The 57,671-nt window shown below is 73.5% G+C and carries 42 protein-coding genes and 1 rRNA gene (1 of these 43 running past the window's edge); 20 read left to right on the top strand and 23 right to left on the bottom strand.

Annotated elements, in window-relative coordinates:
- The 6 genes from ABTY15_RS17540 to ABTY15_RS17515 form a co-directional block, all read right to left on the bottom strand.
- Window positions 1-623, bottom strand: the 5' end (the start) of a protein-coding gene (locus tag ABTY15_RS17540; protein WP_350589150.1) for an AfsR/SARP family transcriptional regulator. The gene continues 1,432 nt to the left of window position 1, outside the view; only the first 623 of its 2,055 coding nucleotides appear in the window; its start codon is at window positions 621-623; the stop codon falls past the left edge of the window.
- A gap of 891 nt (window positions 624-1,514) precedes the next feature.
- Entirely contained in the window at window positions 1,515-2,399 is an 885-nt protein-coding gene (locus ABTY15_RS17535) for a substrate-binding periplasmic protein (protein WP_350589143.1), read from the bottom strand.
- Window positions 2,400-2,432: 33 nt separating this feature from the next.
- The gene (locus ABTY15_RS17530; protein WP_350589134.1) at window positions 2,433-3,419 is read right to left on the bottom strand and encodes a hypothetical protein; all 987 of its coding nucleotides are present in this window, start codon (window positions 3,417-3,419) and stop codon (window positions 2,433-2,435) included.
- Window positions 3,406-4,350, bottom strand: a complete 945-nt coding sequence (locus tag ABTY15_RS17525) for a trypsin-like peptidase domain-containing protein (protein WP_350589127.1) — start codon at window positions 4,348-4,350, stop codon at window positions 3,406-3,408. Before ABTY15_RS17525 ends, ABTY15_RS17530 begins: the two co-directional genes overlap by 14 nt.
- Window positions 4,351-4,361: 11 nt before the next feature.
- Window positions 4,362-4,763, bottom strand: coding sequence for a CU044_2847 family protein (locus tag ABTY15_RS17520; RefSeq protein WP_350589119.1), 402 nt, complete (start codon window positions 4,761-4,763; stop codon window positions 4,362-4,364).
- A gap of 218 nt (window positions 4,764-4,981) precedes the next feature.
- Window positions 4,982-6,898, bottom strand: a complete 1,917-nt coding sequence (locus tag ABTY15_RS17515; RefSeq protein ID WP_350589113.1) for a ricin-type beta-trefoil lectin domain protein — start codon at window positions 6,896-6,898, stop codon at window positions 4,982-4,984.
- A 240-nt stretch (window positions 6,899-7,138) separates the two neighbouring features.
- On the opposite strand from ABTY15_RS17515, the gene ABTY15_RS17510 reads away from it, so the two are divergent.
- From ABTY15_RS17510 to ABTY15_RS17480, 7 genes are all read left to right on the top strand, one after another.
- Window positions 7,139-8,380, top strand: a complete 1,242-nt coding sequence (locus ABTY15_RS17510; RefSeq protein WP_350589106.1) for an MFS transporter — start codon at window positions 7,139-7,141, stop codon at window positions 8,378-8,380.
- Entirely contained in the window at window positions 8,377-9,501 is a 1,125-nt protein-coding gene (locus tag ABTY15_RS17505) for an aminotransferase class V-fold PLP-dependent enzyme (RefSeq protein ID WP_350589092.1), read from the top strand. Before ABTY15_RS17510 ends, ABTY15_RS17505 begins: the two co-directional genes overlap by 4 nt.
- Before the next feature lie 310 nt (window positions 9,502-9,811).
- Window positions 9,812-12,349 (top strand): tetratricopeptide repeat protein, encoded by a 2,538-nt coding sequence (locus tag ABTY15_RS17500; RefSeq protein ID WP_350589084.1) that lies wholly within the window; start codon window positions 9,812-9,814, stop codon window positions 12,347-12,349.
- Window positions 12,350-12,409: 60 nt separating this feature from the next.
- On the top strand, window positions 12,410-13,840 hold the full coding sequence (locus ABTY15_RS17495) for a leucyl aminopeptidase (RefSeq protein ID WP_350589079.1): 1,431 nt from the start codon (window positions 12,410-12,412) through the stop codon (window positions 13,838-13,840).
- A 224-nt stretch (window positions 13,841-14,064) separates the two neighbouring features.
- Complete coding sequence (locus ABTY15_RS17490; protein ID WP_350589073.1) at window positions 14,065-14,634, top strand: cysteine dioxygenase family protein; 570 nt, start codon at window positions 14,065-14,067, stop codon at window positions 14,632-14,634.
- On the top strand, window positions 14,631-16,100 hold the full coding sequence (locus ABTY15_RS17485) for an FAD/NAD(P)-binding protein (RefSeq protein WP_350589067.1): 1,470 nt from the start codon (window positions 14,631-14,633) through the stop codon (window positions 16,098-16,100). Before ABTY15_RS17490 ends, ABTY15_RS17485 begins: the two co-directional genes overlap by 4 nt.
- 60 nt (window positions 16,101-16,160) lie before the next feature.
- Window positions 16,161-17,747: a phytoene desaturase family protein gene (locus tag ABTY15_RS17480; protein ID WP_350589061.1), complete on the top strand. Its 1,587-nt coding sequence runs from the start codon at window positions 16,161-16,163 to the stop codon at window positions 17,745-17,747.
- 82 nt (window positions 17,748-17,829) lie between these two features.
- Here the strand turns inward: ABTY15_RS17480 and ABTY15_RS17475 are convergent, their stop codons facing one another.
- The 5 genes from ABTY15_RS17475 to ABTY15_RS17455 all read right to left on the bottom strand — a co-directional run bounded on the left by ABTY15_RS17475 (window position 17,830) and on the right by ABTY15_RS17455 (window position 23,259).
- On the bottom strand, window positions 17,830-19,317 hold the full coding sequence (locus ABTY15_RS17475; protein ID WP_350589051.1) for a S8 family serine peptidase: 1,488 nt from the start codon (window positions 19,315-19,317) through the stop codon (window positions 17,830-17,832).
- The gene (locus ABTY15_RS17470; protein ID WP_350589042.1) at window positions 19,317-19,640 is read right to left on the bottom strand and encodes a hypothetical protein; all 324 of its coding nucleotides are present in this window, start codon (window positions 19,638-19,640) and stop codon (window positions 19,317-19,319) included. Before ABTY15_RS17470 ends, ABTY15_RS17475 begins: the two co-directional genes overlap by 1 nt.
- A gap of 5 nt (window positions 19,641-19,645) precedes the next feature.
- A complete protein-coding gene (locus ABTY15_RS17465) occupies window positions 19,646-20,494 on the bottom strand; it encodes a DUF6424 family protein (protein ID WP_350589034.1) in 849 nt (282 codons plus the stop codon).
- 188 nt (window positions 20,495-20,682) lie between these two features.
- Window positions 20,683-21,636 carry a PI-PLC domain-containing protein gene (locus ABTY15_RS17460; protein ID WP_350589023.1) on the bottom strand — a complete coding sequence of 318 codons (954 nt, stop codon included), beginning with the start codon at window positions 21,634-21,636 and terminating at the stop codon, window positions 20,683-20,685.
- Between the two features lie 183 nt (window positions 21,637-21,819).
- On the bottom strand, window positions 21,820-23,259 hold the full coding sequence (locus ABTY15_RS17455) for an amidase (protein WP_350589012.1): 1,440 nt from the start codon (window positions 23,257-23,259) through the stop codon (window positions 21,820-21,822).
- 127 nt (window positions 23,260-23,386) lie between these two features.
- Between ABTY15_RS17455 and ABTY15_RS17450 the strand changes: the two genes are divergently transcribed.
- The gene (locus ABTY15_RS17450) at window positions 23,387-24,238 is read left to right on the top strand and encodes an AraC family transcriptional regulator (protein WP_350589004.1); all 852 of its coding nucleotides are present in this window, start codon (window positions 23,387-23,389) and stop codon (window positions 24,236-24,238) included.
- 208 nt (window positions 24,239-24,446) lie between these two features.
- On the opposite strand, the gene ABTY15_RS17445 is transcribed toward ABTY15_RS17450, so the two are convergent.
- Together ABTY15_RS17445 and ABTY15_RS17440 are read right to left on the bottom strand one after the other, a co-directional pair.
- On the bottom strand, window positions 24,447-27,002 hold the full coding sequence (locus tag ABTY15_RS17445; RefSeq protein WP_350588994.1) for a DUF4132 domain-containing protein: 2,556 nt from the start codon (window positions 27,000-27,002) through the stop codon (window positions 24,447-24,449).
- Window positions 27,002-27,397, bottom strand: coding sequence for a hypothetical protein (locus tag ABTY15_RS17440; protein WP_350588986.1), 396 nt, complete (start codon window positions 27,395-27,397; stop codon window positions 27,002-27,004). Before ABTY15_RS17440 ends, ABTY15_RS17445 begins: the two co-directional genes overlap by 1 nt.
- Window positions 27,398-27,628: 231 nt before the next feature.
- On the opposite strand from ABTY15_RS17440, the gene ABTY15_RS17435 reads away from it, so the two are divergent.
- From ABTY15_RS17435 to ABTY15_RS17425, 3 genes are read left to right on the top strand one after another with little or no spacing between them, the layout of a single operon-like run.
- On the top strand, window positions 27,629-29,011 hold the full coding sequence (locus ABTY15_RS17435; RefSeq protein WP_350588977.1) for a ferredoxin reductase family protein: 1,383 nt from the start codon (window positions 27,629-27,631) through the stop codon (window positions 29,009-29,011).
- Between the two features lie 18 nt (window positions 29,012-29,029).
- Window positions 29,030-29,503 carry an FMN-binding protein gene (locus ABTY15_RS17430; RefSeq protein WP_350588966.1) on the top strand — a complete coding sequence of 158 codons (474 nt, stop codon included), beginning with the start codon at window positions 29,030-29,032 and terminating at the stop codon, window positions 29,501-29,503.
- Window positions 29,504-29,533: 30 nt separating this feature from the next.
- Window positions 29,534-30,307, top strand: a complete 774-nt coding sequence (locus ABTY15_RS17425; protein WP_502893526.1) for an FAD:protein FMN transferase — start codon at window positions 29,534-29,536, stop codon at window positions 30,305-30,307.
- A gap of 117 nt (window positions 30,308-30,424) precedes the next feature.
- Here ABTY15_RS17425 and ABTY15_RS17420 read toward each other — a convergent pair whose 3' ends face one another.
- Window positions 30,425-32,593 carry an MMPL family transporter gene (locus ABTY15_RS17420; protein WP_350588959.1) on the bottom strand — a complete coding sequence of 723 codons (2,169 nt, stop codon included), beginning with the start codon at window positions 32,591-32,593 and terminating at the stop codon, window positions 30,425-30,427.
- 304 nt (window positions 32,594-32,897) lie between these two features.
- Here ABTY15_RS17420 and ABTY15_RS17415 point away from each other — a divergent pair, with 304 nt between their 5' ends.
- Window positions 32,898-34,109: a 4-hydroxybenzoate 3-monooxygenase gene (locus tag ABTY15_RS17415; RefSeq protein ID WP_350588958.1), complete on the top strand. Its 1,212-nt coding sequence runs from the start codon at window positions 32,898-32,900 to the stop codon at window positions 34,107-34,109.
- Between the two features lie 41 nt (window positions 34,110-34,150).
- Entirely contained in the window at window positions 34,151-35,860 is a 1,710-nt protein-coding gene (locus tag ABTY15_RS17410; protein ID WP_350588957.1) for a methyltransferase, read from the top strand.
- A 79-nt stretch (window positions 35,861-35,939) separates the two neighbouring features.
- On the opposite strand, the gene ABTY15_RS17405 is transcribed toward ABTY15_RS17410, so the two are convergent.
- From ABTY15_RS17405 to ABTY15_RS17395, 3 genes are all read right to left on the bottom strand, one after another.
- Complete coding sequence (locus tag ABTY15_RS17405) at window positions 35,940-38,159, bottom strand: transglycosylase domain-containing protein (protein ID WP_350588956.1); 2,220 nt, start codon at window positions 38,157-38,159, stop codon at window positions 35,940-35,942.
- Between the two features lie 65 nt (window positions 38,160-38,224).
- The gene (locus ABTY15_RS17400; protein ID WP_350589398.1) at window positions 38,225-39,304 is read right to left on the bottom strand and encodes a glycoside hydrolase family 113; all 1,080 of its coding nucleotides are present in this window, start codon (window positions 39,302-39,304) and stop codon (window positions 38,225-38,227) included.
- 39 nt (window positions 39,305-39,343) lie between these two features.
- The gene (locus ABTY15_RS17395; protein ID WP_350588955.1) at window positions 39,344-41,200 is read right to left on the bottom strand and encodes a DUF2334 domain-containing protein; all 1,857 of its coding nucleotides are present in this window, start codon (window positions 41,198-41,200) and stop codon (window positions 39,344-39,346) included.
- A 555-nt stretch (window positions 41,201-41,755) separates the two neighbouring features.
- Here ABTY15_RS17395 and ABTY15_RS17390 point away from each other — a divergent pair.
- The 4 genes from ABTY15_RS17390 (at window position 41,756) to ABTY15_RS17375 (ending at window position 46,325) form a co-directional block, all read left to right on the top strand.
- On the top strand, window positions 41,756-43,009 hold the full coding sequence (locus ABTY15_RS17390) for a glycosyltransferase family 2 protein (protein ID WP_350588954.1): 1,254 nt from the start codon (window positions 41,756-41,758) through the stop codon (window positions 43,007-43,009).
- A 133-nt stretch (window positions 43,010-43,142) separates the two neighbouring features.
- Window positions 43,143-44,351: a non-hydrolyzing UDP-N-acetylglucosamine 2-epimerase gene (gene wecB / locus ABTY15_RS17385; protein WP_350588953.1), complete on the top strand. Its 1,209-nt coding sequence runs from the start codon at window positions 43,143-43,145 to the stop codon at window positions 44,349-44,351.
- Complete coding sequence (locus tag ABTY15_RS17380; RefSeq protein ID WP_350588952.1) at window positions 44,348-45,013, top strand: calcium-binding protein; 666 nt, start codon at window positions 44,348-44,350, stop codon at window positions 45,011-45,013. The genes wecB and ABTY15_RS17380 overlap by 4 nt, the downstream gene beginning before the upstream one ends.
- Before the next feature lie 154 nt (window positions 45,014-45,167).
- Window positions 45,168-46,325 carry a fascin domain-containing protein gene (locus ABTY15_RS17375; protein WP_350588951.1) on the top strand — a complete coding sequence of 386 codons (1,158 nt, stop codon included), beginning with the start codon at window positions 45,168-45,170 and terminating at the stop codon, window positions 46,323-46,325.
- Between the two features lie 73 nt (window positions 46,326-46,398).
- On the opposite strand, the gene ABTY15_RS17370 is transcribed toward ABTY15_RS17375, so the two are convergent.
- The 5 genes from ABTY15_RS17370 to ABTY15_RS17350 all read right to left on the bottom strand — a co-directional run bounded on the left by ABTY15_RS17370 (window position 46,399) and on the right by ABTY15_RS17350 (window position 53,438).
- Window positions 46,399-49,509 carry an ATP-binding protein gene (locus ABTY15_RS17370; protein WP_350588950.1) on the bottom strand — a complete coding sequence of 1,037 codons (3,111 nt, stop codon included), beginning with the start codon at window positions 49,507-49,509 and terminating at the stop codon, window positions 46,399-46,401.
- Window positions 49,510-49,740: 231 nt separating this feature from the next.
- Window positions 49,741-50,850 (bottom strand): aryl-sulfate sulfotransferase, encoded by a 1,110-nt coding sequence (locus ABTY15_RS17365; RefSeq protein WP_350588949.1) that lies wholly within the window; start codon window positions 50,848-50,850, stop codon window positions 49,741-49,743.
- Window positions 50,851-50,888: 38 nt separating this feature from the next.
- Window positions 50,889-51,878 carry an ABC transporter substrate-binding protein gene (locus ABTY15_RS17360; protein ID WP_350588948.1) on the bottom strand — a complete coding sequence of 330 codons (990 nt, stop codon included), beginning with the start codon at window positions 51,876-51,878 and terminating at the stop codon, window positions 50,889-50,891.
- Window positions 51,879-51,936: 58 nt separating this feature from the next.
- On the bottom strand, window positions 51,937-52,662 hold the full coding sequence (locus ABTY15_RS17355; protein WP_350588947.1) for an ABC transporter ATP-binding protein: 726 nt from the start codon (window positions 52,660-52,662) through the stop codon (window positions 51,937-51,939).
- Entirely contained in the window at window positions 52,659-53,438 is a 780-nt protein-coding gene (locus tag ABTY15_RS17350; RefSeq protein WP_350588946.1) for an ABC transporter permease, read from the bottom strand. Before ABTY15_RS17350 ends, ABTY15_RS17355 begins: the two co-directional genes overlap by 4 nt.
- Before the next feature lie 150 nt (window positions 53,439-53,588).
- On the opposite strand from ABTY15_RS17350, the gene ABTY15_RS17345 reads away from it, so the two are divergent.
- The 3 genes from ABTY15_RS17345 (at window position 53,589) to pntB (ending at window position 57,501) form a co-directional block, all read left to right on the top strand.
- Complete coding sequence (locus tag ABTY15_RS17345) at window positions 53,589-54,158, top strand: helix-turn-helix domain-containing protein (protein ID WP_350588945.1); 570 nt, start codon at window positions 53,589-53,591, stop codon at window positions 54,156-54,158.
- 248 nt (window positions 54,159-54,406) lie between these two features.
- The gene (locus tag ABTY15_RS17340) at window positions 54,407-56,014 is read left to right on the top strand and encodes a Re/Si-specific NAD(P)(+) transhydrogenase subunit alpha (protein WP_350588944.1); all 1,608 of its coding nucleotides are present in this window, start codon (window positions 54,407-54,409) and stop codon (window positions 56,012-56,014) included.
- A gap of 5 nt (window positions 56,015-56,019) precedes the next feature.
- On the top strand, window positions 56,020-57,501 hold the full coding sequence (gene pntB / locus ABTY15_RS17335) for a Re/Si-specific NAD(P)(+) transhydrogenase subunit beta (protein ID WP_350588943.1): 1,482 nt from the start codon (window positions 56,020-56,022) through the stop codon (window positions 57,499-57,501).
- Window positions 57,502-57,587: 86 nt separating this feature from the next.
- On the opposite strand, the gene rrf is transcribed toward pntB, so the two are convergent.
- Window positions 57,588-57,671, bottom strand: a 5S ribosomal RNA gene (rrf, locus tag ABTY15_RS17330); the annotation flags it as partial.

Below are 57,671 nucleotides of genomic sequence, written 5' to 3'. Positions count from 1 at the left end.
GCCTTGGCGTCGGCGCCGACGCTCAGCGCGTACGGTTCGAGCCCGCGGTGACCGCCCATCCGGCAGAGCCGGACCGCGACCTCGGCCTCGGCGAGCGCGACGGTGAACTGCTCCCGGTCGATCGCGTGCCGGGCGCGGTAGAGGCTGGTCAGCAGCCCCAGCAGGGTGGGGTGGCCGGCCGGGACGAGGTCCAGGGCGGCGCGGTGGTGCTCGTCGCCGAGCGCGTCGTCGCCGGCGTGGCCGGCGTGCAGGGCCAGCGCCCGGTGGCGGGCCGCCCGGGTCGCGGTGTCCAGCTCCCGCCCCTCGGCCTCGGCCCGGCGCAGGGCGGCGGCGCTGCGCTCCCGGTCGCCCCGGCTGCGGTGCCAGACCGAGGCCAGGCAGTGCAGGCGCACCCGTTCTCCCGCCCGGAGGCTGTCGGGTCTGACGGTGTCCAGTGCGGCGAGGGCGGCGGCCGGCCCGCCGTCGTGGTGGGCGTCGAGTGCGGCCGATAAGAAGGCCGGCGGCGCGTCGGCCCGGGCGTCGGCGGTTGCGGCCGCCGGGCCGGCCACGGGATCGCCGCCTCCGGCGAGCAGCAGTTCGGCGGCGACCCGGTCGCCTGATGCAACGTTTCCGGTCAGATTCACGTCGGTTCTCCGAGGGGGACGTCGTTTCGCGGACCAGTCGTTCCGTGCATGCGGCAGCCCGCCGCCGAGCGGCGTCGGGCATGCCGAGGAACGCGGCGCGTACCGCCGTACTCGGCGGCAGCCCGCGGTGGGCGGACGAGGGGAGAGGTCGAGCCAGGACCGGTGGCCCGGTGGCGCTACCCGGTGACCGCCGGGAGAAGGCGGGCCGGACAGCGGAGGCGGTGCGGGGGTGCGGGTTCGGCGGACACCGAGAGTGTGCAGTTGACGCTCATTCAACCCCCGTGGCCAGTGCCGGAATGTCGACACGCGGTGGACTCCGTGCCTTCGGCAGCTCGCTCCGGGAGATTATGTGAACGTTCTGAACGCAAGCCAGGGGGCCGAGCTGTGACGTGGGTCATATCGGCCCGGCGCGCGCGGCGGCCCGATCGGCACCCGCGGCGCCGTGGAATCCGTGGACGAACCGCTGCTCACGCCACCGGTCGACGGTTTTCCGGCGGGCCGCGTCGATCGGGGATGATTCGCCGTCCAGCCTCTTCGGCCGGGGCCCGATCGCGGCGGGACGCACAAACCCCGGGCCAGGTGGACGCTTTGTCCTCCCACCCGCACAGCACCGGCCCAACCGGCCTATGCCCAGGGCATGTTCCACCCCGCGCACCGGGCGAACGGCGGCTTGACGGTGGTTACCGCGGCCGCATCCCCCGACACCGGTGGAATTTCCGGGAATCCGACATCCGGCCAGGAGCATCGTTTGTCCGGCCGACCGTACTCCCCCGGATCATTCGTGGCCGTCGCATCCGTTCCCGGCCCGCAGCCGACTCTCCCCGGCCCACCGGCCTTTGAGACTGATGTGACGGGACGGCAGTCCTGGTGCAGGAGTTCCTGCGCGGCGGTTCAGGCCGCGCAGAGGTTGTCAGCGGCGCTGGTCATCGGTTGGAAGTCCTGGCGCAGGTTGTCGTCCGTCACCTGGGGCTCGAAGCTGAAGCTGCTGCGCAGCCCGTCCACCCACGCCTGGCTCTTCATGTAGGTGTCGAGCCGGCTGCGCAGCCACTGGCAGGCCGCGCTGTGCCCCTTGGGCAGGGCGGCCACCAGGAACTGCACCTTGCCGAACTTCCCCTCCGTGATGGCGTACGGGGGTTGGCCGTTCACCTTGACGTTCACGGCGATGCCGCGCAGCACCAGGTAGTCGGAGACGAAGACGTCCGCGGTGCCGCCGTCCAGCGCCGCCAGGCAGTCCTGGGGGCTCTGGCCGTCCAGCGAGACCTTGGGCTTGACCTCGTTGTCGACCAGGGCGCGGGCGGTGGTCTTCGCCACCGTGCAGACCCGCAGCGCCACCAGGTCCTCCTGCCGTTTGACCACCGCCGGGTGCGCGGCCGAGGTCAGCGCACCGAGCTGGGTCTTCAGGTAGGGGCCCGCCAGGTCGAACTTGCTCTCGCGCTCGGCGGTGTCGGAGACGTCCGCCACCACCAGGTCGACGCCGTTGTGGTTGGTGTTCCCGTCCACCAGGGCGTCCTCCCAGGTGGTGGCCGCCACCGGGACGGCGGAGTACTTCACGCCCGCGTCGCCCAGCACCTTCTCCACCAGCTTGGGCTCGAAGCCCTGGAAGATGCCGTTGGTCATCTGCACCGCCATGCCGGGCATGGCGGTCTTGAAGCCGACCTGGACCCGCCCGTCGAAGGGCGCCGGCAGGTCCGCCCCGGAGGAGCAGGCGGCGACCAGGGCCAGTTGCATCAGCACGACAGCAGCGGCGAGCAGCCGGAGGGGTCGTCCGGTTATCACTGTGGTGCTCCTTAACCCTCGTTAGCCTTCTCGTCAGCCTTCGAAGCGGACGGCCGTGGTGTTGAGCCGGAACGCACAGTTCTGACCCGCCCGCAGGGTGAGCCTCAGCATGAGTGTGGGCTGGTGCGCCGGCACGTCGATGCGGACCTCCTCCGACAGCCCTCGGAGGGTCCCCTTCTGTTCGTCGAGCGCCACCTCCACCCTCGTACCGGGGCAGGCCCCGCCGGCCGGGTTCTTGTCGCTCAGGTCCAACGGCAGCACCAGCCGGGGCCGGCCGTCGGGCACGGCGACGGTGGCGACGGCGGTGCCGTCCGGCTGGAGCGTGGTGGTGCTCCACCCCACCGGCACCGACACCGGCGGCTTGTCCTCCGGGATGGCCTGGTCGACGACCCAGGTGATCAGCAGGGCCAGGCCGACCGCGGCCACCCAGAGCGGCCACCTGGGTCGCTTCGGGGGCTTCGGCGGCTCCCCGGGCCCCGGGGGCTTCCCGGGCGCCGGCGGGGTCGGCACCACGAGGGTGTCCCGGCCGCCCCAGTTCGGGCCGTCGATCGCCGCACAGAAGGCGTCGATCTGCCCCGCCGACCCCCCGACCACCAGCCGGGTGAACTCGCTCAACGGGTCCACCCGACCGGGCGGCCGGTCGTTCCCCCACCCCGCCCGGCGCCGGGTGATGCCGAATTCGAGCAGCCGGATCCTGAGCTCCACCGGAAGGTCGGCATCGAGCACCTTGTTGCAGAAGCCCAGCCAGGAGACGGCGCGTTGGCCGCCGGCCAGGCGCTGCACCTCATCGTGGAGCGCCTGCCGGGCCGCCGGGGCGTTGTCGTGGTCGACGCAGGCGCGGGCGATCCGGGTGAGGTGCGTGTGGGCCACGTTGTCGGGCACGGCCACGAAGAGCCCCACCCCGGGCGCCCGTCTGATGCTGTCCACCAGGTCGGTGCGCCGGTCCACGCTCGCCAGCAGGTGGATCTCCCCCAGCGCCTCGGCCAGCGCGCGCACCGCGCGGTCCTCAAGCTGCGTCATCGCACCCACCTCCAGAGCTCGCGTCGAGCAGTACCGTCAGCTCCCGCACCGCCTGATGACCGCCCGCCAGCCGCCGCACCGCCGCGACCAGCGCGCCCAGGGCCTTGCCGGGATCGCGGTTGTCGAGGCAGGCCCCGGCGATCTGCTCCAGGTGGAGCAGGGCGATGGAGTCGGCGCGCGGCCGGATCCCCCCGTCGGGCGGAAGCGCCTCGTTGATCCGCCGGACCAGGTCGTGGCGCACCCGCTCGTCGTCCAGCACGGGTATCCGCTCCAGCAGGTCGGCCCACTCCTGGCGGCCGGCCGGCGGGCGCGGCGGCGCCACCGGCGGCCCGGCCGGCGCAGACGGCTCGGCGGGCAGCCCCAGCACCTGCCGCAGCGGGCCGAGCGGGGTCATCCACCCGCCCACCGGGTCGCCGTCGTCCTCGGTCCCCTTCACCACGCCGACCACACGCCCGCTGCCCGGGTCCAGCAGCATGCTCCCGCTGAGCCCCTTGCGGATCCAGCCGCTCGCCAGCCGGACGAACTCGCCGGACGGCCCGACCACGGTCAGCCGCGCGCTGTCCGGCTGCACGCCGTCGGTGGCGGTGACCGTGGTGAAGCCGTGGGCGGACAGCTGCGTGCCGGCCGGCGCCTCCGCGGCACCGAGGACGGCCACCGGCCGGTCCGCGCGCCCGGCGGTGCGCAGCACGGCCAGGTCGGGCGCGGGGTAGTACGCGGCGTCCGGGGACCGGTCGGCCGGCCACAGCTCGACCGACCGCGCCTGCTCCGCGCCGAGCGCCCCGTGCACCGTGACCGGCCACCGGCCGTGCACCACGTGGGCGCAGGTCACCACCACGTCCGGGCCGAGGTAGAAGCCGCTGCCCAGGAAGTTCCCGGTCCCGTCGGCGAGCCAGACAGCGGGCTCGTGCGGGTCACCGGTTCTGTTGACCACGCGACCCCGCCCTAGGCGACGGGATCCGCGGCGGTGCCCGCGGCGGTGGCGCGGTCCCAGCGGAGCCGGACCACCAGGCTGGCCTCGCCCTCCGCCTCCGCCAGCACGCCGATCAACCGCCCGGCCTTGACCGTGAGGTTCAGCCCGAACTCCACCTCGAACGAGGACGGGTCGCCGCACTTCACCGCGGTGTCCTTCGCCCACCGGCCGACGGACCGGATGGTCCCGCGCACCTCGTCGAAGGTGTGCCGCGCGACGGCGGACACGGCACCGGCGTCCCCGGAGTCGCGGCCCGGCCGGCCGCCCCGGACGGCGGCGTGCAGGGTCTCGCCGTCCCCGAGATCGATCTCGATCGTCTCGGATATGGAACCGGTGGAAGCAGTGGAGCCGGTGGAGCCGGTGGATTCAGCCATGCACGTCACGCCCCTGAAAGATCGAATTGCGGTGCACATGAGCCGGACTGAGCAGATTCGACCACTTTCCTGGCTGATTCTGCGTCAGATCCCGTGGCGGCTAGTCAGAGTAGCGCATCGGAACGACCATACTCACGCCTCCTCCGCACTCCTGTCACCGGATCGACAGCACCGAAACGGTGGGGCCCGGCTCGTGAGCCGGGCCCCACGGCCTGGGACTACCGCCAGGCGTCGTTCACGGTGGCCGCGTAACGGTCGTTGTTCGTCAGCGGGTTGAGGCCGAGGGCGCCGTCGATGGTGCGCAGCAGGCCGTACTGGTCGGTGCGCTGGCCGGATTGGTACCCGGTCTTGACGGTGTTCTGCGAGCCGAGCAGCAGGGTCGGGGTCTGGTTGGGGTAGTTGGGGCCGTAGGCCTTGGTCGCCCCCTCGTCCCAGGTGAGGATCAGCAGCGAGCGCTGGGTGGTCCAGGCGGGCGAGTTGAGGATGGTCGGCAGGGTCTGCTTGAGCCAGTTGTCACCGGCGGTGATCCCGCAGGCCTCCATGTCGGTGCAGTCGTCCGCGGCGAACCAGACGAAGTTCGGGGTGGTCGCCGTGGACTGGAGGTCGGTCTTCATCTGGGTGAGCGGCTGCATGTGCGCCTGGCAGTACGCGGCGTTGCCCTTCATGCTCTGGAAGTAGTAGAACGGGGCGTCGTCCGGCGCGTAGTAACCGTGGCTCGACGTGTCGCAGTTGCCGTTCGCGCCGTCCAGGTACTCCTTCCAGGTCTTGCCGGCCTGCTCCACCGAGGTGCCCAGGTGCGGCGCGTTGATGGTGGTGGTCGAGACGCTGTTGTCGGTCAGCCCGTACAGGCCGCCGGCGGCCAGCGCGACGTAGTTCGGGTCGCTCGGGTGGGTGGTGGCGTACGACCGGGTCAGCGAAGTGGCCTGCGGGAGCAGGCTGTTGATGTACGGCGCCTGCGCGGTGTTGCCGATGATGTTCTCGTAGTTCTCGTTCTCCATGTAGACCAGGAAGACGTGGTCGTAGCCGGGGACGGCGTTCACCGGGGCGGTCAGCGCCGGGGCCGGCAGCGCGGTGGTCAGGGTGAGCGAGAGGTTGTCGGCGTACCCGTCGGTGGTGTTGCCGGCCGTCCAGGTGAAGGCCAGGTCCACCCGGATCGAGCGGGTGCCGGCCGGGACGGTGCCGGTGGCCGTGCGTTGCAGCAGCGCGGTGCTCAGGTTGCGGTCGGTGCTGGTCACCGGGGCGATCTGGGCGGTGGCGAGGGTGGCGCCGGAGGCGTTCAGGAAGGTGGCGTTCAGGCCGACCCGGTCGTTCTGCGCGGCGTAACCGCCCAGCCAGCCGGACAGGTTGTAGCCGACGGTGCCGGTGTCGACGGCGTTCGCGGCCGCCGAGACGTCGACGCTCTGCGAGAGGCCCGAGTTGCCGGTGCCGCCGCCGGCGAAGAACGCGGTGCCGCGGCCGGTCGGGCCGGCGGTGTTCGCGTCCGGGTAGCCGCTCGCGCCGTAGCAGACCAGGTTCGGCATGCCGCTGGTGATCGTCCAGCCGGGGACGGTCATGCCGTCCAGGCCGTTGGGCGAGCAGATCGCCACGGACTCCGCGCCCGGGTCGACCAGCAGGTTGTCGCTGACGGTGGAGCCGGCGGCCGGGACGGTCCACTGCTGGTTGGCCTGGTTGTTCCCGCAGGTCCACAGGCCGACCCGGGTGCCGTCGCTGGAGCCGCCGCCGAACACGTCCAGGCAGAGGCCGGAGACCGGGTTGACCAGCGTGGTCCCCCGCACCGCCCACTGCTGGCGGGCCTGGCCGTCGCAGGTGTACAGGTCGGCGTAGGTGCCGGCGGTGGTGCCGCCGGCGGCGGCGTCCAGGCACTTGCCGAGGGTGCGGACGGTGCCGTCGCCCGGCAGGTTCCAGGTCTGGTTGTCGGCGCCGGTGCAGTGCCACAGGATGATCTGGTTGCCGTCGGCGGTGCCGGCGCCGGAGTCGTCCAGGCACTTGCCGGCCAGGCCGGTGATCGGGCCCGAGACGCCGGCCGCCTGCGCGGCCGGGGCCGCCGCGAAGGCGCCGACCAGCGCGATCAGACAGGAGAGGACCGCGGTCAGGGCGGTGGCGCGGACGCGCCCGGGGAGTCTGTGCAGGGGCATGGTGGAGCCTCTCGACACAAGGGATCGGGGGAACGGGACAAGGTGGTGCGGGGGTGGAGCGCTGACATGATGGGGGCGAAAGTTGTCTGGCCAACAGCGCCAAAGCAGCCGATGTGTGACGATCAGGCAGACCGCGGGCGCAAAGTTGTCCGGACAACCTCGGCTTCCGTCCGCCTCTTGCCCGTCCGGGGTGTGTGAGGGAATCATGAAGGCCCTACTCACCTGGGGGGTTGAGACGACATGGGCGCCGTCGTGACCGGCACCGAAGTGGCGCAGCCGACGGCGTCCGCGAGCCGCCGTCAACTCGCGGTCCTGCTGACCGCCAAGACGATCTCGGACGTGGGCTACGCGCTCGACTTCATCTGCCTGTCCGTCTTCGTGTGGGAGCACAGCAGATCGGCCCTGGCCACCGGCCTGGTCAGCGTCGCGCTGTACGCCGGGGCGATCGCGGGCGGGCGGCTCGGGCACCGCTACGGGGACCACTGGGACCGGCGCCGGGTGATGATCGGCGCCGACCTCGTCCGGGCCCTCATGCTGGTGGCGCTGGCCGCGCTGCCGACAGGCGTGCAGAACTGGTGGCTGTACGCGGCGGTGATGCTGGTCGGCGCCGGCCGGTCGGTGTTCGAGGCCACGCTGTCCGCCGCCACGCCCGTCCTGGCCGGATCACGCACCGCCGCGGTGAACAGCGCGCTGGCCGGGCTCAAGGGGATCGCCTTCATGGTCGGCATGGGCCTCGCCACCGTGCTGGTGCCGCTGGCCGGCTACCGCTGGGTGTTCGGGCTGGACGCGGCCAGCTACGCGCTCTCCGCGCTGGTGCTGCTCGCCCTGCGGCTGCGGATGCGCGAGCCCGGCGACCGGGCGGCCGGCCCCCGGGACCGGTCCGGCGCCTGGCCGCTGCTGGTGGCGGGCGGGCTGGCCGGCCTGGTGGTGCTGCGCGGGCTGGACGCGTTCGGCAGCTCCTCCCAGCACGTCGGGCTGCCACTGCTGGGCACCGAGCTGCGGCCGGACGAACCGACGGTGGTCTCCGGTGCGGTGTGGGGCAGTTGGGCGGCCGGGCTGCTGCTGGCCAGCTTCGTGCTGCGGCCGCTGGCCAAACGGATCGTCGACCGCGCCCCGGCGCCAGTGTACTGCGTGGCCACCGTGGTGATGTCGCTGGGCTTCATCGGGGTGTTCTGGCTCGACGGCTGGTGGCCGCGGCTGCTGGCGGCCGGCGCGGCCGGGGTGGGCGACGCGCTGAGCGAGATCACCTACAAGCAGTCCCTCCAGCAACTGCCCGACGAGCGCCGGGGCAAGGCCTTCGGGCTGTCGCAGATCGTGGTCAACGCGGGCTTCATGTCCGGCCTGCTGGTGACCAGCCTGGTGCTGCGGCCGGACTGGGTGGCGCCGTGGGTGCTGCTGCTGCACGGCGTGCCGCTGCTGGTGGCCGGCGGGATGGCGGTCACCGCGACCCGGGCCGCCCGTGCGGTGGGACAGGCCGGATGAGCACCGGCACCGACCGGGTCTACCTCGACTACGCCGGGTTCGGCCGGCTCCGGCCGCCCGCCGTCGCCGCGATGCGCACCGCCCTGGAGGAGGTGCTGCCGTACGGGAGCGCGGAGGTCGGCCGGCTCTTCGGGGCGCGCAACGCCGCTCGCCGCTCCGTCGCCCGGCTGCTCGACTGCACGCCGGAGGAGGTCGCGTTCGTCCCGAGCACCTCCAGTGCCATCCACCTGGTCGCCGACGGCCTGGACTGGCGCCCGGGCGACCGGATCGTGCTGTTCGACCGGGACTTCCCGGCCAACGTCCGGCCCTGGCAGCGGCTGCGCCGGCACGGGGTCGAGCTGGACTGGGTGCCGATGCGCGACGGCGGCCACCGGATCGAGGACGTGGCGGCGGCCATCGGCCCGGCCACCCGGCTGGTGGCGGTCAGCCACGTCAACTTCGCCACCGGCTTCCGCTGCGACCTCGACCGGATCTGCGCGCTGGCCGCCGAGGTCGGCGCGCTGGTCTGCGTGGACGCCGTGCAGAGCCTCGGCGCGCTGCCGCTGTCGGTGGCCGCGACGCCGGTGGACTTCCTGGCCGCGGGCGCGCACAAGTGGCTGTGCGGGCCGCCCGGCACCGGGGTGTTCTACTGCCGGGCCGACCGGCTGGAGCTGCTGCGCACCACGCCCACCGGCTGGTTCGGCTACCAGGGCGCGGCGGAGGTCTCCAAGGGGCCGGGCCACCTGCGCTACGACCTGCCGGAGCGGGCCGGCGCCGCCCGGGTCGAGGGCGGGATGTACGACCTGGTCGGCATGGCCGGGCTGGCCGCCGCCCTGGTCGAGCTGGAGGAGACCGGCATCACCGCGGTCACCGACCGGGTGGGCGCCCTGGCCGACCGGCTGCGCACCGGGATCGCCGGGCTCGGGTACGACCTGGCCGTCCCGCCGGACAGCGCCGGGCACTCGGGCGTGATCGGTTTCTCCAGCCGCCGGACGGAGGGCGTGGAGATCGTCCGACGATTGGCGGAGGCCGGAATCCAGGTGTCCGTTCCGGACGGCCTGGTCCGGGTCTCCGCGCATTTCTGGACGACCGATGAAGAAGTTGAAAAGATCCTGTCGGAGCTGAGTGTGCAGAAGTCTTGACGACGCCGTTCCGGATCGCGAAGAATAGCGCTCAACCGCTACGCCGGTCCGAATATCGGACCGGCTCATTCGTGGAAAGGGGTTGCGATATGGCTTTCGAAACCTGGGAGTCCCTCGAGGACGAGGTCGAGATCAGCACCGGTGCGGCCGACTGCTGGACCTGCCTCATGGACGACGGCGCCTGATCCCGGCCCGTTCCGGCTGATCCCGGCCGATTCCGGCTGAGCTCGGCGCTTTACCGGCATGCCCTGCGGTCGAATTCCACCGCAGGGCATGCCACCGCTTTCCGGAATAGGGGAGGAAATACCGCGTGAACCGATGGCAATTCAGTCACGGAATCGTCGGCGTCAATGCACCGAGCTGGCTGACCTTCGAGGTGCACCGGCCCTACTTCGACGGCGCCGAATCACCGGCCACGGTCATCCAGGCACGTTCTCCCATTCTGGCCGCCCGCCGTTTCGAGCAGCGCTCCCCCGGTGCGCTGCGTTTCGGCATGACGATGCCCGCGAGCTACCGGCGGCTGCTGGTGCAGGAGTCCCGGCTGACCGCCTACCGGGCGGCCGACCCGACCGACCTGCCCGATGAGCTGGCCTCCCCCGCCTGGCGGCGGATGACCGAGGCCTACCGGCGGCACGCCGAGCTCGACCCGGTGGACCGGGCCGGGCTGGCGCACTGGCTGGTCGCCGTCTGCCTGCCCGACGCCGTCCGCGCGGTCGTCCCGGCCGACCTCGACCCGGCCGCCTGCCAGGATCCGGTGCTGGCCGGGCTCCAGGCCGCCCGCGCGACCGCGCTGTTCAACTCCGAGGGCCTGTCCGAGCGGGCCACCGCCGCCTACCGGGTGCTGGCCGAGCACCCCGCGCCCACCGTCGCCCACGTCCAGGCGGTGGCCGGCTGGGGCTACCTGCTCGCCCGGCACGCCGGGGACGACTCGGCCGCACCGCTCTTCCTCGGCCGCGCCCGCGAGTTGCTCAAGCAGATCGCGGGCGAGCTCACCGGCTTCACCCACACCGTGCTGACCGCCCGGCTGGCCCTGCGCGAGGTGATGTACGCCGAGCGGCAGCGGGACTTCGCCGGCGCCCGGGCGCTGCTGGCCGACGTCCGGGCGGGCGTCGCCGAGCTCACCGCACCCGACCGGGACGACGCGCTGGTGCTGCTGGAGACCCGGCGGCGGCTGCTCGACCGGCACCTGGAGATCGCCGTCCGGATGGGCGACGACGAGACCGAGCGGGCCGCCCTGGCGGAGGGCCTGGACCTCGACCCCTCCGACGTGAAGATCCGGATGCAGGCCGCGCAGGCCCACGAGCGCGCCGGCGAGCACGAGCAGGCGCTGGCCGGCTACCTGCACGCCGCCCGGCTCGGCCCGTTCGGCACCGGCTTCGCCCTGCTGCGGGCCGCCGCCTGCGCCCGCGAGCTCGGCCACACCGAGTTCGCCCGGGTCCTCAACGAGCGGGCCTTCCGGGCCGCGCCGCGGGCCGCCGCCACCCGGGACGCGCTGCTGGACGCCTGCCGGCAGGACGGCGACCAGCCGCTGGCCGAGCTGACCGAGCGCGCCGCCACCCGGGACCCGCAGCGGCCGTACGCCAACAACTGGCACTACCGGATGTACGCCTCGTACTTCAACCTGGGCGAGTCCGAGTCCCCCGGCCTGTACGCCCGACTGCCCACCCTCGCCTACGAGTTCGCGGAGCGCGGCGGCGAGCGGACCGAGGTCAACTGGCAGCGCCTGATGCCGCCGGCCTTCCGCGGCAACCTGATCCGCGAGTCCGGGCTGACCGAGTTCGCGGTCGCCCACCCGGCCGACCTGCCCGCGCACCTGCGCACCCCGCGCTGGGACCAGCTGTGCACCTGGCTGGCCGAGTTCGACGGGTTCGACACCGAGCGGCAGCACCAGGTCGCGATGGTGCTGTACCGGCTCGGCTTCGCCAAGCTGGTCCTGGAGCTGATCCCGCCGCGCCCGGTCGAGCAGCTGCGCACCCCCGCCGAGCTGCGGCTGCACCACTGGCGCGACCTGGTCCGGTACGTCGCCGCGGTCGGCACCGAGGTGGCCGTGCCGGAGACCTCCTTCGCCATCGCGGAGCACCCGGCCTGCCCGACCCAACTGCGCTTCGTGATCGCCGTGGTCGCGGTGGTCTTCCACGCCCGGGAGACCCGCTCGCTGGCGGAGGCGACCCGGTGGCGGGAGATCGGCACCCGCGCGCTGGCGGAGCTGCTGGCCGACCCGGACCTCTCGGTGTTCGAGAAGACGATGATGGAGAGCCGGTTCTACCGCAGCGTCAGCTTCGTCCCGTTCCTGCGCAAGGACCGCGACTGGCTGGCCCGGGACATGGACCGCGCCGAGGAGCTGGCCCGGGCGGTGCCGGCCGAGGGCGCGTACCAGGAGTTCCTCAAGCGGGAGAACCTGCGGGCCTGCGTGGAGAGCCGCTCCAAGGAGTGCTACGCGTTCGGCGAGGACGAGCGGGGCGACCTGCTGGTCGCCGAGGCGCTCGCCCTCGACCCGTACGAGCCCAAGACGCACATCGAGGTGGCGGAGGGCCTGCTGCGGCGCGAACGCCCCCGGGAGGCGGCCGACAGCTACCTGCGGACCGCCCGGCTCGGCCCGGTCTCCACCGCGTTCGGCTACACGGCGGCGGCCGAGTGCTTCCGGCGGGCCGGCCAGCCGGTGCTCGCCGAGGACTGCTACCTCCAGGCCCTGCGGCTGGACCCGTACGCGATCTCCGCGGCCCGCGGCTGGGCGGCCGTCGGCGCGGCCAACGGCATGGCCGAACTGGCCGCCACCTACCTGGCCGACCTGGAGGCCTGGGGCGCGGCCCGCCGCGCCGCCCGCGGGGTCCGAGCAGTCGGGGCCTGAGCAGTCGGGGTCCGAGCAGTCGGCACGAAGACCGGTACCACGAAGGGACGGAAGCACGTCATGACCGTGCGCTGGGCGCTGCACCCGGAGACGGACGCCGAGGCGGTGGCCGGGGCGGAGGCCGCGGCCGAGGCCGTGGTGCGGCCGGTGTGGGCGGGTGAGCCGCCCGCGGAGCTGTCCGCCGCCTTCCTGGCCGGGACCGGGTTCGGCGGCGAGGTGGGCCAGGTGCTCCAACTGCCCGGCACCCCGGTGACCGTCCTGCTCGGCTGCGGGCCGCGGGCGGCGCAGGACCGGGACGCGATCCGGACCGCCGCGGCCGGGCTGGCCCGGGCCGTCTCCGGCTACCGGCGGCTGGCCGTCCACGCGCCGGGCGCGGACCTGCGGCCCCTGGTCGAGGGCTACCTGCTCGGCGGCTACCAGTTCAGTCGCTACCGCAGCCGGGCCGCCGCGCCGGTCGACCAGCTGGTCGAGGTGATCGCCCCGGACACCGCCGAGGCCCGGCGCGGGCTGTTCGAGGGGCGCCGGGTGGGCGAGGCCGTGCTGCTGGCCCGGGACCTGGTCAACGAACCGGGCGAGGCGCTCACCCCGCCGGTCTTCGCCGAACGCGCGGGCAAGCTGGCCGCCGAGAGCGGGCTGGAGTGCGAGGTCTGGGACGGCCCGCGGATCGCCGCCGAGCGGCTGGGCGGGCTGCTCGGGGTCGCCCGGGGCTCGCTGGTGCCGCCGCGGCTGGTCCGGCTCGGCTACCGGCCGGCCCGCTGGACCAGGCGGATCGCGCTGGTCGGCAAGGGCGTCACCTTCGACGCCGGCGGCCTGTCCCTGAAGCCCAACGCGCAGCTGGCGGGCATGAAGGCGGACATGGCCGGAGCAGCCGCCGTGCTCGGCGCGATGTCGGTCCTGGCGGCGCTGGACTGCCCGGTCGCGGTGGACGCCTGGCTGCCGCTCACCGAGAACATGCCCAACGCCGATCCGACCCGGGTCGGCGACGTCCTGGTGATGCGCGACGGCACCACCGTCGAGATCTGCCACGGGGACGCCGAGGGACGGCTGATCATGGCCGACGCGCTGGTCCTGGCCGGCGAGACCGGGCCGTCGGCGATCATCGACGTCGCCACCCTCACCGACGCGGCGGCGATCGCCCTGGGGCGTCGGATCGCCGCGGTGATGGGCAACGACGACGCCCTGGTGGAGCGCCTGCGCGCGGCCGGCGCCCGGGCCGGCGAGCCGCTCTGGCCGCTGCCGCTGCCCGACGCGTACCGGCCGCAGCTGCGCTCCCGGGTCGCCGACCTGGTCAACTACACCCTCGGCACCCGGCACGGCACGGCCCTGCTCGCCGGCCTCTTCCTGCGCGAGTTCGTCCCGGCCGACATCCCCTGGGCGCACCTGGACATCCAGGGCACCGCCCTCTGTGACGGCGACGACGGCGAGTGGGTCGCCGGCGGCACCGGCTTCGCCGTCCGCACCCTGGTCGAGCTGCTCACCGACGGCGCCTGACCGATGATCTGACGATCCATCACCCGATACGCCTGCTTGGGCAGACCCAAATTCCACTTATGGAACGGAGTGCATCGAACCATGAACGCTACGTAGTCATCGCGTTGCGCTCACGCCGGGCCCGTCACCGCAGCACCGCACCCGCGGTCCATAAGTCCGGTTTGGCCAAAGGCTTATGAATCGTCGTTGGACGCGGTGGCACGGTCGGCCCGATGTTGGGCCGCATGACGTCTCCCACTGCGTCCGGCACGGCCGCCACCCGGGTCACGGCACGGATCGACGACCTCGTCGTCGGGATCCGTGCGGTCGTCCAGCTCGGCCGGTCCCCGGAGTTGACGGCCCATCTCGTCGGCGAGGTGCTCGCCCCCGTGCTCGGCACCCCGGACCTGCTCACCGCCGGGCAGCGCGAGGGCGACCCCGAGCGCTACCGCCAGCACGTGCTGCACGCCGAGCCGGACGGCGGCTTCTCGATCGTCGCGCTGGTCTGGCTGCCGGGCCAGCAGACCGCGATCCACGACCACGTCTCCTGGTGCGTCACCGGCGTGCACGAGGGGCAGGAGCACGAACGCCGCTACCGGCTCGCCGCCGACGGGCCGGTCTCCCGCCTGGTCGCCACCGAGGACGTGCTGAACCCCACCGGCGCGGTCGCCGCCTTCGCACCGCCCGGCGACATCCACCGGGTGCGCAACTCCTGTTCGACCAAGGCGATCTCGATCCACGTCTACGGCGCGGACATCTCCCGGCTGGGCACCAGCATCCGCCGCACCTACCGCGCGCCCGAGGGCGAGCTGTGAACCCCTCCGACGGCGGGCCGCCGCCCGGAGCCGTCACTCCGGCCGGCACCGCCCGCGACATCGCCGTGGTCGGCGCGGGGGCCGCCGGCACCCTGACCGCACTGCGCCTGCTCCACCACGCGGCCGCCGGCCGGCCCGCACCGGCCCGGATCTGGCTCATCGACCCCGCACCCGCCGGCCCCGGGCTGGCGTTCGGCACCGACGCCCCGCACCATCTGCTGAACGTCCCGGCCGGCCGGATGAGCGCCCACCGGGACGACCCCGGCCACTTCGTGCGCTGGCTCGGCGACCGCGGCGGCGAACACGACTTCGTGCCCCGGCGCCTGTTCGGCCAGTACCTCGCCGAGAGCCTGACCGCCGCGAGCGGCCACCGCGACGCCCCCGCCCTGATCCGGGTACCCGACCGCGTCCTCGCCATCACCCACCGGCCGCAGGCCGGCGGCCCGGCCCTGCGGCTGCGGCTGCGGCTGCGCGGCGGGCCGGCCCTCGACGTCGACGCGGCCGTGCTGGCCCTGGGCAACTTCGCACCCGGCCTGGCCTGGGCACCGCCGGCCCTGCGCGAATCCGCGGGGTTCCTGGCCGACCCCTGGGCCCCCGGCGCCCTCGCGACCGTCCCCGAGGACCGCGACGTCCTGCTCGTCGGCACCGGCCTCACCATGGTCGACCTGGCGCTCAGCCTGCACCGGCCCGGCCGCGTGGTGCACGCGCTGTCCCGGCACGGCCTGGTCCCCCAGCCGCACACCGGCACCCCGCTCTCCACCCCGGACGCCCCCACCGCGGCGGAAGTCGACGCCCGCGCCGGGCTACCCGGGCTGCGCCGGGCGGTGCTGCGCCACATCGCCCGCTGCCGCCGCGTCCACGGCGACTGGCGGGCGGGCGTGGACAGCCTGCGCCCCGTCACCAGCGCCCTCTGGCAGCAGCTCCCGCCCGCCGACCGGGCCCGGCTGCTGGCCGAGGACCTCCGGCTCTGGGAGACCCACCGCCACCGGATCCCGCCGGTCAGCGCCCGGGCGCTGCGCACCGCCGTGGACACCGGCCTGGTCGACCTCGGCCGGGGCACCGTGACCGACGCCAAGACCGTCCCGGAGGGCCCCGACGAGGTCCTGGTGGTCCAGCTGGACGACGGCCGCCGGCTCCGGGTGGGGGCGGTGCTGAACTGCACCGGCTCGGAGGCCGACCTCACCCGGGTCGACGACCCGCTGGTCGTCGACCTGCTCGCCACCGGCCTCGGCTCCCCCGCCCCCGTCGGCGGCGGCTTCGACACCGCCCCCGACGGCCGGCTGCTCCCGGCGGCCGGCCGGGCGCCGGCACCGCTGTGGGCACTGGGCTCGCTGCGCCGCGGCAACCTGCTGGAGACGACCGCTGTCCCGGAGATCCGCTGCCAGGCCGACGACCTCGCCCTGCTGCTGCCGGACCACCGCACGGCGGACCCCCGGAGCGACCCGGCACCGGCACCGGTCGCCTGAGCCGGTACGGCGGCCGCAGGCCTGGTTCCCCGGCGCGGCGCCGTGCCGTAGCGTGACGGAATGAGCGCGAACCCGACCTCCTCGCCCTCCCGGTACGACGTCGTGATCGTCGGCGGTGGCCACAACGGACTGGTGGCGGCGGCCTACCTGGCGCAGGCCCGCCACCGGGTGCTGGTGCTCGAACGGCAGCCGCGGGTCGGCGGGGCGGCGGTGTCCGCCCAGGTGTTCCCGGGCGTCGACGCCCGGCTCTCGCGGTACTCGTACCTGGTCAGCCTGCTGCCGCGGAAGGTGGTGCGGGAGCTGGGGCTGCACCTGGACCTGCGGCGCCGCCGGATCTCCTCGTACACGCCGGCGCTACGGGACGGGAAGCCGACCGGGCTGCTGGTGGACGCCGCGGACCCGGCCCGCACCCGGGAGTCGTTCCGCGCCCTGACCGGTGGCGACCACGAGTGGCAGGCCTGGCAGCGCTTCTACGGGATGACCGGGCAGCTCGCCCAGCGGGTGTTCCCGACCCTCACCGAACCCCTGCCCACCCGCTCCGCGCTGCGCCGGCGGATCGCCGACGACGCCGCCTGGGAGGCGCTGTTCGAGCGGCCGCTGGGCGAGACGATCGAACGGACCTTCGCCGACGACCTGGTCCGCGGCGTGGTGCTGACCGACGCGCTGATCGGCACCTTCACCCACGCGCACGACCCCTCGCTGCGGCAGAACCGCTGCTTCCTCTACCACGTGATCGGCAACGGCACCGGCGACTGGGACGTCCCGGTCGGCGGGATGGGCGCGGTCACCGGCGCCCTGGCCGAGGCGGCGCTGGCGGCCGGCGCGGAGATCCGCACCGGCTGCGAGGTCACCGCCGTCGCCACCGACGGTCGCGGCGACGCCGAGGTGACGTACCGCCACGGCAACGCGGAGTCGGTCACGGCGGGCCGCCGGGTGCTGGTGAACGCCGCCCCGGCGACCCTGGCCGCGCTGCTCGGCGAGGACCCCGGGCCCACCCCGGAGGGCGCGCAGCTGAAGGTCAACATGGTGCTGCGCCGACTGCCGCGGCTCCGGGACGCCGCCGCCGATCCGCGCGACGCCTTCGCCGGGACGTTCCACATCGCCGAGGGCTACCGGCAGTTGGAGACCGCCCACACCGAGGCCGCGGCCGGCCTGATGCCCGCGGCGCCGCCGTCCGAGATCTACTGCCACACCCTCACCGACACCTCGATCCTCGGCCCGGACGCGATCCGGCAGGGATTGCACACCCTGACCCTGTTCGGCCTGCACATGCCCGCGCGGCTGTTCACCGACCCGGCGGCCAAGGAGCGCGCGCTCGCGGCGAGCCTGGCGCAGCTCGACGAGGTGCTGGCCGAGCCGATCGCCGACTGCCTGGCCACGGACGCCGCCGGACGGCCCTGCGTGGAGGCCAGGACACCGCTGGACCTGGAGCGGGAGGTGGGCCTGCCGGGCGGCCACATCTTCCACCGGGACCTCGCGTTCCCGTTCACCGACGAGGACCCGGACAGTACTGCCGCCCGCTGGGGCGTCGCGACGGCGCACCCGAACGTGCTGCTGTGCGGCGCGGGGGCGATCCGCGGCGGCGGCGTCAGTGGCATCCCGGGGCACAACGCGGCGCAGGCCGTCCTGGCGGACCTGGCGCAGTAGGCGCCGGACGGGTCGAGGTCCGCGCGGTGAGCCGCGCGGACCTCAGGGTGTCCTGGAACGTGGCACCACTCGTGCACTCCGATCAGAAGTTGGCCTTCGCGAACGCCAGGGCCTTGCTCACGTTGGCGAGCCCCGGCCCGGTGGCCTGGTCCGGGCCCTGCCCGGCCGGGTTGTTGAACCGGGGGTGGTTGTGGCCGGCGGTGACGTCGGTGGCGGTCTTGACGAGCGCCTCCGTCACCTGCGGGACCGTCAGGCCCGGTCGGCCGTTCGCACCGAGCAGCACGGCCACGGCACCCGCGATCTGCGGGGCGGCCGCCGAGGTGCCCGAGAAGAGCGCCCAGCCGTCGCTGTCGGTCGTGAGGTCGGGGGTGTCCGGCATCTGGCCGTCGCTCGCCTGGCTCTGCTCGACGTCGAGCTCGCAGCCCGGCTGCACCGGGAGCATCAGGTACTGGGCCCGCGGCAGCATCCCCACCAGCCCGCACACGGTGGGCACGGTTTCCCCGGGGAACCAGGGACTCTTGTACCCGCTCGCGTAGTTGGACGCCTGGACGTCGAGACCGGGACCGATGAACACACCGCCGGCCGCGATGACGCCGGGGACCTGCGGCTCGACCGAGAAGTGGCCGTTGCCGGCGGAGAACACCACCGCGATGCCCTTCTCCACGGCGTCCGCGATCTCCAGGATCCAGACCCTGGACGCCGCGGGCGGGTGCGGCTCCAGCGGCGGGAAGTCGAGGTCGCCGCCCCAGGAGTTGGTGAGCACCTTCGGGTGGGCGGCCTTGGCCGCCATGAAACCGGCCACGGCGCTGGTGAGGTTGCCGCTGGCGTCGCTGGCCCGGAAGAACTTCAGCTTCGCGCCGGGGGCCACGGCGAAGATGTTGGCCGACTCCCCCGTCCCGTGTCCGATCGGGTCCTTGGCGGGGCTGGTGCCCGGCACCACGGTGACGACGGGATCGACGTCGTAGCCCTGGAGGGCGAAGAAGGGGTGCGGGTAGTGCCCGGTGTCCACCATGGCGACGTCCACGCCGGCGCCCACCGCCCCCTGCCGGTGCGCGTCCGTGGCACCGAGCAGCATGGCCACGTCGCCGGGCAGCCGCAGGTGGAACTTGCTCACGTTCGGCGCCTGCGGGCTCGGCGACACCCGGTAGCAGGAACGCGGCTGTTCCAGCACGACGGCCTCGATGTCGTCGACGTCCGGCACGGCCCCCACACCCCGCGCCTCCGGCTGGCCGGTGCCCACCAGGTCGAGGTGCGTCACGTAGCGGCGGCGCCCGACCGACACGTGCTGGAGGGCCTCGTAGGAGGTGACCTGGCCGCCGGTCAACCGCTCGTAGGCGGCCGGCGATCCGTAGACCGTGAAGCCCAGCCGGCTCTCGGCGCTGACCGTGAGCCCGGCTGCCTCCGCCCGCTCCTTGGCCCGGGCGCGGACGTCCTCGCCGGCCCGGAACGGCGTGGCCGAGCTGAGGTCGGTCGCCTCGGTCATCGGGACCCCGCCCTCCGACCGCGCCGACACGTAGCCGAACACCAGGTCGGGAGGAGGTTGCCCGTTCTGCGTTGTCTTGGGAAGCATCATGTCTCCTCAGGGGAATCAGAGGAATGGAGTTCGGGCACCGGCAGCACCGTGACGGACCGCACGGCGTCCCGGAGTTCCGCCGGGACGGGCAGCTCCTCCGCGCCCGACGGATCGACCGGGCCACGGCCGAACGCCGCCCGGAAGGGCTCCGTCGGGCCCGTGACCAGCGCACCGGCGGCCATCGGCAGGACCGAGATCCCGCGCCCGGCGCACCAGTTCCGCAGGGCGTCGAGCGGCTGCACGCCGCCGGCCCGCAGTTCGACCACGGCCTCGACGGCGCCCGGCCCGGCGCCCCGCCCGGCGCCCTGTGCCGCGTCCACGGTCGTCAGGCGGCAGCCCGGGGCGGGGCCGCCGCACTCGGGGCTGCCGTACTCGGAGCCGCCGTACTCGGGGCCGCCGTACTCGGGGCCGGCCGGCCGTACTGCTGGGCGAAGGCCGTCAGGGCCACGGGGTGGTCCGCGCCCAGCAGCAGGACGTCCCCGCTGTCGCGCGCCCGCTCCAGCTCGGGGTGCAGCGCCGAGTCCTCCGCCGCGAACAGCACCTGCACCCGCCCGTCACCCGAACCGCGCTCCGCCACCGGGGCCACGGCGACCGCCTGGCCGACCGCGTCGACGACCCACAGCTGGAAGTCGTCCCGCTTGAAGAAGACGATCTCGGTCACCGGGCTCGGGTAGTGGTGCACGCCGCCGCCCTGGGGCAGGGCCGCGCTGTGCACGTCGTGCGGCAACGGCATGCTGGCGTTGCAGATCGAGTCGGTCCACTTCTGCACCCCGGCGGCATCGGTGATCGGGGTGTCGAGCAGCTCCTCGATGCCGAGTTCCTGGACCGCGTCCGGGCACAGCGCGTACAGCCGCTTCGCGTTCTGCCGCAGCAGGTCGACCTTGGCGGGGTCGGCGCAGAACTGCGCGGACCACTCGATCCCGACCAGGTTGCGGACCAGGAACCAGCCTTCGGCGTCCTTGAGCCACAGACCGCCGCCGTGGTGGTCCTCCACCGGCTCACCGCCGTAGAAGGGCTCGGCGAGCGTGTCGGTCAGCCGGTGCATGGTGGCCCGGGCGGCCTGGTACTCCGGGGAGTCGGCGCGCGGCGGGTGCCCGGGGATGTTGATCGTCCAGCCGAGGTCCTCGGACTCGGTGTGCGGCTGGGTCGGATCGCCTTGTGCTTCGGCAGTCATGGAAACCTCCCATGAGCCCTGTACACGTTGCAGCAGAATTTACATGCCACATTTACGTTGTATCTCCAGGCTGCGCGCTGCGCCGTGATGGGTCAAGACCATGCGGGCACAAACGGGCAATGGCCGGGTGCGACAGCAGCCGACCACTCTCCCCGGCGGATTCGGTGTACGTTGTCAGCTTCCACTGCCTACCGGAACAGGCGGTCACCGCCGGTGGCCATCCGGTGGGTGGCGCCGTGGCGGTTCACCCAGTCGCGGACGAGGTTGACGGCGTTGGCGCACTGCCAGCTGTTGTCGTACTCGCGCACCCCGGTGAAGGCGCCGTAGCCGGCGATGATGCCGTCCACGCGCGCGTCGCCCAGCAGTTTGTCGACGTACCACGGGTCGTTGTAGGTGGTCGTCCAGGAGAAGGTGGCCGCGAGCTGTCCGGCGGACCGGTCCGCGGCGCCCTTCTTCAGCTCCGCGCAGGTGTTGTAGGTGGCTTCGGTGCAGTTGCCGAAGCCCTTGGTGATGTCGCTGTCGCCGTAGTCCATCGCCCGGTGACCGGTCGGGAGCCCGGCACCGGACCGGCCGTAGGCGTTGCGGACCTGGTCGCGGGTCCCGGTCGTCGTGATGCCCTCCAGGGGGCCGAGCCGGCCCTGGAGACTCTGCCAGCCCCGGCCGCCGACGTCCGGGGTGCTGCCGCCGTGGTACTCGTAGAAGCCGTAGAGCACCTGGATCCCGGCGGCCGTCAGCCGCTGCGCCTTGTCGTGCAGGCCGGCGACGCTGCACCCGCGGTTCGGCTGCTCCCCGCAGTAGTTCGGGTCCTTGATGTCCAGCCAGACCAGCGCCAGCCGGCGCCCCGCGTTGGCGTTGGCGAGGATGCGGTCGATCATGCTGTCGAAGCCGGGGCCCAGCCGGTTGTCACCGGCCGAGGAACAGTCGTGGTAGGCGCGCCATTCGTTCGGGTTCCACCAGGCGCAGACGTCGATCTCGATGCCGTTGGCGCCGTGGTTGAGCGCGGCGTCCACGCCGTCCAGGGTGTCGACCCGGTGGGCGATCGCGTAGACCGGGTGCCGCTGATCGGCTGCCGCGGCCGGGGTCGCACCGACGGCGGTGACGCCGACCGTGCCGCAGAGGGCCGCCATCAGCGCCGGTAACATCCGCGTACCGGCAACACGCTTGAGGTGAGTGGTCACCGCGCCAACTGTACGTTGACGTACGGTAGATGGACATGACACCCGGCGCGGACGGTCCCGATCCGGCCACCGGTGAACCGTCGACTCCGGGTGGGGACCCTCCCGGCCCGGGAGGGACCCCACCCGGGAGGGACCCCAGCCGCGGCCTCAACCGAGCGGCGGACGGCGGCCGGTCCACGGGTGCGCGAGTTCCAGCGTCCGCGCCACCTGGAGCAGCAGGTCCTCCCGCCACGGCGCGGCGACGAGCTGGACACCGACCGGCAGACCGGTGGCGGCGTCGTGGTGGACGGGGACGGAGATCGCGGGCTGGCCGGTCACGTTGAACACCGAGGTGAACACCCCCATCGGATAGCTGTTCCGCAGCGCCGCCAGGGGATCGTCGGCGGTGCCGGCCCGCCAGGCGCCGATGCGCGGCGGGAGGCAGGCCATCGTGGGCGTGACCAGGACGTCGAAGCCGGCCAGGAAGCCGGCCACGATGCGCCGCGAGAACGCCTGGGTCCGCTTCACCGCCTCCGCGTAGGCCCACGAGTCGACCGCTCGTGCCGCGGCGCGCAGGGCGCGGTTGTGCGGCTCGACGCGGTCCGGGTCCGCGAGCTCGATCCCGGCCCCGCCGAGGTTCCAGAGGGTGGTGAACGCCGCGACCAACTCCTCGGTCGGGGGCAGCGGGAGGCGGGTGTCGACGAGGTGGTGGCCGGCGGATTCGAGCGTGCCGAGCACCGTGCCGACGGCCGCCGCGCACGCCGGGTCCACGCCGATCCCGTCCACCGGCGAGTCGGTGAGCACACCGATCCGCAGCCCGGCCGGCGGAGCCGTCCGCAGCGCGGCGGCGAAGGACCGGCGCGGGGCCGGAGGTGACCACCAGGCGCCCGGATCGTGCCGCGCGAGCACGTCCAGGGCGGCCGCGGTGTCCGCCACCGAGCGGGTGACCACGCCGCTGGTGCCGAGGCCCTCCACGCTGACGGTCGTGTTGGTGACGAGGCCGCGGGTGGGTTTGAGGCCGACCAGGCCGGTGCACGAGGCGGGGATGCGGATCGACCCGCCGCCGTCCTCGGCGTGGGCGATGGGCGCCATCCCGGCGGCGACGGCGACGCCCGCCCCGCTGGACGACCCGCCCGGCGTGCGGTCCGGGTCCCACGGGTTGCGCGAGATGCCCAGGGCTTCGCTCTCGGTGAAGGGCACGGTGCCGAACTCGGAGGTGGTGGTCTTGCCGAGCAGGACGAAGCCGGCGTCCACGAACCGTCGCACCACCGGGTCCGAGGCCACGGCCGGCGTCCGCCGCGCACCGGCGGACCCGTGGGTGGTGGGCCAGCCGGCGACGTCGAGGAGGTCCTTGATCGGCAGCGGGACGCCGAGGAACGGCGGGAGCTCCTCGGGCGACGACGCCCGCACCACCGCGTCGGCGGCGACGGCCGCGGCCTTGCGGACCTCGTCGTCGGGCAGGTGGCAGAAGGCGTTCAGCCCGGGGTCGAGTTCGTCGATCCGCTGGAGGTAGCGGTCGACCACCTCAACCGGGCTCACCTCCTTCCGGCGGATGGCCGCGGCGAGTTCGACGGCCGGCGTGAACGGGTCGATCGGCGAGTGCTGCACGAGCGGTCCTTTCTGGTCCAGGGGTCCGGGCCCCGGGTCCAGGGGGCCCAGCGGGCTTTCCGTGGCCGTCAGTGTGGTCGCGGCCGCGCCGTCGTGGCTTGGACGAATGTCGCGTAGCCTGACGAGCATGCCGACCGCCCAATCCGCCCACACCGCTTCTGAGTTGTGGGACATCGCCACCCCTGCGCGGCCCAGCCGGCTGCCCGGGGTCAGCATGGCCGCGTTCAGCGCCCGGACCACCGGCCCCGTCGACCTGGACGTGGTCCCGTACCCGGCGGTCACGGTGGCCGTCAACCTGAGCGACGGGCTGCTCACCGTCGACGACAGCACCGGTCGCCGGCTGGGCGGCACCGTCGTCGTCGGGCTCGCGGCCGGCTGCGTGCACGGGCGCGGCCAGGACATCGAGTGCCTGCAACTGCGGCTGTCGCCGCTGGTCGCCCACACCGTGCTGGCGGGCTGCACGGAGTCGGGCGGGGCGCTGGTGTCCCTCGACGACCTCTGGGGCCGCGAGGCCGGGCGGACCCGCGAGCGGTTGCACGCCGCCGGGTCGTGGCAGGAACGGTTCGCGATCGCGGAGGCCGCGCTCGGCCGACGGCACGAGGCGGGCCGGCCGGTCGACCCGGAAGTCGCCTTCGTCTGGGGGCGGATGCTGGCGCACCGGGGCGGGGTCCGGGTCGAGCAGCTGGCCACCGAGGTCGGCTGGAGCCGCAAGCGGCTCTGGTCCCGGTTCCGCTCCCAGCTGGGCCTCACCCCCAAGCGCGCGGCCCAGCTCGTCCGCTTCGACCACGCGGCCCACCGGCTCGCCGCGGGACACAGCGCCGCCCTGGTGGCGGCCGAGATCGGCTACGCCGACCAGTCCCACCTGCACCGGGACGTCGTGGCCTTCACCGGGGTGACACCCACCGCCGTCGCAGCCGCCCCCTGGCTCGCGGTCGACGACATCGCCTGGGCCGCCCCCGCCTACCTGTCCGAAGCCTGACGCGACACCAGGCCGGAGCAGTCGGCCCCGGACCGCGCGGGGAACATTCCTCCAAGCCACCCGCCGACCGCGTCCACCACACTGCGGTCATGTCCGAGACTTCGAGCCACACCCCGCACGACTCCGGCTGGTGGTGCACCTGGAGGTGCACACCGCCGACATGACCGCGCTCCCGTTCGCGGACGCCTCCTTCGACATCGCCCCCCGGTCAGCGTCGGGCCAGTTGGCCGGTGATGGTCGGGTCGGTGATCGCGGTGTCGCGGGCCAGCAGCAGCGCCTTGCTGAGGATGACCGACAGCATCCAGTCGCCCTCGAACGGCAGGTACGCCTGCCCGTCGGTCGGGTGGTCGGAGCCGGGCACGATGCACAGGTAGGTGTCGTCGGGCGTCATCAGGACGTTGCCCGATCCCAGGTGGATCCGGTACGTGCGCAGGTCGCCGCGGACCTCCAGGAAGCGGCCGGTCACCGTGCAGCGGTCCCCGACCACCGTCCGGGGCAGCAGCCGGGCGAGCAGCTCGCCGCGCTCGCCCGCGCTCTGCGACAGCTCGCCGAAGCCGTACGACTGCCAGTAGTCCCGGTACCGCCCCTCCGGCCCGCCGTCCGACCAGGTCGGGTCGTTGCCGACGCTGGCCACGCCCACGAAGAGGTCGACGTCGCGCAGGACTTCGCTGAGGACCAGCGGCGGCACCTCGGTGAGCGGCACCGGCTCGCCGGGCTGCACACCGGGCACCCGGACCGGGCCGTACTGGCCGCCGCCCGCCTGGGTGAGGTTCTCCGGCGAGGCGATCGGGTAGAACCGCACCTGGTCGGTGCCCAGGTGGGTGAACGTCTCCCCCCAGTCCGCGTCCATGCCGTTCACCCAGTACTCGGCGCGCAGACCCCACTCGGGCAGCAGCCGCGCCGGGGCGGGGAAGGAGTTGTCCACGGCGATCTGCAGCCTGCCGTGCCAGCCCCGGGCGGCGGCCAGGGCGTGGAAGCGGTGCTGGCGCAGCACGTGCGCGGCGAAGCGGTTGGAGTACACCCGGGTGCTTTCCTCGGCCGCGGTGAGCAGGTACACCTCCCGGTGGGCCTGCTTGAAGGGCTGGACGACCCCGTGGTCCTCCAGCAGGGTGCGCCAGGCGAGCACGGTCTCGGTCGGGCATCCGACGGGGTGCCACAGCTCGACCAGGCCGTCCCCGGCGGGCGCCGGTTCCTCACCGGTCACCGTGCGCAGGGCGCCGTCCAGCCAGGCGCAGGCCGTACCCTCCACGGTCCAGATCAGCCGGCGGGCCAAGGTGCCGACCAGCGGATGGTCCAGGAAGCGCTGCCGCCAGGCCTCGTACCGCCAGCTGCGCCGTGCCAGGAACTGCCGGTCCAGCCGCTCGGACTGCGCGACCAGCATCCGCTGGAGGTCCTTGACCGAGGCCTTGAACTCCTTGAGCTCCTCGGCGTGTTCGCGGCGCACCGAGGCGGGTGCGGCCTTCACGGCGCGGCCGGTCTCGTTGTACCAGGTCTCGTGCACCCGGGAGCCCTCCACCAGCAGCTCCACCCGGGCGTCGCCGAACCGCTCGACGCGCCGGCCCGGCTCGGTCAGCCCGTAGCAGGGGACGGCGAGTTCCTCGATCTCGGCCCGGCTGAGGCCGAGGGCGGTGGCCTTCTCCCGGAGCGCCTTGTCCAGCTCCTTGGCGGTGCCCTTGTACGTCACCCTGGTGGTGAGCCGGGCGAGTTGGGCGAGACCGTCCTCGCCGTCCAGGGCGGCCAGGGCGCGCACCGCGGCGTTGGCGACCTTCGGTGCGCGGGGGCCGACACCCGGTGCCTTGCGCAGCGCGGCCTCGACCAGCCCGGCCAGAGCGCGGGCGCTGTCGGCGTGGGCCGGGGTCAGCACCAGCAGGAAGCCGAGCCCGCGCAGCGCCTCCAGGTTGTACGGGTCGAGCTGGTTGACGCCCTCCCCGTGCGGCTCCGCGACCAGGTCGAGGGTGCGCGGGCGGCCGGCCAGCGACAGCCACCCGGTGATCCGCTCGCGGGCCTGCTCGGGGCCGACCGCCGCCAGCAGGGCCCGCCCGGTGCGCTCCCACCGGGCGGTCGGCTTGGCCGACTTGACCTCGAAGGCGTGCCGGACCAGGTCCGTCCACGGCCCGGCGGTGACCCCGGAGTCACCTGAGTCACCGGAGTCGCCCGGCTGGTCCAGCTCGGCGAGGTCGGCCAGGACCTGGTCGGCCCAGGCCTCACCGGGGCTGAGCAGCGGCGCGGGCAGTTCGGCCGCGAGGTCGATGATCTCCTGGTTGTCGTGCCAGGTGATCAGGGCGGTGCGCCGGACGGTGGCGACCACGGCGCCGTCGACCGGGCGGCCCGCGGCGAGCTCGGCCCGGATCAGCTGCTCGGCCTGTCCGCTCTCGGAGAGGTACCACTGACGCCCGAACAGGTGGAGCCAGTCCGCCCGGAGCTCGCGCGCCGGCTCGTCCGGGAAGCCCCGGGAGAGCGCCGAGGCCAGCCGGACCAGCTCGGCGCGCTCCTTGCTGAAGCGCTCGATCTCCAGCCCGGGCCGCCAGCGCGAGAGCACCCCGCGCACCAGGCTCGCCACCATCTCGGCCCGGCTGTTCCGGGGCAGCCCCAGCACCCGCTCCCTGGCGGGCACCACGCGCTCGGTGGACCAGTCGCCCCCGACCGCGGCGTCGACCTCCGCCAGCCACGCCGCGACCGTCTCCAGCCACGTCCCCGAGTCGAGCGCGTCGAACAGCCCCTGCACGGCCGGGTCCAGCAGATCATTCGTCGTCGTTGTCGTCATCAGCCACCCACCAGCGGAACGAGTTTCAGGAAGCACACTTCGGTGTCGGCGCTCACGTCGACCTCGACGTCCAGCTCCTCGATCTGCCGGTCACCGACCAGCACCAGGAAGCCGTTGCGGCCGAACGCCTCGACCGCACTCAGGAACTGCCGCTCGGGGTCGACCCGACGGTCGGCGGCCCGCTGCCGGTACCCGTTCAGGGCCGACTCGGCCTCGACCGGCTGCACCAGACCGTGGAACACCCCGGGGCGGCGGGCGTCGTACTCGGCCGCCTCCCGGAGCACCCGGCGCCGGATCAGCTCGCGCAGCGTCAACCGCTGCTCCTCGACGGCAAGCCCCCAGGCCTCCCGCCGCAGCCCCGATGTCGTCTCGTCGACGAAGGTCACTGTCGCCATGCCGCAGACCATAGACCCCGGCACTGACAACGCGACCGGGCACCGGTCCCGCGACGGTGAGAAAGCGATGAGACCTGAAGGGCCGCAAATCCGGCCGCAACCGCCCCTGAGCTGCACGATTCCGCCCGCAGCGGCGGGTTCGCCGGTCCGGGTCTCTCAGGCAACTGAGAGCTTGCGGTGTCATCGTGATCGCCCCGGCGGCCACCGTCGCCGGCAGGAAGGAGGATCCCGATGGCCGGTCTCGCCCCACCCTGGTCCCCGGGCCCGGACCACCGGGCGGCCCCGCGCCGACCGGTCGGCGCCGCCCCCGCCGTCGCCGTCGCCGTCGTCGCGCCCGCCCTCGTCCTCGCGGCGATCGCCGCGGGCGCGCTCGGCGTGCTCGCGCTCTGGTGGCGGAACACCGACGCGGTCGTCGGAGCGGCCGGCTGGCTCACCGGCGCCGGCCGGATCACCGGCCTGCTCGCCGGCTACGCGGCCCCGGTGCTGCTCCTGCTGATGGCCCGGCTGCCACCGCTGGAGCGGCTGGTCGGCGCCGACCGGCTGGCCCGCTGGCACGCCTTCGGCGGCCGGTGGCTGGTGGCCGCGGTGGCCGCCCACGTGCTGACCGTGGTCTGGGGATACGCCCTGACCGACGGCCGCGGCCTCCTCGGCGAGGGCACGGAGATCGTGTTCCACTTCCCCGAGATGCTCAAGGCGACCGCCGGCACCCTGCTGCTGCTCGGCACCGGGGCGGTCTCCGCCCGGGCCGCCCGCCGCCGGCTGTCCTACGAGACCTGGTACTACCTGCACCTGGCCGGCTACCTGGCGGTGGCGCTCGCCTTCGGGCACCAGCTGGCCACCGGCGCCGACCTCGGCGACGGGCCCGGCCGGGCCGCCTGGTCCGCCCTCTACCTGGGCACCGCCGCCCTGCTCGGCTGGTACCGGCTGGCCCGGCCGTGGCTGCGCGACCGGCGCCACCGGCTCCGGGTGGCCGAGGTCCGGCCCGAGGGCCCCGGCGTGGTGTCGCTCTTCCTGACCGGCCGGCGGCTGGACGAACTCCGCGCCGAGCCGGGCCAGTTCTTCCGGCTCCAGTTCCAGGCGCCCGGCCTGCGCTGGGCCGCCAACCCGTACTCGCTGTCCGCGCCCCCGCACCCGGACTTCCTCCGCTTCACCGTCAAGGACCTCGGCGGCCACAGCGCCGCGGTCGCCGCGCTGCGCCCCGGCACCGCCGTCCGCGCCGAGGGCCCGTACGGCGCGTTCACGGCCCGGGTGCACCGGCGGCGGCGGGTCCTGCTGCTGGGCGCGGGCGTCGGGATCACCCCGCTGCGGGCACTGTTCGAGACGCTGCCCGGCGAGCTGACCCTGGTACAGCGGGCCCGCCGGCCGGAGGACCTGCTGTTCCGCACGGAGCTGGCGGAGGTCGCCCGGCGGCGCGGCGGCCGGGTCCACGAGCTGACCGGCCCGCGCGCCCGGGTCGGCGACCTCGGCACCGCGCTCGCCCGGCTCGTCCCCGACCTGGCCGACCACGAGGTCTACCTGTGCGGCCCGCCGGACCTGACCGAGGAGGCCGTCCGCTCGCTGCGGGCCGCCGGCGTCCGGCCCGGCCTCATCCACCGCGAGTCCTTCACCTTCTGAGCCAGAGGAGCGCCTCCCGTGCGCCGAGCCATCGTCAGCTGCACCGCCACCACGGCCGGAGTCATCCTGCTGCTGTCCCTGAAGCCGCACCAGGACGCGGGCCCGACCGCGGTGGTCGGCTCGGGCGGCGGTGCGGGGTCGCCAGGCGCCGCCGCGCCGTCCTCGGCCGCGACCGGCTCAGCCGGCTCGACCGGCTCAGTCGGCTCGGCCGGCGCCACCCGGAAGGTCGCCGGTACCGCGGTGAACACCCGCTACGGGCCGGTGCAGGTCCAGGTCACCCTCTCCGGCAGCCGGATCACCACCGTCGACGTGCTCCGGTACCCGACCGGGGACCGCCGGGACCGGGAGATCAACGGCTCCGCCCTCCCGCTGCTCAACCAGGAGGCGATAGCCGCCCAGAGCGCCGCGATCGACGTGGTCAGCGGTGCGACGTACACCAGCGAGGGCTACATCCGCTCCCTGCAGAGCGCCCTCGACCAGGCCGCGCGCTGAGTCGCCGTGCTGCGCCACGCCGAACCCGTCATGGGCACCGTGTTCTCGATCGTCGTCCGCGACCCCGGCCCGGGCACCCCCGCGGTGGTCCGGCGGGTCACCGACCGGCTGCACCACCTCGACGCGGTCTTCTCCACCTACCGGGCGGACAGCGAGATCAGCCGCCTCGACCGCGGCGAACTCGCCCTCGACGCCTGCGCCCCGGAGGTCCGGGAGGTGCTGGCGGCCTGCCGCGCCGTCGCCGCGGAGACCGACGGCTACTTCACCGAGCGGCCCGGCGGCCGGCTCGATCCCGCCGGCTGGGTCAAGGGCTGGGCGGTCGAGGAGGCGGCCCGGACGCTCCACGCCGCCGGCTCCCGGCAGTACTGCGTCAGCGGCGGCGGCGACGTGCAGACCGCCGGTGGCCCGTGGCGGATCGGCGTCGCCCACCCGCGCGAACCCGGGCGGCTGGCCGCCGTCCTGGGCGGCGACGGCCTCGCGGTGGCCACCTCCGGCACCGCCGAACGCGGGGCGCACATCCTGGACCCGCACACCGGCCGCCCGGCGACCGGTCTGGCCTCGCTGACCCTGGTCGGCGCACCGGGCACGGGCCTCGCCCGCGTCGACGCCTGGACCACCGCCGCCTTCGCGATGGGCCCGGACCGCGCCCTCTCCTGGGTCGCCCGGCGCGCCGGTGTCGAGGCCCTCGCCGTCCTCCCCGACGGCACCAAACGGTGGACCGCCGGCCTGCCCCGCCACCTCCCCCCGAGCGGCCCGGCCGACTGGCACCAGGCCGCCACGGAGAACGGCCGGAGCCGCCGGTGACGGCACCGCACGAACGCGGCCCCGACACCGGCGGCTCGGCCAATCCGCACGGACCCTCGGCACCGGCAGCTCGGCGAAACCGCACCGACCCGGCCCCGACACCGGCAGCCCGGCGGATCAGCCGTGCGAGAAGGAGATCTTCGGCAGCACCCGGTCCAGCCAGGCCGGGGTGTGCCAGGCCGCCCGGCCGGTCAGCCGCAGCAGGACCGGCAGGAGGACCAGCCGGACCAGCGCCGCGTCGAGCAGCACGGCCACGCCGAGGACGATGCCCATCTCCTTGGGCGGCAGCGGCCCGGAGAGGGCGAAGGTGAAGAACACCGCGACCATCACCCCGGCCGCCGCGAAGATCACCCGGCCGGAGTGGGCCAGGGCGCCGACCATGGCCGCCCTGGGGTCCCCGCCGCGTTCGTAGTGCTCCTTGGCGGAGGCGAGCAGGAAGACGGTGTAGTCCATCGCGATGGCGAAGATCATGGCGAAGAAGAACACCGGCGCCCAGCCGTCCAGGAACCCCTGCGGGGTGAAGCCGAGCAGCCCGGCGCCGTGGCCGTCCTGGAAGACCAGCCGGGCGACGCCGAAGGCGGCGCCGGTGGAGAGCAGGCTCGCCGCGGTGCCGAGGGCCGAGATCAGCGGGGCACGCAGGGCGGTCAGCAGCAGGACGAACCCGAGCACCATGACGACGCCGATGACCAGCGGGGTCTTCTCGGTGAGCAGGTGCTGGAGGTCGAGGTTCTCGACGGCGGCACCGCCCACCAGCGCGTCCGGCGGGAGGTCGGCCCGTAGGGTGTGCACGGTGGCGGCCAGCCCGGGGCTGGACGGGTCGACGGTAGGCACGGCCTGGATCATCGTCCAGCCGGAGCCGTCGGCGGCGCCCTGGGCGGGCAGCACGCCGGCGATGCCGGGCGTGGCGGCGATCCGGGCGGCCGTCTCGGCCGCCTGACCGCTCGGGGCGAGGACCTGGAGGGTGCCGGGGGCCCCGGGCCCGAAGGCCTGCTGGACGGCGGCGTACCCGGCCCTGGCGCTGGCGTCGGCGGGGATGACGCTGATGGACGGCATCGCGGTGCGCAGCCCGATCACCGGTGCGGCGAGGGCGAGCAGGGCGACGAGCGCGAGGGCGCCGTAGCGCAGCGGGTGCTTCCAGAGGTGTTCGCCCCAGGCGGCGAAGCGCGGCGAGTGGTGCTCACCGGTCTTCACCCACGGCAGGGCGAGGGCGTCGACGCGGTGGCCGAGTCGGCCGAGGACGGCGGGCAGCAGAGTGAGGGTCGCGGCGAGGACGAACAGGACGGCGAGCATGATGCCGCCGGCCATCGACCGGAACGCCGGGGACGGCACCAGCATCACGGCCGACAGGCTGACCAGCACCGTCGCACCGGACAGCAGCACCGCCTTCCCCGCGGTGTCCATGGTCTCGGCCACCGCCCGGACGTTGCCGAGTCGGCGCCCGGTCCGTGCGCTGCGGAAGCGGACCACCAGGAAGAGCGCGTAGTCGATGCCGAGCGCGAGGGCGAACATCATCGCGAAGTTCATCGCCCAGATGGAGACCGGGAACAGGTGGCTGAGCAGGACGAGGGATCCGGCGGAGGCCGCCAGCCCGGCCATGGTGAGCAGCAGCGGCAGGCCGGCGGCGACGAGCGAGCCGAAGGCGAGCACCAGGATGGCCAGGGTGACCGGCCAGGACATGATCTCGGACTTCATCATGGCGTCGTGGTTGGCCTTGTTGAAGTCGCTCCACAGCACGGAGGCCCCGGTGGCGTGGACGCTGATCCCGTTTCCGGAGAGGGCGTTGAGCGGGCCCTTGAGGTCGTCGGCGGCGCGGACCATGTCGTCGGGCGAGGCCTTGGCTCCGGCGAGCAGGACGGCGGTGCGGCCGTCCTGGCTGATGGTGGCGCCGGGCTGGGGCGGGATGACGGTGGACACCCGCGGGTCGGCGGCGGCGAGCTCGCCCGCCTTGGTGACGACCTGCTGAACGGCGGGGTCGGACACCGGCCGGTCGGCGGCGACGACGATCTGCAGGGCGGAGGAGGCGTTGCCCGCGAAGTGCTCCTCGGCGAGCTGCCTGACCTTGACCGATTCGGAGCCGTTGGCCTGCCAGCCGGCTCCGGACAGCGCGCTGGTGACCTGCGGGGCGAAGGCGCCGAGCCCGATCACGACCAGCAGCCAGCCGGCGAGCACCGCCTTGACGTGTCGGACCGACCAGACCCCGAGCCGCCCCAGCACCCCCGGACGTCCCGGGGGTTCCGGCGGCGGTGCGGTGGACGGCTGGGCGAGGGCGGTGTCCGGGTGCTTCACGTGCTGCTCCGTTCCTGGGGCGGCCCGACGGGCCGAAAAATACGGGTGGGGGTATATCCGAGGGCCAAAAGAAGGGCCCGCTGCGGGCGGGCCCGGATCGACGCACGGACCCGACTCTCCTAGAGTACCCCCCGGGGTATCCCTGCTCGTCGGCAACGCCCCCCGAGCGGGATGCATTCCGCCGCGCCACCACCGGCCCCGTCGGCCGCGTCGGCCGCGCCGGCGGGTGATCCCTGCGGCTACTGCACCCGTTCGGGTGAATCCGTCCCTTCGATGTATCTATCCATGCCTATGCTCCATTTTCGTGACAGACCGTCAGAGCGTCCCCGCAGCACCTGAAACAGCCGACGTGGTCATCCTCGGCGCCGGGCCCGCCGGGCTGGTGCTCGGGAACCTGCTGCACGCGGCCGGGGTCGACTGCGTCGTCCTGGAGCGCGCCACCCGGACACAGGTCCAGACCCGCTCCCGGGCCGGCTTCCTCGCGGCGAACACCGTGCGGATCCTGGACCGGCACGGCCTCGCCGAGAGGCTGCACCGGCACGGCCGGGAGCACGGCGTCTGCGAGTTCCGCAGCGAGGACGGCCGCTTCCGGCTGGACTACGGCGCGCTGGGCCGCGGCGAGCGGCACACCGTCTACCCGCAGCACGCACTGGTGACCGACCTGCTGGCGCAGTACCTGGACGCCGGCGGCCGGGTGCGGTTCGGGACGGAGGCGCTGGCCGTGCACGGAGCGGACGGCCCGCGGCCGTCCGTCACCGTGCGCGAGGCCGATGGCCGCCCCGGCAGCTGGCGGGCCGGGTACGTGGCCGGCTGCGACGGCCGGCACGGCGCGGCACGGCGCTCGCTCCCGCCCAGCACCGTCCGCCGTCACCACCACGACCACGGCGTCTCCTGGCTCGGCCTGCTCGCCGAGGCGCCGCCGAGTCTGGACGCGGTGGGCTACGCGGTGCACGACCGGGGTTTCGCCGGACACATGGCCCGGACCCCCGAGGTCACCCGCTACTACCTCCAGTGCGAGCGCGGCAGCTCGCCCGACACGTGGTCCGAGGACCGGATCTGGGACGAACTGGCGCTGCGGCTGCGCGCCCGGGAGTACGGCCCGCTGCGGCAGGGGCGGATCGTCCACCGCGCCGTGGTGGACCTGGAGTCCGACGTGCTCGAACCCCTGCGCCACGGCGCCCTGTTCCTCGCGGGCGACGCCGCCGCCCTGATCAGCCCGGCCGCGGCCAAGGGGGCGAACCTCGCCGTGCTGGAGGCCGAGCTCCTGGCCCGCGCCCTGATCGACGACCTCCGCCACGGCGACGCCGAAGGGCTCGCCCGCTACTCGGCGCAGTGCCTGGCGCACATCTGGCGCGCGCAGGACTTCTCGCAGTGGATGGTCCAGCTGCTGCACGCCGCACCCGGCCCGGCCGGCGGGTCGGCGTTCCACGACTCCCTGCGCCGTTCCCGCCTCGCCTCGCTGCGCGCCTCCCGCAGCTGGCAGGACTGGTTCGCCGAGCACTACGTGGGCCTGTGACAACGGCCCGCGACCCCCGTACCGAGATGAGGATGCCCGCGATGCCCACGACACTGCCAATGCCGCCGACGCCCAGTGACACGGCCCGGCTGCGCGAGACGGTCGACTTCGTCCGGCAGCAGGACGCCGCCAGCCTGCTGCCGCTGCTGCTCCCGGGCCTGGACGGCCTGGAACTGCGGGCACTCGTCGACCGCTGCCACTTCTCGCACGCCGCGCTCCTGATCTTCCCGTCGGCCCCGGAGGACCTGCGCACCGTCCTGGCCGACTGCGGGCTGACCGCCGAGGCGCCGACGCAGCCCAGCGTGGTCGTCCGGCAGCGCCTGGCCTCGCGGCACGGGCGCGACGCGGCGGAGCTCGACGTCCGCATCGTCCGCCCCCGGGTGGTCGGCCCGGACGGCAGCAGCCGGACGGTCGAGGTGTTCACGCTGACCGTGCCACCGGGCTCGGAGCTGACCGGGATCGCCGAGCAGGAACGGGCCCGGGACCACGAGGCGCACCTCGCCTTCGAGGTCGAGCACCCGGATCCGCTGGTCCTGCGCGGCATGTGCGCGATCCTGGCCCGGCACGGCGCGGTGGCCGAGGGCGGCGGCTACAACCCGCACGAGGACGGCACGGTGTTCTACTTCACCGCGCCCGGCGACGCGAAGGCCGGCTACCGGCGGGTGGAGCTCTACGTGCCCGGCGACCACCGGGACCTCCTGGCCGCCCACCTGGACGAGCACCGGGCGCGACAGCCTGCTGAAACGCTCCTTCGCCTACTGACCGGGGCGTGGACCACCCAGGCGCTGGCCGTCTTCGCCGAGCTGCGGGCCGCCGACGCGATGGACACGGAGACGGGCGTCGGCGCCGAGGCACTGGCGCGAACCGTCGGCGCCGACCCCGAGACCCTGACGACGCTGCTGCGCTACCTCGCGATGCTCGGCGTGGTGGCGACCGACCGGCGCGGCTTCCGGCTCACCGCGCTCGGCGCGCTGCTGCGGGCGGACACCCCTGGGTCGATGCGCCCGCTCGCGCTCCTGTACGGCGGGCCGTTCTACCAGTCCTTCGCGGGCCTCGGACACACCGTGCGGACCGGGGAGGTCGCCTTCGACCGCCTCTTCGGCGAGAACCACTTCGACCACTTCGCCCGCGACCCCGAACTCGCGGAGCTGTTCGACCGGTCCATGGCCGCCGCCTCCCGGATGTTCGAGCCGCTCCCCGCGCACCCGGTCCTCACCGCCGCGGGTGCGGCGCCCGGCCCCAGGACCGTCGTCGACGTCGCGGGCGGGAACGGGGAACTGCTCGGCCGCATCCTCTCCGCGCACCCGGGGCTGAACGGCGTCCTGCTGGAGCGCCCGCACGCCGTCGAGGCCGCCCGCCGCTCCCTCGGCGCCGCCGGCCACGGCGAGCGCTGCCGCTACCTGGCGGGCGACTTCGCCGACGTCCCGCCGGGCGGGGACGTCTACATCCTGTCCCGGATCCTGCACGACTGGGACGACGACCGCTGCCGGGAGATCCTCCGCCACTGCGCCCGCGCGATGCCCGCCCACGCCGAGCTGCTCATCGTCGAACGCGTCCTGCCCGCCGACGACTCGGCCTCGCTGGCCACCGCCTGGGACCTCCACATGCGGTGCAACGTCGGCGGCCGCGAACGCCGCACCGACCACTACGCCCGGCTGCTCGCCGACGCCGGACTGGCACTCGTGAGCCTCGGGCCGCTGCCCCTGGAAGCCACCGTGCTGCACGCCCGCAAGGCCGACACCAACCCCTAGGCCCCCGACCGGCCCCCGGCCGACCTTGACCCCGATCTCGGCCGGACGTCGCTCAGGACGCCCGGCCGGATCGCCGCCGTCAGCGCCGCGGCGCGGTCCCGGTGCTGGTCGGGGCGGTGGTCGGTTTGGTGGTCGGCGAGCCCGTACCCGTCCCGGTGGGGCTCGGGTCGGGCTTGGGCGCCGGGTCGGGGATGTCGGCCATCGGCAGGGACTTCTCGGCCGTGCCGCGCAGGGCCCGGTTCATGGCGTCCCGCCAGATCGGCCCGGGGCCGGTGGCGCCGAACACCTCGGTGTGGTGCTGCCCGTTGATGGTGATGTCGCGCATCTCGACGCCGCCGTCGGGGCCGCCGAGCCAGACGGCGGTGGCGAGTTGCGGGGTGTAGCCGCTGAACCAGGCCGCCTTCTTGTGGTCCGAGGTACCGGTCTTGCCGGCGATCTGCCGGTCGTCGTCCAGGTGGAGCGCCGCGCCGGTGCCGTTGTTCTCGGTGACGCCGTTCAGGATGGTGTTCATCGCCTCCGCCGTCGTCCCGGAGAAGGCCTGCTCGCAGTGGCCCGCCGGGGCGGGGACGTCCTTGCCGTCCACGGTGGTGATGCTGCTGATGGCGACCGGGGTGCAGTGCGTGCCCCCGGCGGCGAAGGTCGCGTAGACGCCGGCCATGGTCAGCGGGCTCATCTCCTCGACGCCCAGGGCCATCGCGGGGACCTCCTCCAGCGGCTTACCGCTGGCCTTGGTGGCGATGCCGAGCTTGTTGGCCATCTGCTTGACCGCGCAGAGGCCGATCTCCTGCTCCATCTGCACGAAGTAGGTGTTGACCGACAGCGCCATCGCGGCCTTCAGCTGGTAGGGGCCCTTCTCGTTCGGGGATTCGTTGGGCACCACCGTCTTGGGCCGGGCCTCGTTCCGCCACGTCCCGTCGCAGGTCTTCATGGTCGGGTAGTCCAGCTTGTTCGGGGAGTCGTACTCCTTGATCGCCGGCAGGCCCGCCTCCAGTGCCGCGGCCGCCACGATCGGCTTGAAGGTGGAGCCGGGCTGGAAGCCGTTGCCGCCGCCCATCGCCGCGTCGACGTTGAGGTTGACCACGGTCTGGTTCCTGTGCGTGTCCAGGCCGTACGGGCGGGTCTGGGCCATCGCCAGGATCCTGCCGGTGCCCGGCTCGACCATGGTGGCGGCGGCCGAAACGGTGTCGGTGACCCGCACGTTGTCGCTCACCGCGGTCTGGGCGGCGGCCTGCTTGTCCGGGTCCAGCGTGGTGCGGATGTTCAGCCCGCCCTGGTCCCAGAACTTCTTCCGCTCGGCGGCGCTCTTGCCGAACACCGGGTCCTGCTTGACCACGTGCCGCACGTAGTCGCAGAAGAAGCCCATCCCGGCCTTGGCGGTGATGCAACCGTTCTGCGGCTCCCGGAACTTCAGGCCCAGCGGGGCGGCCTTCGCCTCCCTGGCCTGGTCGGCGGTGATGTGCCCGGCCTCGAGCATCTTGTCGATCACCACGTCGCGGCGGTTCTGCGCGGCCTGCGGGTGCAGCTTCGGGTCGTACTGCGACGGGTTCTGCACCAGCCCGGCCAGGGTGGCGGCTTCGGCGATGGTGAGGTCCTTGTTGCTCTTGCCGAAGTACCGCTGGGAGGCGGCCTCCACTCCGTAGGCGCCGTTCCCGTAGAAGGTGATGTTGAGGTAGTTGGTGAGGATCTGCTCCTTCGTCAGCTCCTCCTCCAGCTTGATGGCGACCTTGAGCTCCTGGATCTTGCGGCCCAGGGTCTTGCGCTGCGCGTCGCGCACCGCGCCCGGATCGTCGCCCGCCTTCTCGACGTTGACGTTCTTCACGTACTGCTGGGTCAGTGTGGAGGCGCCCTGCGCGGCGGTGCCGCTCTCGGCGTTCTTGCTGATCGCCCGGAGCACGCCCTTGAGGTCGACGGCGCCGTGCTCGTAGAAGCGGGCGTCCTCGATGTCGACCTGGGCGTGCCGCATGTACGGCGACATCTGGTCGGCGGTGAGGACGGTGCGGTCGCGCTCGTAGACCTTGGCGATCAGGCCGCCCTTGGCGTCGAAGATCTGGGTGGCCTGGGTGAGCGGCGGCGTCCTGAAGTCGTCCGGGATGTTGTCGAAGCTCTCCGCCGCGTCCTTCGCGGTCAGCCCGATCGCCCCGGCGGCCGGCAGGGCGACCCCGGCGAGCAGCGCACCGGACACCACGCTCACGCCCAGGAAGGTCACCCCGTGCCGGGCCAGCCGGAGCGGTGACGTGCGGGACGGGCGGGGCTCGGCGCTGTCGGACGGATGCCGGATCGGAGAGTGGTTCGATTCCATACCAACGTCGATGCCGCGAGCGGGATGAAATGTTGCACGCCTGCGCGGGACACTTCAGGTCACTCTCAGGTGCCGTGCGCCCACCACTTCCGCAGCACGTCCTCCGCCGGCTTCCCGTGCGGCGTGTACGCGAGGTCCTTCGCCGTCTCGCCACTGCCGGGCCAGTCGTCCCACATCCACCAGCAGACGCCCGCCCACCACGACTTGTCGTCGAAGGAGGCGAGCAACGCCTCGTAGGCGGCGGCCTGTTCGGCGTCGCCGTCGCTCTTGCTGACGGTCCAGGAGTACGGGGCGGTGGTCGTGCCGCGCTGGCTGACGTAGCCGGCCTCGGTGAAGAGGATCTTCCGCTGCCGGCGCTCGGCGAAGGCGGCGAGCTCGTCGGCGATGGGCTGCCAGGCCTGCCGCAGCCGCGCCGGGTCGGTCGTCGCCTCCTCGGTCAGCGGCCAGTACGCGTCGATGCCGATGACGTCGAGGTCCTGCCAGAAGGGGATGTTCTGGTACTCGTCGTAGTTGGCGGCGTACGTCAGCGTCCCCCGGTAGCGCTCCCGGACGGCCGCGATGACCTTGCTCCAGTGCTCGCCGTCCTGCGAGGTGCCGGCGAGTTCGGTGCCGACCGAGAGCTGCTCGACGCCGTTGTCGGCGGCGAGTTGGGCGTAGTGGGTGATGAAGCCCTGGTAGGCCGCGAACCAGGCGTCCCGGTCCGCGGGCCTGATCTTGGCCCGGTCGCCGCCCTTGGTCAGGTCGACATGGGGCTTGATCATGGTCTTGAGCCCCGCGTCGTGGGCGAGCCGGATGATGGAGCGCAGGCTGTCGTCGCCGGCGGTCTCCTTGGTGGTGCGGATGGCCGAGTCGGTGACGCGGTCCTGGTACCAGGTGGGGGTGAAGGTCACCCACCGGGCGCCGGTGGCGGCGATCTGCCGCAGGTACGTCGCGGCCTGCGGGCCGGCGTAGTCGTCGGTGTTCCAGGAGGGGAGCGTCATGCCCCGGAACCCGCCAGCGTCCCCGTCGTCGGGCCGGTGGGTCGGACCGCTGACCGTGGGGCTCGGACCGGGCGGGGTGTCCTCTTCGTCGCCGCCGGACGAGGAACATCCGGCGCCGACGAAGAGGACGACCAGCGCCGACCAGGCCGCGGCCATCCTCTTCATCGGGTGCACTGCTGAAGACTCCTCAGCTGGTCAGGGCGTTCAGTTCGCGAGGTCCATCGGGCCGACGAAGGTGTAGCCGAGGGCCTTGATGCCGTCGATCGTCTGCCGCAACGGGGCCACGTCGTAGTACGGGTGGTAGAAGAAGCTCGCCACACCGTCCCGGACGGCCAGGTTGGCCCTGGCCGAGGCGATCAGATCGGCCGGGAGCCGCGCCGGGTGGTTGTTGGAGGGCAGCGGCTCGTAGTTGCCGATGTTCTCCGGGAGCACGGTCGTCCCGTAGACGTCCTTGACCGAGTACGGGAAGAACTGGCCGATGTAGCGGCTCGGGTTCACGGCTGTGCCGCTCAGCGTTCCGGCGAAGTAGAGCGGGCGCTCCAGCCGGGCCGTGTAGTTCTGGCCGAAGACCCGGTAGTCCGCGGCGGAGGCGGCGTAGTGCGGGGTCGTCCAGAGCGTGGGCTTGGGCAGGCCGGCGGCGGCGAAGGCGGCGAAGGCGGAGGTCACCCGGGACTGCGCCCAGGCCGTGGAGTCCTCCGCGGGCGGTCCGTCGTAGATGACGTTGTTCGCGCTGTCGATGTGGGAGCGGAAGAACTCGAAGTCGTCGCCGGTGACGCCGGTGTAGGGGTTGTTGACGTTGCTGTACTGGTGCGTGTAGCCGTGGTTCATCAGGACGGCGCCGTGCTGGAGCATGTACTGGAGCGCGGCGACGACCTGCGGGGCCTGGGCCAGGGTGATGGTCTGGGGCTTCCCGTTGTTGTAGACGCCCTTGGGGTCGGTGTAGACGGGGATGACGTTGATCCCGTACGGGATGTTCTGCGAGGCCAGGTAGTCGGCCATGGTGCGCAGCTCGGTCGGGTCCGAGCCGGGGCTGATGTCCTCCAGCCGCACGAAGGCCCGGTGGCGCTCGGTGGTCGCCGGGGCGAGGGCGTCGAAGAGGAGGTCCTCGAAGGCGATCACCCGGTCCGACTCGGAGACGTAGGCGAAGGGGATCTCCCCCACGTAGGTGAGGTTCGCCGAGCGGATCGCCCACGGGCTGGTGGCCCCGGTGGTGCCGTCGATGGCCTGCGCGAGCTGGGTGACCGGCGGGTAGCCGGCCCCGGAGAGGGCGGGGTGCAGCACTCCGCCGTCCGCGCCCGCGGGGATCTTCCGGGTCAGCGTCTGGTTCTTGTAGCTGACCTGGTTGATGTTGCCCACGCTGCCGTTGGTCTCGAAGTAGGAGTTGGTCGGGTCCCAGCCGTACTTCCGCTTAAAGTTCTCGATGCCGACGGCGTTGGCCATGTTCCAGACGTTGTCGCCGATCCAGTCGATCGGCTTTGCGGTGGTCATCGCGTCCTGGTAGAACGCCGCCGGCACGGCGTCCGGGATGGGACCGCCGTAGTAGGTCGAGCCGACGTAGACGGTGGCGGAGTACTGCTCCACCGTGCCCGCCGTGTACGCGGACACCGGCTTCGCGGTGACGCTGCCGAAGTGGCCGGCGAGGTTGGCGATCGCCATCGCGTAGAGCTCGCCGAGGTAGCCGTAGGGGCCGGTGGTGTCGTAGAGGACGAGGGTCGAGGGGCCGGCCGCGACGTCCAGGGCCTGGACGGACGCCCCCTCGGTGGCGGCCTTGGGGGCCGGGGCCGAAGCCCGGGCCGGGGTGACGGTGAGCTGGTGCGCCTGGCGTTTGCGGTCGTTCGCCAGCCGCGCGGCGCCCCAGGCCGCCAGGTCCTCGGGGCCGGTCGCGGAGAGCGGGGCGGGGCCGACGGCCCCGAGCCCGTCGGACGGACGCGACGGCTTCCCGCCCCTGGCCGTCGCCGCGCCGGCGCCCGTGGAAAGTGCGACGCCACCCAGCAGGGCGGCGATCACGACCAGGATCAGCGAGATCCGGGAAACCGGTGTTCTCCCTCGCGCATTGCCCATTGCTGTCCCCCCTGATGTGAGATTTTTTGTCGGTTCCCCGCCAATTCTCGCCAAAGGCGCCCGGTATAACGGGCGCAGGCATGACGACGAAGCCCCCGACAGCTCGCTGATTCTCACGCCGGGCCGGACGGAGTGTCAATGCCCCTTTGCGCCAAGGGTGTTGTGATCCGAGCCGACGGCTCAGAAATCCCACCGGTCACACCGGCCGCCGGATCAGGCAGGACGATGATCTGTTCTTCGGAATTTCATATTCCGATTCAACATAACTCAACATGAAGTGATGAACATGCTTGTCCTCTGATAGCCTCCGAACGCACGCTTCGGAACGACGAGCGTGCGCGAAATCCGGGGGGATCTCATGTACGGAAAACCCGCTCTGGGGATAGTGCTGCCCTTGGCCGGTCTGACGGCGGCCCCAGAAGTCGTGCCGGGAATACCTTTTGCCAGGGAACTGCAGGAAGTCGCCGGGGCCGGATTCCTGCTCTACTGCGCGACCGCCGTCGTCCTTCTTCTGACCAAATTCTGGTTCGCTCTCCGAAACTCAGGTGAACATCGGTGATCGGGGAGGTACTCCTCTGGTCGAGCATCGCCATCATCGTGCTGGCGGGCAGTTACAACTCCACCCTCTTCGTCCTCTCCCGACGCCGGGTCCGCCGCGACCACAGCCCGGGTACCGAGCGCCTCTACGTCTTCCTCCTCGCCTGTCTGAACGAGGAGAAGGTCCTCGGCGAGAGCCTGGCCCGGATCACCTCACTGCCGGCCGGCAACTTCATGGCGCTGGTCATCGACGACGCGTCCGAGGACCGCACCGCCGACATCGCGCGCGCCGCCGACCCCGACCGGGTCAAGCTCCTCCAGCGGCAGCTGCCCGACGCCCGCAAGGGCAAGGGCGCCGCCCTCAACGCCGGCATCCGCCACCTGCGGGAGTCCGGCATCCTCGACGGCCGCGACCCGGGCGACGTCGTCGTCTGCGTGGTGGACGCCGACGGCCGCCTCGACCCGCACGTCGTCCAGGCCGTCGACCCCTACTTCGACGACCCGCGCACCGGTGCCACCCAGGTCGGCGTGCGCATGTACAACCGTCACCAGGGCCTGCTCGCCCGGCTCCAGGACATGGAGTTCGTCATCTACGGCGACATCTTCCAGTCCGCCCGCCACTACTTCGGCAGCGTCGGCATGGGCGGCAACGGCCAGTTCATGCGCCTCTCCGCGCTCAACAGCCTCAGCGGCGAGGACGGGAAGGGGCCGTGGAGCGACTCCCTGACCGAGGACCTCGACCTCGGGGTGCGCCTGATCGCCCGCGGCTGGACCAACCACCACTGCACCACCGCCGCCGTCTCCCAGCAGGCCGTGCTCGACGTGCGCCGGCTGGTGCGCCAGCGGTCCCGCTGGTTCCAGGGCCACCTCCAGTCGGCCGGGCTGGTCCCGCTGATCCTGCGCGAGGTGCCCACGAAGGCCGCGATCGACCTGCTGTACCACCTGTCCAGCCCCGTGCTGATCCTGCTCACCTCGCTGCTGCCGCTCTCCTTCGTCGTCGCCACGGCCGGCGTCGTGATCGGCTCCGTCGAGGCCGGCCGCCCGCTGATGTCGCCGATGTGGATCATCGGACCGTACGTGCTGTCCTTCACCGCGGCGTACGCCTACGGCTGGGTCTACTCCCGGCGCGAGCGCGGGCTCGGACTCGTCCGGGCCGTCCTGCTCTCGCACGTCTTCGTCGTCTACGGCTACATCTGGTTCGCCGCCGGATGGTGGGGCCTGTGGCGGATGCTCACCGGCAAACGGACCTGGCTGAAGACCGCGCGCACCTGACGCACGCGCCCGCTCCTCCACGCACACCCGCAGCTCCACGCGCACCTGCGCCTCCACGCGTACTCGCAGTTCCACGCGCACCTGCACCTGCACCTGCACCGACACCTCAGGCAAGCACCCTCTAGGGAGACCCATGTCCCCGAACGCCAGCACCACACCCGCCAACACCACCCCCGTCCGGGCCATGCTCGTCCTGGGCACCCGGCCGGAAGCGATCAAGCTCGCGCCGGTGGCCCGCGCCATGGCCGCCTCCCCGCACTTCCAGCCGCTCGTCGTCACCACCGGCCAGCACCGCGAAATGCTCCAGCAGATGCTCGAACTCCTCCAGGTCGAGGCCAAGTTCGAGCTCGACGTGATGCGGGAGCGGCAGGAACTCGCCAAGCTCACGGCCCGGCTGGTGGAGGGGCTGGGCGAGGTCGTGCACGCCGAGCGCCCCGACCTCGTCATCGTCCAGGGCGACACCACCTCCGCGCTGACCGGCGCCCTCGCCGCGTTCTACGAGCACATCCCCGTCGCGCACGTGGAGGCCGGGCTGCGCACCGGAGTGCTGGACAACCCCTTCCCCGAGGAGCTCAACCGCCGTCTCATCGGCCGCATCGCCCGCTGGCACTTCGCACCCACACCCCGCGCCGCCGGGCACCTCACCGCCGAAGGCGTACCGGCGGCCGAGGTGTTCGTCACCGGCAACACCGTCATCGACAACCTGCTGTGGGTGCTCGGGCAGGGCGCCGGGCGTGACCACTTCCGCACCGACCTGCGGCGCGTCCTGGTCACCCTGCACCGCCGCGAGAACCAGGGCGACAAGATGCGCGCCATGGGCAAGGCCCTGCGCCGGCTGGCCGACCGCGGCGACGTCGAGATCGTGCTGCCGCTCCACAAGAGCCCCGCCGTCCGCGAGGCCCTGCTGCCCGAGCTGTCCGACCACCCGGGCATCCGGATCGTCGAGCCGCTCGGCTACCTGGACTTCTCCGCCACCCTGGCCGGCTGCGACCTCGTCCTGACCGACTCCGGCGGCATCCAGGAGGAGGCCCCCACGCTCGGCAAGCCGGCCCTGGTGCTGCGCACCACCACCGAGCGGCCCGAGGCCGTGGAAGCCGGCGCGGCCCAACTGGTCGGCACGGAACCGCAGGTCATCCTGGACGCCGCCATGCGGCTGCTGGACGACGAGGAGGCGTACCGGAGCATGGCGAAGGCCGGCAACCCCTTCGGTGACGGGCACGCCACCGACCGGATCCTGGCCCAACTCGCCGAGGACTTCGGCGTGGACGCCGCCGCGGCACCCGCGCCGCGCCCGCTGGCCGTCCCCCGCCCCAAGGGTCCGGGGGCATACTCGACCGCATGACGAGAGTTCACCGGCTCCTCACCCTCGCACTGCTGGCCGCCACGGTGGTGGGGGTCGCCTTCGCGGTGAACGCCCTCAGGGGCGACGGGGACGAGGAGCCGGCCCGGCCGTGGACCGACGGTTCGGTCCACGGCCCGTGGCGGTCGGTCTTCAACGGCCACGGCGAGAACACCGGCCTCCCCAACGGCCTGGCCCTCTCCCCCAAGCCGGCGCAGGAGGCGGCGGAGACCCACGCCGGACTGATCGTCTCCACCCGGGAGTACCGGGACATGGACCTCCGGGCACGCATGCGCACGATCGCCCAGCTGCGCACGCCCGAGCCCAACCCCTGGGAGGTGCCGTGGCTGGTGTGGGCGTACTCCGACCCGGAGCACTTCTACTACGTCATCCTCAAGCCGAACGGCTGGGAGCTGGGCAAGCGTGATCCCGCCTACCCCGGCGGCCAGCGCTTCCTGGCGACGGATTCCGAGCGCTTCCCGATCGGCAGGTGGTCCGAGGTGAAGGTGGCCCAGCGCGGTGCGCGCATGGAGGTGAGCGTCGACGGGCGAGGCCTGGTGTCCTTCGAGGACCAGGAACGCCCGTACCTGTCCGGCAACATCGGGGCGTACACCGAGGACGCCCGGGTGGTGTTCAGCGACGTCGCGGTGGAACCGGCACCGTAGCGCCCCCGTCAACCCGCTTTCTTCCGGCGGTTGTTCCGGTGGTCCTTCCGGTGAACCGTCCCGTGGTCCTTCCTGGTGCCCCCACCCCGCTCGATGGTCAGCTGTACACGGTCAAGCGGCCATCCCCCCTCATCGAGCACAGGAAGGTGCCGCCATGAACGCAACCAGCGCCCGCACCCCGGAGGATCGCGTCCGGAGCCGCGGTAGGACGCGCCGGCGAGCCGCGGCCGTCGCCGCCGGCACGGCCCTGCTCTGCCTGGCCGGACTGCCCGCCACCTCCGCCTCCGCCGCCCCCGCTCCGGCCCCCGCCCCTGCCCCTGCCGCCGCCGCGTCCACCACCGCCAGCCCGTGGACGCAGTCGGTGACCGGGCCGATGTACCTCACCAACGGTGCCTGGTCCGACCACGTGCTGTGTGCCAGTGCCGACGACGACAACGTCTGGCTGAAGCAGTTCGACGCCGCCAACCCGTACTGCCAGTGGATCCGGGTCGGGGTACGCGACCGCTTCGCGCTCTTCAACCCCGCGAAGAAGAAGGTCGCGAGCTACATCGGCGGCAACGAGGGGGCGGTGGTGATGCAGAACCTCAACAACCCCACGCCCTGGCTGCAACTGTTCTCCTGGGGCGGCGGCGAGGACTGGGGCGCCTACGCCCTCCAGTCCTTCGACGACCGGGGGCAGAACGTCGACGCCAAGTCCCCCAACAGCGACAACCCGCGCACCGACGCGGTGCACACCCGGGGCTGGCGGCACGGCCACCAGCGCGAGCTGACCTGGAACGAACTCCCGGTCGCCGCGCCCAGCATGGCCCGGTCGATCGGGGCACTGGAGGCCTTCCAGAACTACCTGAACGCCACGCTGGGGAACGCCGCCCCCGACGAGGTCGCCTGCGTGACCGAGGGCACCCCGCTCAAGTCGGCCGCCAGCGGCCAGTACGTCTCGACCGAACTCGCCTACGGCGGCGACAGCTACGGCATGTTGCGCGCCCGCGCCGGTGCCCTCGGCCCCTGGGAGCAGTACAACCTGTGCCGCAACAACCGCAGCGGCGTCTACTCGATCCGGTCGGCCGCCAACGGCCGGTGGGTCTCGGCCGAACTCGCCTACGGCGGCGACCAGTACGGTGAACTGCGGGCCCGCGCCGATGTGCTCGGCCCCTGGGAGAAGTTCACCGTCGAGCCCGTCGGCGGCAACTACGCCCTCAAGTCGGCCGCCAACGGCCAGTACGTCTCCGCCGAACTCGCCTACGGCGGCGACCAGTACGGCGAGCTGCGCGCCCGTGCCGGTGCCCTCGGGCCCTGGGAGCAGTTCCAGTAACCGGACCGTCGGCACGGGCTCGGACCTCCTGGTGTACGAGGTCCGAGCCCGTGCCGCAGGCGCCGTGCCGCACCTACCGGGGGCGGGCGGCCGTTCGCGCCAGGTCCGCCCGGTCGGCCGCCCCCAGGGTGCGGCCCGCCCGCTCCACCAGGCCGGCCACGTCCTGCGGGGTCAGCAGCAGGGCCCGGGCGACCTGCCGGTCGGTGTGGCCGGCGGCGACCAGCTCCAGCAACCGGTGCTCGGTCAGCGACAGGCTCGGCGCCACCGCCGGCGCGGCCGGCGGGCGCACCCCCACCGCGGCCAGCGCCCGGCGGACCCGACCGGCCAGCAGGACGCTGCCGCAGGTCTGCGCGAGGTCCAGCGCCCCCATCAGGACCTGCCGGGCCTGGTCGGTCTCGCCGCTACGCGACAGGGCGACCCCCCACTCGTAGCGGGCCCGGGCCAGCTCCAGCCGGGCCGGGGAGAGCTCCAGCGCCGCGACGGCCTCGCGCAGCAGGGCCTCCCCCTCGGGGCCGCCCAGGACGACGCCCAGGGTCCGCGAGGCCACCCCGATCACTCGCCCGGTGCCCCACCGGTGGGCCAACTCCAGCTCCTCGGTGGCCAGTTCCAGCGCGTCCGCCCGCTGTCCGAGCGCCAGGTGCAACAGCGCCGCCCGCGACCGCCAGGGCGCCATCGCCAGGTTCGAGACCTGGGCCCGCCGCTCCTGCGCACCGTACTCCAGCAGCAGGGCCAGGGCGGCAGCCGGATTGCCCCGCGCCGCGTGCAGCCGGCTGCGGACCAGGACCATCGGCCCCTGCCAGGTCCAGCCCACCCGCTCGGTGTCGGCGTCCGGCACCAGCACCCGCCCGGCCGCGGCCGGATCGCACCGCTCCAGCAGGGATTCGCCCACCTGGGTCATCAGCCCCAGCCGCACCCGGGGCTCCACGCCCTCCCCGACCGACGCGGCGGGATGCCCCAAGTCAGTTGTGAGCGCGAGCAGTTGACCCCGGCGCGCACGGACCGTCTGCTGCCACACCAGCGCCGCCGACACCATCAGGAACGAGCCCCAGCCGCCGCCCACCTCGGCGATCTGGTCGAACCGCGCCGCCGCGTCGTCGAGACGGTCGGTGGTCGTGAAGACCATCCCGGCCAGGCTGACGAGCAGCTGCGACTGGTCCATCCCCGCCAGCCCGCCGCGCAGCGCCCGGTCGAGGAGGTCGTTGGTGGTCGAGGCGCTGGCCTCCCCGGTCGCCCCGGAGGCGGACAGTGCGGCCAGCACCGCGCACTCGCCCGGGGTGTCGCCGGCCAGCTTGTGGTCCCAGAGGCGACCGGCCTGCTGCCGGGCCGCGGGGAGGGTGGACAGGTGCTCGTAGCCGATCAGCAGCATCTGGGCCTGGAGGTACCACGAGACCTCGCGGGCGAGCCCGGTGCCGCCGTCGTCCACCTGCCCCAGGTCCTCCACCGCGCGGCCGAGGACCTCGACGGCGTCGACGTGCTGGTGCCCGAGGAACAGCGCGTTCGCGAGCAGGTAGGCCGCCTCGGCCCGGGCGTACGGGTCCGTCAACGCGGCCGAGGCCCGGGCCAGATGGTGCCTGGCCGTGCCGACGTCGACCTGGAGCTCGGCCCCGCCCAGCTCCAGCAGCAGCGGACCGCGCTGCTCGACGGACATCGGCTCCCGCAGGGCCCGGCGCAGATAGGCCGCGGTGATCTCCGGAGCCCCGCGCCCGCGGGTCACCCGCGCGGCCTCCCGCAGCGCCTCCACCCGCCAGGCCTCGCCGCTCGGTTCGGCCAGCAGCAGGTGGCCGGCCACCTGGTCGCCGGACGCCCCCTCGCGCCGCAGCAGTTCGGCCGCCCGGGCGTGGCCGGCGGCCGACTCCACCGGTCCCACCAGGGCTTCGGCGATCGCGGCGCGGACCAGGGGGTGGCCGAACCGCGCCGCCTCGCCCGGTGCCAGCACTCCGATCCGCCGCAACCGGCGGCCGTGCTCGCGGGCCTGCGGCTCGCCGAGCCCCGCCAGCTCGGCCAGGAGGTGCCAGGCGGCCCCGTCGCCCAGCACCACCAGGGCCCGGGCCAGCCGGCGGGTCGGCTCCGGCTGACCGGCCAGCCGCTTGACCACGGTGACCGCCAGGATCCGGCCGCGGAACTCGTCCACCAGATGCGCCTGACCGTCCTCGGGCCGGACCCCGTTGTCGGCCAGGGTCCGCAGCAACTCGCGCAGCAGCAGCGGGTTTCCCTGGGTCGCCCCCGCGCACGCGGCGAGGAACCGCGGTTCGGCCTCCCGCCCCAGGCCCTCCCGCACCAGCGCGGCCACGCTGTCCGCGCCCAGGGCGGGCAGCCCGACCGTCCGGCAGTCCGGCTGTCCGGCGATCCGCTCCAGCAGCGGCTCGACCTGGGTCCCGCTGTCCGGCCGTCCCGCCAGCACCAGCAGCAACGGCAGCCCGCGCAGCCGTCGCGCCAGGTACTCCAGCCACCGCACGGTGGGGCCGTCCGCCCAGTGCACGTCGTCGATCACCAGCGCGACCGGCCCGTCGTCCGTGACGTGCACCATCAGCCAGTACAGGCCGTGCAGCACGCCGAGCGAGGCCTCGGGCGACACCCCGCCGCCGTCGGCGGCGCCGTCCACCCGCAGCGCGTGCGCGGCCAGCTCGGCGGGGCCCGACAACAGCCGCTCCCGCCCGGCAGCACCGGCCCGGGCCAGCAGCGGCTCGGCCAACTGCCGTACCACCGCGAAGGCGAAGTCCTGTTCCAGCTCTCCCCCGGCGGCCCGCACCACCCGGATCCCCCGCTCCTGCTCGGCGGCGGCCCAGGCGTTCAGCAGCGAGGTCTTCCCCAGGCCCGCACTCGCCTGCACCAGCACGACGGCACCCCGGCCGCTCCGGGCCTCACCGCCCGCCCGCTCCAGCACCGCCAGCTGGCCGCGGCGCTCGAACAGACCGGATCCCGTCCCCCCGTCAGCGGAAGGAGGAGCCGCCGGCCGGCCGGGCGGACCCCCGCGACCGGCCGCGAAGAGCGCGGCGGCGTCGGCCTCGGCCAGCCCCAGCGCCGACGCCAGCACCTCCAGGGTGCGGCGCTGCGGCCGCTCCCGGCGGCCCCGCTCCAGGTCCCTGATCGATCGGGCCGCCAACCCGGCGGCCTCGGCGAGCTCCTCCTGGGTCAGTCCCGCAGCGTGGCGCAACTCCCGCAGCAGCCGCCCTAATGTCGTCACCCATCCACCCCCACACCCGGGATGCCCGCCCCGGACGCCGACCGGCGCAACCCGCGCCGGGGAACTGTGCCGGCGTCACGTTGCGCTACCCCTACCCGACAGTAACCAGTCGCGACCCTACCCGAGGGATCCACGCTCCCGGGGGCACTTGATCTGAACTCGCCAAAACCGGCCGGTGCTCGCCCCCTGCCGGTGCTCGCCCCCTGCCGGAGTCCGGTCAGCGGCCAGAGGTCAGAGCCAGGGGATCTGCTCGCGCGAGTAGCGGTAGGCCCGGAAGACGGCGTTCTGTGCGCCGCGGGAGGATTCCAGGCCGACGCCGCGGCCGAAGGACCCGAACTCGGGCACGACGAACTCCCAGACGACGTCGCCGCCGGGGGTGACCTCGAAGAGCCGGCCGAAGGACCCCTCGGCGATGAAGGTGTTGCCGTTGGGCAGCCGCTGGGCGCTGGACATGTACGGGCTGTAGAAGTTCTGCGGCGGGTTGTCCTCGTAGCTCCAGACCGTCCGGCCGTCCGCCGGGTCGATCTCCACGACCCGGGAGTAGGGCACCGAGGTGGTGTCCCGGTAGGTGCCGTTGTCGAAGACCAGGACGTTCCCGTCGGCGAGCTCGTGCGGGTAGTGCTGTTGGGCCAGCACCTCGGGCCCGATCCGCCACCGGACGGAGCCGTCCGCGCGGTCGACGGCGACGGCGGTGGAGGCGCTGCGGAAGCCCACCAGGACGCCGCCGTCCCGGAGTTCGTTGACCGTGTTGGCCATCGGCCAGTGCTCGCGGGCGAAGTGCGGGTTGAGCGGGGTCAGTTCGGGGTCCAGGTGCTCGATCGCGGCCCACCGCCAGACCAACTCGCCGTCCCAGGTCAGCTCGTAGACCACGTCGCCGTGGATGACGCCGCCCGGCGCCTCGGAGCCAGGGATGCCGCCGCGGATCCGGGCGGAGTCGGCGGCGGAGAGCGGTTCCACTCCGAGCACGAGCAGGTTGCCGTTGCGCAGCACGGAGGCGTCGTGGTGGTGGTAGGGGTGGCGGACCTCGCGCACCACCCGGCCGTCGGGGGCGATCTCCTGGAGGATCCCGCCGTGGTAGACGTCCCAGATCGGGAAGAGGCTCGGGCCGTCGGTGTCCTTGCCCTGGTAGAAGAGGTTGCCGTTGGCGAGCAGCTGCGCGTGCCGGCCCGGGGGGTGCGGCAGCCGCCAGGTGTGGACCGGGTTGCCCTCGATGTCCACGAGGTGGACGTCGCCGGGGCCGCCGATCGGGGTGTAGAGGGTGTAGCCGCCCCAGCTGCGCGCGGGGTCGTGGGCGCGCAGGCCGAGGCCGCGCCGGCGGAGGGTGTTCTGGTCGACGGTCATCGGGTAACTCCTGTGTGGTGCGGGTGGGTTGATTGATTTCAGCGGACGGTCACGGCGGCCGGGTCGACGGCGGTGAGCGGGCCGGCGTGCAGCCGCCCCAGCAACGCGGCCCGGTCGGTGGGCCCGGGCAGGCCCTGGGCCGCCTCGGCCCAGCCGGCCTCGTCCTGGAGCTGCTGCAACAGTTCGGCGGAGAGCGTCGGCCGGTACGCGTACACGGGCTGGTACGCGTCGACGTACCCGCTCTGCAGGGCACCGTTGGACTGGGCGAGCACGGCGCGGCGGGCCGCGGCCGGGTCGGCGGTCAGCTCGGTCTGTGCGCGCAGCAGGGCCCGCAGGACGGCGGTGGTGGTCGGGTCGGTCGCGGTGGGTCCGGCGACGAGCAGGGTGCGGGCGGTGTAGCCGGTGAAGCGCAGCTCGGCGTAGCGGCCGCCCAGGGTGGTGCGGGTCGCGTCGTAGAAGCTGGGGAAGGTCACACCGGCGTCGATGTCGCCGCGGGCGAGGGCGGCGGGGATCTGGTTGGGGGCGAGGTTCACGACCTGGACGTCGGTGCCGGCCAGCCCGCCGGAGGCGAGCATCAGGGCGAGCGCGTACTCGACGTTGGTGCCCTGCGGAAGGCCGATCCGGCGCCCCCTGAGCTGCTCGAACCCGGTGATGCCCCGGTCCGTCCGGGTGAGGATCCGCCAGTCCGCGAACCGGGAGAGGTCGGCGACGATGCGCAGGTCGCGGCCGGTGAGGGCGGCGGTGACGGCGGGCAGGTCACCGACGACGCCGAGCTGGGCCTGGCCGCCGAGGACGGCGTTGAGCGCGTCCCGGCCGGTCCCGTAGGCCTGGAGCTTCGCCTGGACGTGTTCGGCGGACCAGAGCCGGCGGTCCTCCGCCAGGTAGACGGGGGCGCCGCCCAGGTAGTCGCTGCCGGCGATGGTGACGGTCGGGTCCCCGGCCGCCGCGGACGGGTTCGAGCAGGCGGTGGTGAGGGTGGTGAGCACGGCGGCCAGCAGCAGGGCGACGACCGCGCGAGGTCCGGGCATGGTGAGGGTGTCCCTTCGGCGATTTGGTCTGACGTGGGTTGGAGTGGGCCGGGGCGGCTCAGCCGAGGCCGAGCCGGCGGGCGATCAGGTCGCGCAGTGCGGGGTCGGGGCCGGACGGGACGGCGTGGTCGGCGAGCACCCGGCCGGGCCGCCCGCCGAGCACCACGATCCGCTGGGCGACGGCGAGCGCCTCGTCGATGTCGTGGGTGACGAACAGCACGGTGGTGCCGGTGCGCCGCCACAACCGGGTGAGCAGCTGCTGCATCCGGGCCCTGGTGAGCGCGTCCAGTGCGCCGAACGGCTCGTCCATGAGGAGGACTTCGGGTTCGGCGGCGAGCGCGCGGGCCAGGGCGACGCGCTGCTGCATCCCGCCGGAGAGCTGGGCCGGGTACTTCTCCGCGCCGTCCGCGAGCCCGACCTCGGCCAGCGCGGCCAGTGCCCGCTGCCGACGCTCCCCGCGCGGGAGGCCGAGGCGTTTGAGCGCGAACTCCACGTTCCCCCGGGCGGTGAGCCACGGGAACAGCGCGTAGTGCTGGAACACCATGCCCCGGTCCGGGCCCGGGCCGGTGACCGGCTCGGCGCCGACCAGCACCCGGCCCGCGGTGGGGCGGACGAAACCCGCGACCGCGTTGAGGACGGTCGACTTGCCGCAGCCGCTGGGGCCGATCAACGCGGTGAACGAGCCGGCGGCCAGGTCGAGTTCGGTCGGCGCGAGGACGGTCGTGCCGTGCCGGCGCGGCCCGTGGCCGACGGCCAGGCCCTCCAGCCGGATGCCGCGGCTCATGACTCGCTCCAGTGCACGATCCGTCGGCCGAGCGCGGCCAGGGCCAGGTCGACGGCCACGCCGAGCAGGCCCAGTACCGACAGGCCGGCGAAGATGCGGTCGGTCCGGAGGAACTGTCCGTCCACCTGGAGCCGGTAGGCCAGTCCGTCCTGCGCGCCGCCGAGTTCGGCCGCCACCAGGGCCAGCAGGGCGACCGACGCCCCGTACCGGAGCGCGGCGAACAGGGCGGGCGCGGCGGCCGGCAGCAGCACCTCGGTGAACCGCCGCCGCAGCGGCGCCCCGAGCGAGCGGGCGGCGCGCAGGTGGGTCACCGGGACCCGGGACACCCCGTCGTGGACGTAGAGCCAGACGGCGAGCAGCACGGCGTACGCGATGAGCAGGCGTTTGGCGGTCTCGCCGATGCCGAACCAGGCGGTGGCCAGCGGCACCAGGGCGATCGCCGGGATCGGTCGGAGGAACGAGACCAGCGGGGTGACCGCGGCGGACAGCCGTGGCAGGTAGCCGGTGGCGAAACCGAGCGTGCAGCCCAGCGCGGCACCGAGGGCGAATCCCTGCGCGGCCCGGCCGAGGCTGGCGGCGAGGTCGTTCCACAGGGTGCCGGTACGGGCGCTCTCTTCCAGGGCGTGCCAGGTGGCGGCAGGCGTGGGCAGCAGACCGGGTGCCACCGCGCCCGAGGCCGCCAGGGCCGTCCATGCCCCGAGCACGGCCGCGGCGGCCGCGAGCGGTGGTGCGAGGCGGGCCAGGGTCCGCGGGGGCGGGGATGGGGTGGGGTGCACGCGGTCGTCTCCTCAGCGCCGTGGGGCGTCCGCCCGGGCCGATATAAGTGACATCAATAATTGACCACGCTTATAAACAGCACGTTGCAGCCGTGCGAAACGTTTCCTCGGCGGCGACCAGCGCCGAGGCGATGAGGTACGTTCACGAGCATGTCCCGACCCGAACCCTCCCCCGAGGCGCTCGCCGTCGGCCGGCTGGTCCGCCGTCACCGCAAGGAGCGCGGTGTGCCGATGGCCGACCTCGCCGCCCGCTCCGGCCTCTCCCAGCCCTTCCTCAGCCAGCTGGAACGCGGGCTCACCACCCCGAGCCTCACCTCGATCTACCGCATCGCCGAGGCCCTGGGCGTCCCACCGGGCGCCTTCCTGCGCCCGCCCGCGCGACCGGGCACCGTCAGCCACGAGAGCAGCCCGCAGGTGATCCGGGTCAGCGAGGCCGCCGGGCAGATCGCGCGGGTCCTCATCCCGGGCGGACGCAGCAGCCTGATGGAGGCCTACGAGCACCACTTCGAGCCCGGCCAGGGCGAGCGCGGCTGGTTCGAACACCCCGGGGAGGACTTCCTCTACGTCCTGGAGGGCGAGGTCGTCCTGGAGATCGAGGGCGAGGAGCCGCTCACCCTGCGGGCCGGCCAGAGCGCCCACCACCCCGGCCACGTCCCGCACCGCTGCCGCCTCGCCGGCCCCGACCCGGCCCGCACCCTCCTCGTCATCGCCACGCCCTGACGTCACCGCCACGGCCTGACGTCACCGCCACGGCCTGAGGCCACCGCCACGCCCCGGCCAGGGCCTGGGGCGCGGGTCCGACCGTTCGCGCCGATGACCTCGACGGCACGCAGTGAGGCTTGTCACTGGTTCGCGCTCTCGGCGCGCAAGCTGGGTAGGTGTACGTTCCTGCGACCAACGGGTGGGGCTTCCCCCTCGATCGCACATGCACCGGTCCGCAGCGCCTCCGACGAGAGAGGTACCAGGCAATGGCTGCACAGGTCCCGATCCACCATCCACCTCAGCGCATCGGCGTGGTCGCCGAGTCGACCAGCGGGGAGACCCGCGTCGCGGCGACGCCCGCGACGGTCCGACTGCTGCGCGGGCTCGGCTACCAGGTCGTCGTCGAGTCGGAGGCCGGAGCCGCCTCCGGCTTCACCGACGAGGCCTACACCGAGGCCGGCGCGAGCATCGGCGACGCCTGGGCGACGGAGGTGGTCCTGAAGGTCAACGCCCCGTCGGTCGACGAGGTCGCCCGGCTGCGCCGGGACGCCACCCTCGTCGGCCTGCTCGCGTCGGCGCAACGTCCCGAACTGCTCACGGTGCTGTCCGAGCGCGGCGTGACGGCGCTCGCGCTGGACGCCGTCCCGCGGATCTCGCGGGCGCAGTCGATGGACGTGCTCAGCTCGATGGCGAACATCGCCGGGTACCGCGCGGTGATCGAGGCGGCGCACGTGTTCGGGCGCTTCTTCACCGGCCAGGTCACCGCCGCCGGCAAGGTGCCCCCGGCGAAGGTCCTGGTGGCAGGCGCCGGCGTGGCCGGGCTCGCCGCCATCGGCACGGCGTCCAGCCTGGGCGCGGTCGTCCGGGCGACCGATCCCCGCCCCGAAGCCGCCGACCAGGTACGGTCGTTGGGCGGCGAGTACCTGGCCGTGGACGTCACGCAGGAGGCGAGCACCGACGGCTACGCCAAGGCGACCTCCGCCGACTACGACCGCGCCGCCGCCGCGCTGTACCACGAGCAGGCCGCGGACGTGGACATCATCGTCACGACGGCGCTGATCCCCGGCCGGCCCGCCCCGCGGCTGATCACCGCCCGGGACGTCGCGGCGATGCGGCCCGGCAGCGTCATCGTCGACATGGCCGCCGCACAGGGCGGCAACGTCGAGGGCACCGTGCCGGGCCGCGCGGTGGTCACGGACAACGGCGTCACCATCATCGGGTACACCGACCTGGCCGCCCGACTGCCCGCCCAGGCCTCGCAGTTGTTCGGCACCAACCTGGTGAACCTGCTAAAGCTGCTGACCCCCGGCGGGGACGGACGGCTGGTGCTCGACTTCGAGGACGTCGTCCAGCGCGCCGTGACGGTGGTCCGGGCCGGCGAGATCACCTGGCCGCCGCCGCCCGTCGCCGTGTCGGCCGCTCCCGCGCCTGCCGCGTCTGCCTCCGCACCTGCGCCCTCTTCTGCGCCCGCGGCCGGGCAACCGGAGCGGCCCCGGCTCACCGCCGCCGCGCGGTTCGGCCTGATCGGCCTGGGGATGCTGGCAGCCTTCCTGCTGATTGCCAATGCGCCGGCCCAACTCGCCCAGAACTTCACGGTGTTCGCCCTGGCCGTGGTCATCGGGTACTACGTCATCGGCAAGGTCCACCACGCCCTGCACACCCCGCTGATGTCGGTGACGAACGCGATCTCCGGGATCGTGGTGATCGGCGCCCTGTGGCAGATCGGGCACGAGAGCTGGATCGTGACCGCGCTGTCGTTCGTCGCGATCCTGCTGACGAGCGTGAACGTCTTCGGCGGCTTCGCCGTCACCCGCCGCATGCTGTCGATGTTCTCCACATCCCCGTCCCCGTCCCCGTCCTCGGAAAGGCGATGAGCCCGATGACCGCCACGACGGCCTCGCACGCCGCGGACCTGGTCGCCGCCCTGCTCTTCATCCTCAGCCTGGCCGGGCTGTCCCGGCACCGGACCTCGCGCGCCGGCGTCGTCTACGGCATCGCGGGCATGGCCCTCGCCCTGGGCGCCACCGTGATCGTGGCGGCGCGGAGCATCAGCGCCGGCGCGGTCGTGCTGATCGTCCTCGCCATGGCGCTCGGCGGCGCGGCGGGCCTGTGGCGGGCCTGGCGGGTCGAGATGACGCAGATGCCCGAGCTCATCGCGGTCCTGCACAGTTTCGTCGGCCTCGCCGCCGTCCTGGTCGGCTGGAACAGCTACCTGGAGGTCGAGTCCCACGGATCGGCCCAGACCACGATCGCCGGTGACCTGCTGGGCATCCACCACGCCGAGGTCTTCATCGGCGTCTTCATCGGCGCGGTCACCTTCACCGGCTCCATCGTGGCCTTCCTGAAGCTGTCCGCCCGGATCGCCTCGCGCCCGCTGACGCTGCCCGGCAAGAACGTCCTCAACCTGGGCGCGCTGGCCGTCTTCGTCGGGCTGACGGTCTGGTTCACCGTCAGCCCCAACCTCGGCCTGATGATCGCGGTGACGGTGCTGGCGCTCGCCCTGGGCTGGCACCTGGTCGCCTCGATCGGCGGCGGCGACATGCCCGTCGTCGTCTCCATGCTGAACAGCTACTCGGGCTGGGCCGCGGCCGCCGCCGGGTTCCTGCTCGACAACAACCTGCTCATCGTCACCGGGGCACTGGTCGGCTCCTCCGGTGCCTACCTGTCGTACATCATGTGCCGGGCGATGAACCGGTCCTTCCTCTCGGTGATCGCCGGCGGGTTCGGCATCGAGGCCCCGTCGGGCGGCGACGAGGAACAGGGCGAGCCCCGGGAGATCCAGGCCGAGGACGCCGCCGGACTGCTCGCCCGGGCCCGGTCCGTGGTCATCACCCCCGGCTACGGCATGGCCGTGGCCCAGGCCCAGCACCCGGTGGCGGAACTGACCCGCCGGCTGCGCGAACGCGGGGTCGAGGTCCGCTTCGGCGTCCACCCCGTGGCCGGACGCCTGCCCGGACACATGAACGTGCTCCTGGCCGAGGCGAAGGTGCCGTACGACATCGTCCTGGAAATGGACGAGATCAACGACGACTTCGCCGGGACCTCGGTCGTCCTCGTCATCGGCGCCAACGACACCGTCAACCCCGCCGCCACCGACGACCCCTCCAGCCCCATCGCCGGAATGCCGGTGCTGCGGGTCTGGGAGGCGGACCAGGTGATCGTCTTCAAGCGCTCGATGGCCTCCGGCTACGCCGGCGTGCAGAACCCGCTGTTCTTCCGCGAGAACAGCGGCATGCTCTTCGGCGACGCCAAACAGAGCGTCGAGGCGATCCTCCAGGCCCTCCCCGCCCAACCCCCCGTCACCCCGACCTCCCCCGGCCGGGCAACCCCGGCGGTCCGCCAGCCCACAACCACCGGGTAACCGGGTAACCGGGTAACCGGGTAACCCACCCGGAAATGCAAAGAACCCCCGCCGGTATCCCCGGCGGGGGTTCTTTGTGAATGATTGTTCGGCGGCGTCCTACTCTCCCACAGGGTCCCCCCTGCAGTACCATCGGCGCTGTGAGGCTTAGCTTCCGGGTTCGGAATGTA

This window comes from Kitasatospora sp. NPDC097643, assembly GCF_040302625.1.
Taxonomy (GTDB): Bacteria; Actinomycetota; Actinomycetes; order Streptomycetales; family Streptomycetaceae; genus Kitasatospora.
This window is presented reverse-complemented; position numbering and strand designations above follow the sequence as displayed.

Excerpts from the sequence above, each read along its gene's own strand:
- ABTY15_RS17365 (WP_350588949.1), bottom strand. The coding sequence starts at position 50,850 with ATGACCGTCGACCAGAACACCCTCCGCCGGCGCGGCCTCGGCCTGCGC.
- ABTY15_RS17380 (WP_350588952.1), top strand. The coding sequence starts at position 44,348 with ATGACGAGAGTTCACCGGCTCCTCACCCTCGCACTGCTGGCCGCCACG.
- ABTY15_RS17405 (WP_350588956.1), bottom strand. The coding sequence starts at position 38,159 with ATGGAATCGAACCACTCTCCGATCCGGCATCCGTCCGACAGCGCCGAG.
- ABTY15_RS17410 (WP_350588957.1), top strand. The coding sequence starts at position 34,151 with ATGCCCACGACACTGCCAATGCCGCCGACGCCCAGTGACACGGCCCGG.
- ABTY15_RS17400 (WP_350589398.1), bottom strand. The coding sequence starts at position 39,304 with ATGAAGAGGATGGCCGCGGCCTGGTCGGCGCTGGTCGTCCTCTTCGTC.
- ABTY15_RS17505 (WP_350589092.1), top strand. The coding sequence starts at position 8,377 with ATGAGCACCGGCACCGACCGGGTCTACCTCGACTACGCCGGGTTCGGC.
- ABTY15_RS17495 (WP_350589079.1), top strand. The coding sequence starts at position 12,410 with ATGACCGTGCGCTGGGCGCTGCACCCGGAGACGGACGCCGAGGCGGTG.
- pntB (WP_350588943.1), top strand. The coding sequence starts at position 56,020 with ATGACCGCCACGACGGCCTCGCACGCCGCGGACCTGGTCGCCGCCCTG.
- ABTY15_RS17530 (WP_350589134.1), bottom strand. The coding sequence starts at position 3,419 with ATGACGCAGCTTGAGGACCGCGCGGTGCGCGCGCTGGCCGAGGCGCTG.
- ABTY15_RS17510 (WP_350589106.1), top strand. The coding sequence starts at position 7,139 with ATGGGCGCCGTCGTGACCGGCACCGAAGTGGCGCAGCCGACGGCGTCC.
- ABTY15_RS17425 (WP_502893526.1), top strand. The coding sequence starts at position 29,534 with ATGGGCACCGTGTTCTCGATCGTCGTCCGCGACCCCGGCCCGGGCACC.
- ABTY15_RS17375 (WP_350588951.1), top strand. The coding sequence starts at position 45,168 with ATGAACGCAACCAGCGCCCGCACCCCGGAGGATCGCGTCCGGAGCCGC.
- ABTY15_RS17440 (WP_350588986.1), bottom strand. The coding sequence starts at position 27,397 with ATGGCGACAGTGACCTTCGTCGACGAGACGACATCGGGGCTGCGGCGG.
- ABTY15_RS17480 (WP_350589061.1), top strand. The coding sequence starts at position 16,161 with ATGAGCGCGAACCCGACCTCCTCGCCCTCCCGGTACGACGTCGTGATC.
- ABTY15_RS17450 (WP_350589004.1), top strand. The coding sequence starts at position 23,387 with ATGCCGACCGCCCAATCCGCCCACACCGCTTCTGAGTTGTGGGACATC.
- ABTY15_RS17345 (WP_350588945.1), top strand. The coding sequence starts at position 53,589 with ATGTCCCGACCCGAACCCTCCCCCGAGGCGCTCGCCGTCGGCCGGCTG.
- ABTY15_RS17465 (WP_350589034.1), bottom strand. The coding sequence starts at position 20,494 with ATGACTGCCGAAGCACAAGGCGATCCGACCCAGCCGCACACCGAGTCC.
- ABTY15_RS17515 (WP_350589113.1), bottom strand. The coding sequence starts at position 6,898 with ATGCCCCTGCACAGACTCCCCGGGCGCGTCCGCGCCACCGCCCTGACC.
- ABTY15_RS17520 (WP_350589119.1), bottom strand. The coding sequence starts at position 4,763 with ATGGCTGAATCCACCGGCTCCACCGGCTCCACTGCTTCCACCGGTTCC.
- ABTY15_RS17475 (WP_350589051.1), bottom strand. The coding sequence starts at position 19,317 with ATGCTTCCCAAGACAACGCAGAACGGGCAACCTCCTCCCGACCTGGTG.
- ABTY15_RS17490 (WP_350589073.1), top strand. The coding sequence starts at position 14,065 with ATGACGTCTCCCACTGCGTCCGGCACGGCCGCCACCCGGGTCACGGCA.
- ABTY15_RS17435 (WP_350588977.1), top strand. The coding sequence starts at position 27,629 with ATGGCCGGTCTCGCCCCACCCTGGTCCCCGGGCCCGGACCACCGGGCG.
- ABTY15_RS17340 (WP_350588944.1), top strand. The coding sequence starts at position 54,407 with ATGGCTGCACAGGTCCCGATCCACCATCCACCTCAGCGCATCGGCGTG.
- ABTY15_RS17460 (WP_350589023.1), bottom strand. The coding sequence starts at position 21,636 with ATGTTACCGGCGCTGATGGCGGCCCTCTGCGGCACGGTCGGCGTCACC.
- wecB (WP_350588953.1), top strand. The coding sequence starts at position 43,143 with ATGTCCCCGAACGCCAGCACCACACCCGCCAACACCACCCCCGTCCGG.
- ABTY15_RS17360 (WP_350588948.1), bottom strand. The coding sequence starts at position 51,878 with ATGCCCGGACCTCGCGCGGTCGTCGCCCTGCTGCTGGCCGCCGTGCTC.
- ABTY15_RS17445 (WP_350588994.1), bottom strand. The coding sequence starts at position 27,002 with ATGACGACAACGACGACGAATGATCTGCTGGACCCGGCCGTGCAGGGG.
- ABTY15_RS17355 (WP_350588947.1), bottom strand. The coding sequence starts at position 52,662 with ATGAGCCGCGGCATCCGGCTGGAGGGCCTGGCCGTCGGCCACGGGCCG.
- ABTY15_RS17395 (WP_350588955.1), bottom strand. The coding sequence starts at position 41,200 with ATGGGCAATGCGCGAGGGAGAACACCGGTTTCCCGGATCTCGCTGATC.